The 54556-nt window shown below is 67.6% G+C and carries 63 protein-coding genes and 1 tRNA gene (1 of these 64 running past the window's edge); 30 read left to right on the top strand and 34 right to left on the bottom strand.

The features are described from left to right. Positions 1-1126, top strand: the 3' portion of a protein-coding gene (gene mmsB, locus DEJ33_RS06950; RefSeq protein ID WP_111194545.1) for a multiple monosaccharide ABC transporter permease. The gene continues 167 nt to the left of window position 1, outside the view; 1126 of the gene's 1293 nt are visible here — the last part of the coding sequence; its start codon lies beyond the left edge, outside the window; it ends in the stop codon at positions 1124-1126. A 104-nt stretch (positions 1127-1230) separates the two neighbouring features. After that, positions 1231-2343 carry a sugar-binding protein gene (locus DEJ33_RS06945; protein ID WP_111194544.1) on the top strand — a complete coding sequence of 371 codons (1113 nt, stop codon included), beginning with the start codon at positions 1231-1233 and terminating at the stop codon, positions 2341-2343. Positions 2344-2438: 95 nt separating this feature from the next. On the opposite strand, the gene DEJ33_RS06940 is transcribed toward DEJ33_RS06945, so the two are convergent. The 4 genes from DEJ33_RS06940 to DEJ33_RS06925 all read right to left on the bottom strand — a co-directional run bounded on the left by DEJ33_RS06940 (position 2439) and on the right by DEJ33_RS06925 (position 7264). Next, a complete protein-coding gene (locus DEJ33_RS06940) occupies positions 2439-3284 on the bottom strand; it encodes a hypothetical protein (RefSeq protein WP_111194543.1) in 846 nt (281 codons plus the stop codon). Next, the gene (locus tag DEJ33_RS06935) at positions 3281-3883 is read right to left on the bottom strand and encodes an RNA polymerase sigma factor (protein WP_111194542.1); all 603 of its coding nucleotides are present in this window, start codon (positions 3881-3883) and stop codon (positions 3281-3283) included. The genes DEJ33_RS06940 and DEJ33_RS06935 overlap by 4 nt, the downstream gene beginning before the upstream one ends. 88 nt (positions 3884-3971) lie before the next feature. Continuing rightward, entirely contained in the window at positions 3972-5132 is a 1161-nt protein-coding gene (locus DEJ33_RS06930; RefSeq protein WP_181437264.1) for an alpha-hydroxy-acid oxidizing protein, read from the bottom strand. A 32-nt stretch (positions 5133-5164) separates the two neighbouring features. Further along, positions 5165-7264, bottom strand: a complete 2100-nt coding sequence (locus DEJ33_RS06925) for a cytochrome c oxidase assembly protein (RefSeq protein WP_111194541.1) — start codon at positions 7262-7264, stop codon at positions 5165-5167. A gap of 125 nt (positions 7265-7389) precedes the next feature. On the opposite strand from DEJ33_RS06925, the gene DEJ33_RS06920 reads away from it, so the two are divergent. Further along, positions 7390-8124, top strand: coding sequence for an ANTAR domain-containing protein (locus DEJ33_RS06920; RefSeq protein ID WP_111077427.1), 735 nt, complete (start codon positions 7390-7392; stop codon positions 8122-8124). A gap of 19 nt (positions 8125-8143) precedes the next feature. Here the strand turns inward: DEJ33_RS06920 and DEJ33_RS06915 are convergent, their stop codons facing one another. After that, positions 8144-8854, bottom strand: coding sequence for a GAF and ANTAR domain-containing protein (locus DEJ33_RS06915; RefSeq protein ID WP_111077426.1), 711 nt, complete (start codon positions 8852-8854; stop codon positions 8144-8146). Continuing rightward, positions 8854-9570 (bottom strand): GAF and ANTAR domain-containing protein, encoded by a 717-nt coding sequence (locus DEJ33_RS06910; protein ID WP_146242553.1) that lies wholly within the window; start codon positions 9568-9570, stop codon positions 8854-8856. Before DEJ33_RS06910 ends, DEJ33_RS06915 begins: the two co-directional genes overlap by 1 nt. A gap of 244 nt (positions 9571-9814) precedes the next feature. Here DEJ33_RS06910 and DEJ33_RS16885 point away from each other — a divergent pair, with 244 nt between their 5' ends. The 4 genes from DEJ33_RS16885 to DEJ33_RS06895 all read left to right on the top strand — a co-directional run bounded on the left by DEJ33_RS16885 (position 9815) and on the right by DEJ33_RS06895 (position 11663). Beyond that, positions 9815-10114 carry a hypothetical protein gene (locus DEJ33_RS16885; protein WP_111077424.1) on the top strand — a complete coding sequence of 100 codons (300 nt, stop codon included), beginning with the start codon at positions 9815-9817 and terminating at the stop codon, positions 10112-10114. 31 nt (positions 10115-10145) lie between these two features. Next, on the top strand, positions 10146-10733 hold the full coding sequence (gene dcd / locus DEJ33_RS06905) for a dCTP deaminase (RefSeq protein WP_110903789.1): 588 nt from the start codon (positions 10146-10148) through the stop codon (positions 10731-10733). A 79-nt stretch (positions 10734-10812) separates the two neighbouring features. Further along, positions 10813-11337, top strand: a complete 525-nt coding sequence (locus DEJ33_RS06900; protein WP_111077423.1) for a helix-turn-helix transcriptional regulator — start codon at positions 10813-10815, stop codon at positions 11335-11337. Further along, positions 11334-11663, top strand: coding sequence for a hypothetical protein (locus tag DEJ33_RS06895; RefSeq protein ID WP_111077422.1), 330 nt, complete (start codon positions 11334-11336; stop codon positions 11661-11663). Before DEJ33_RS06900 ends, DEJ33_RS06895 begins: the two co-directional genes overlap by 4 nt. 41 nt (positions 11664-11704) lie before the next feature. On the opposite strand, the gene DEJ33_RS06890 is transcribed toward DEJ33_RS06895, so the two are convergent. Together DEJ33_RS06890 and DEJ33_RS06885 are read right to left on the bottom strand one after the other, a co-directional pair. Next, the gene (locus DEJ33_RS06890) at positions 11705-12040 is read right to left on the bottom strand and encodes a hypothetical protein (protein WP_146242552.1); all 336 of its coding nucleotides are present in this window, start codon (positions 12038-12040) and stop codon (positions 11705-11707) included. Position 12041: 1 nt separating this feature from the next. Continuing rightward, on the bottom strand, positions 12042-13115 hold the full coding sequence (locus tag DEJ33_RS06885; protein ID WP_111077420.1) for a DUF6177 family protein: 1074 nt from the start codon (positions 13113-13115) through the stop codon (positions 12042-12044). A gap of 205 nt (positions 13116-13320) precedes the next feature. Here DEJ33_RS06885 and DEJ33_RS06880 point away from each other — a divergent pair. Further along, a tRNA-Gly gene (locus tag DEJ33_RS06880) sits at positions 13321-13391 on the top strand. Positions 13392-13932: 541 nt separating this feature from the next. On the opposite strand, the gene DEJ33_RS06875 is transcribed toward DEJ33_RS06880, so the two are convergent. Then, complete coding sequence (locus tag DEJ33_RS06875) at positions 13933-14514, bottom strand: hypothetical protein (RefSeq protein ID WP_111194540.1); 582 nt, start codon at positions 14512-14514, stop codon at positions 13933-13935. 459 nt (positions 14515-14973) lie between these two features. Between DEJ33_RS06875 and DEJ33_RS06870 the strand changes: the two genes are divergently transcribed. The 6 genes from DEJ33_RS06870 (at position 14974) to DEJ33_RS06855 (ending at position 20949) form a co-directional block, all read left to right on the top strand. Next, on the top strand, positions 14974-15570 hold the full coding sequence (locus tag DEJ33_RS06870) for a GNAT family N-acetyltransferase (RefSeq protein WP_146242551.1): 597 nt from the start codon (positions 14974-14976) through the stop codon (positions 15568-15570). A 916-nt stretch (positions 15571-16486) separates the two neighbouring features. Continuing rightward, positions 16487-17839, top strand: a complete 1353-nt coding sequence (locus DEJ33_RS06865; RefSeq protein WP_111194538.1) for a hypothetical protein — start codon at positions 16487-16489, stop codon at positions 17837-17839. Next, positions 17836-18738, top strand: coding sequence for a DNA adenine methylase (locus tag DEJ33_RS06860; RefSeq protein WP_220034456.1), 903 nt, complete (start codon positions 17836-17838; stop codon positions 18736-18738). The genes DEJ33_RS06865 and DEJ33_RS06860 overlap by 4 nt, the downstream gene beginning before the upstream one ends. A gap of 68 nt (positions 18739-18806) precedes the next feature. Continuing rightward, complete coding sequence (locus DEJ33_RS16875) at positions 18807-19319, top strand: hypothetical protein (protein WP_146242550.1); 513 nt, start codon at positions 18807-18809, stop codon at positions 19317-19319. Beyond that, on the top strand, positions 19307-19489 hold the full coding sequence (locus DEJ33_RS16870) for a hypothetical protein (RefSeq protein WP_146242549.1): 183 nt from the start codon (positions 19307-19309) through the stop codon (positions 19487-19489). Before DEJ33_RS16875 ends, DEJ33_RS16870 begins: the two co-directional genes overlap by 13 nt. Before the next feature lie 278 nt (positions 19490-19767). Next, complete coding sequence (locus tag DEJ33_RS06855; RefSeq protein WP_220034459.1) at positions 19768-20949, top strand: IS30 family transposase; 1182 nt, start codon at positions 19768-19770, stop codon at positions 20947-20949. Positions 20950-21025: 76 nt separating this feature from the next. Here the strand turns inward: DEJ33_RS06855 and DEJ33_RS06850 are convergent, their stop codons facing one another. Continuing rightward, entirely contained in the window at positions 21026-21430 is a 405-nt protein-coding gene (locus DEJ33_RS06850; protein WP_111194537.1) for a hypothetical protein, read from the bottom strand. 81 nt (positions 21431-21511) lie between these two features. Beyond that, entirely contained in the window at positions 21512-22270 is a 759-nt protein-coding gene (locus DEJ33_RS06845) for a TetR/AcrR family transcriptional regulator (RefSeq protein WP_220034455.1), read from the bottom strand. Positions 22271-22348: 78 nt separating this feature from the next. Between DEJ33_RS06845 and DEJ33_RS06840 the strand changes: the two genes are divergently transcribed. From DEJ33_RS06840 to DEJ33_RS16865, 3 genes are all read left to right on the top strand, one after another. Further along, positions 22349-23587: an MFS transporter gene (locus tag DEJ33_RS06840; protein WP_220034454.1), complete on the top strand. Its 1239-nt coding sequence runs from the start codon at positions 22349-22351 to the stop codon at positions 23585-23587. Next, on the top strand, positions 23584-24474 hold the full coding sequence (locus DEJ33_RS06835) for an alpha/beta fold hydrolase (protein ID WP_111194535.1): 891 nt from the start codon (positions 23584-23586) through the stop codon (positions 24472-24474). Before DEJ33_RS06840 ends, DEJ33_RS06835 begins: the two co-directional genes overlap by 4 nt. A gap of 229 nt (positions 24475-24703) precedes the next feature. Then, positions 24704-25033 (top strand): hypothetical protein, encoded by a 330-nt coding sequence (locus tag DEJ33_RS16865; RefSeq protein ID WP_146242548.1) that lies wholly within the window; start codon positions 24704-24706, stop codon positions 25031-25033. A 54-nt stretch (positions 25034-25087) separates the two neighbouring features. Here the strand turns inward: DEJ33_RS16865 and DEJ33_RS06830 are convergent, their stop codons facing one another. Continuing rightward, positions 25088-25303: a hypothetical protein gene (locus DEJ33_RS06830; protein ID WP_111194534.1), complete on the bottom strand. Its 216-nt coding sequence runs from the start codon at positions 25301-25303 to the stop codon at positions 25088-25090. A gap of 166 nt (positions 25304-25469) precedes the next feature. Here DEJ33_RS06830 and DEJ33_RS06825 point away from each other — a divergent pair, with 166 nt between their 5' ends. Both DEJ33_RS06825 and DEJ33_RS06820 read left to right on the top strand, forming a co-directional pair. Further along, positions 25470-25967 (top strand): GNAT family N-acetyltransferase, encoded by a 498-nt coding sequence (locus tag DEJ33_RS06825; protein WP_111194533.1) that lies wholly within the window; start codon positions 25470-25472, stop codon positions 25965-25967. Between the two features lie 379 nt (positions 25968-26346). After that, on the top strand, positions 26347-26871 hold the full coding sequence (locus DEJ33_RS06820) for a hypothetical protein (protein WP_111194532.1): 525 nt from the start codon (positions 26347-26349) through the stop codon (positions 26869-26871). On the opposite strand, the gene DEJ33_RS17565 is transcribed toward DEJ33_RS06820, so the two are convergent. Then, positions 26835-27836, bottom strand: coding sequence for a helix-turn-helix transcriptional regulator (locus DEJ33_RS17565; protein ID WP_258378110.1), 1002 nt, complete (start codon positions 27834-27836; stop codon positions 26835-26837). The genes DEJ33_RS06820 and DEJ33_RS17565 overlap by 37 nt on opposite strands. A gap of 187 nt (positions 27837-28023) precedes the next feature. After that, positions 28024-28587, bottom strand: coding sequence for a TetR/AcrR family transcriptional regulator (locus DEJ33_RS06810; RefSeq protein ID WP_111194531.1), 564 nt, complete (start codon positions 28585-28587; stop codon positions 28024-28026). A gap of 91 nt (positions 28588-28678) precedes the next feature. Between DEJ33_RS06810 and DEJ33_RS06805 the strand changes: the two genes are divergently transcribed. Next, complete coding sequence (locus DEJ33_RS06805; protein WP_111194530.1) at positions 28679-29398, top strand: SDR family NAD(P)-dependent oxidoreductase; 720 nt, start codon at positions 28679-28681, stop codon at positions 29396-29398. 136 nt (positions 29399-29534) lie between these two features. Then, positions 29535-30176: a VanZ family protein gene (locus tag DEJ33_RS06800; protein WP_258378108.1), complete on the top strand. Its 642-nt coding sequence runs from the start codon at positions 29535-29537 to the stop codon at positions 30174-30176. Between the two features lie 27 nt (positions 30177-30203). On the opposite strand, the gene DEJ33_RS06795 is transcribed toward DEJ33_RS06800, so the two are convergent. Then, positions 30204-31058 (bottom strand): SDR family NAD(P)-dependent oxidoreductase, encoded by an 855-nt coding sequence (locus DEJ33_RS06795; protein WP_146242547.1) that lies wholly within the window; start codon positions 31056-31058, stop codon positions 30204-30206. Positions 31059-31117: 59 nt separating this feature from the next. On the opposite strand from DEJ33_RS06795, the gene DEJ33_RS06790 reads away from it, so the two are divergent. Then, positions 31118-31753, top strand: coding sequence for a TetR family transcriptional regulator (locus DEJ33_RS06790; protein WP_111194528.1), 636 nt, complete (start codon positions 31118-31120; stop codon positions 31751-31753). A 351-nt stretch (positions 31754-32104) separates the two neighbouring features. Here DEJ33_RS06790 and DEJ33_RS06785 read toward each other — a convergent pair whose 3' ends face one another. The 3 genes from DEJ33_RS06785 to DEJ33_RS06775 are packed head-to-tail and all read right to left on the bottom strand — an operon-like array spanning position 32105 to position 34360. Continuing rightward, on the bottom strand, positions 32105-32878 hold the full coding sequence (locus DEJ33_RS06785; protein ID WP_111194527.1) for an SDR family NAD(P)-dependent oxidoreductase: 774 nt from the start codon (positions 32876-32878) through the stop codon (positions 32105-32107). Then, complete coding sequence (locus tag DEJ33_RS06780) at positions 32871-33461, bottom strand: TetR/AcrR family transcriptional regulator (protein ID WP_111194526.1); 591 nt, start codon at positions 33459-33461, stop codon at positions 32871-32873. The genes DEJ33_RS06785 and DEJ33_RS06780 overlap by 8 nt, the downstream gene beginning before the upstream one ends. A 38-nt stretch (positions 33462-33499) precedes the next feature. Continuing rightward, positions 33500-34360: a CPBP family intramembrane glutamic endopeptidase gene (locus DEJ33_RS06775; protein ID WP_220034453.1), complete on the bottom strand. Its 861-nt coding sequence runs from the start codon at positions 34358-34360 to the stop codon at positions 33500-33502. A 173-nt stretch (positions 34361-34533) separates the two neighbouring features. Between DEJ33_RS06775 and DEJ33_RS06770 the strand changes: the two genes are divergently transcribed. Next, entirely contained in the window at positions 34534-35688 is a 1155-nt protein-coding gene (locus DEJ33_RS06770) for a sensor histidine kinase (RefSeq protein WP_111194524.1), read from the top strand. Positions 35689-35702: 14 nt separating this feature from the next. Continuing rightward, positions 35703-36359 (top strand): response regulator transcription factor, encoded by a 657-nt coding sequence (locus DEJ33_RS06765; RefSeq protein WP_258378105.1) that lies wholly within the window; start codon positions 35703-35705, stop codon positions 36357-36359. 132 nt (positions 36360-36491) lie between these two features. Here DEJ33_RS06765 and DEJ33_RS06760 read toward each other — a convergent pair whose 3' ends face one another. Further along, entirely contained in the window at positions 36492-37070 is a 579-nt protein-coding gene (locus tag DEJ33_RS06760) for a TetR/AcrR family transcriptional regulator (protein ID WP_220034452.1), read from the bottom strand. A 108-nt stretch (positions 37071-37178) separates the two neighbouring features. Between DEJ33_RS06760 and DEJ33_RS06755 the strand changes: the two genes are divergently transcribed. Then, positions 37179-38135, top strand: a complete 957-nt coding sequence (locus DEJ33_RS06755) for an NADP-dependent oxidoreductase (protein ID WP_220034451.1) — start codon at positions 37179-37181, stop codon at positions 38133-38135. 204 nt (positions 38136-38339) lie between these two features. On the opposite strand, the gene DEJ33_RS06750 is transcribed toward DEJ33_RS06755, so the two are convergent. The 11 genes from DEJ33_RS06750 to DEJ33_RS06700 form a co-directional block, all read right to left on the bottom strand. After that, positions 38340-39299: an aldo/keto reductase gene (locus DEJ33_RS06750; RefSeq protein ID WP_220034450.1), complete on the bottom strand. Its 960-nt coding sequence runs from the start codon at positions 39297-39299 to the stop codon at positions 38340-38342. Further along, entirely contained in the window at positions 39296-40012 is a 717-nt protein-coding gene (locus DEJ33_RS06745; RefSeq protein WP_111194521.1) for a TetR/AcrR family transcriptional regulator, read from the bottom strand. The genes DEJ33_RS06750 and DEJ33_RS06745 overlap by 4 nt, the downstream gene beginning before the upstream one ends. A gap of 210 nt (positions 40013-40222) precedes the next feature. Further along, entirely contained in the window at positions 40223-41251 is a 1029-nt protein-coding gene (locus DEJ33_RS06740; protein WP_111194520.1) for a hypothetical protein, read from the bottom strand. Continuing rightward, positions 41251-41508, bottom strand: coding sequence for a hypothetical protein (locus DEJ33_RS06735; protein ID WP_181437263.1), 258 nt, complete (start codon positions 41506-41508; stop codon positions 41251-41253). Before DEJ33_RS06735 ends, DEJ33_RS06740 begins: the two co-directional genes overlap by 1 nt. Further along, entirely contained in the window at positions 41505-42269 is a 765-nt protein-coding gene (locus DEJ33_RS06730; RefSeq protein ID WP_146242546.1) for an antitoxin VbhA family protein, read from the bottom strand. The genes DEJ33_RS06735 and DEJ33_RS06730 overlap by 4 nt, the downstream gene beginning before the upstream one ends. Before the next feature lie 133 nt (positions 42270-42402). Beyond that, complete coding sequence (locus DEJ33_RS06725; protein WP_111194517.1) at positions 42403-42681, bottom strand: hypothetical protein; 279 nt, start codon at positions 42679-42681, stop codon at positions 42403-42405. A gap of 13 nt (positions 42682-42694) precedes the next feature. Continuing rightward, positions 42695-43687, bottom strand: coding sequence for a hypothetical protein (locus DEJ33_RS06720; RefSeq protein WP_146242545.1), 993 nt, complete (start codon positions 43685-43687; stop codon positions 42695-42697). Between the two features lie 10 nt (positions 43688-43697). Beyond that, a complete protein-coding gene (locus DEJ33_RS06715) occupies positions 43698-44012 on the bottom strand; it encodes a hypothetical protein (protein WP_111194515.1) in 315 nt (104 codons plus the stop codon). After that, complete coding sequence (locus DEJ33_RS06710) at positions 44005-44589, bottom strand: hypothetical protein (protein WP_146242544.1); 585 nt, start codon at positions 44587-44589, stop codon at positions 44005-44007. Before DEJ33_RS06710 ends, DEJ33_RS06715 begins: the two co-directional genes overlap by 8 nt. Before the next feature lie 191 nt (positions 44590-44780). Continuing rightward, on the bottom strand, positions 44781-45359 hold the full coding sequence (locus DEJ33_RS06705) for a helicase associated domain-containing protein (RefSeq protein WP_111194513.1): 579 nt from the start codon (positions 45357-45359) through the stop codon (positions 44781-44783). A 287-nt stretch (positions 45360-45646) separates the two neighbouring features. Beyond that, on the bottom strand, positions 45647-46123 hold the full coding sequence (locus DEJ33_RS06700) for a helix-turn-helix transcriptional regulator (RefSeq protein WP_111194512.1): 477 nt from the start codon (positions 46121-46123) through the stop codon (positions 45647-45649). A 124-nt stretch (positions 46124-46247) separates the two neighbouring features. Between DEJ33_RS06700 and DEJ33_RS06695 the strand changes: the two genes are divergently transcribed. Genes DEJ33_RS06695 through DEJ33_RS06675 form a run of 5 tightly spaced genes read left to right on the top strand, consistent with a single transcriptional unit; the run spans position 46248 to position 51915 of the window. Continuing rightward, positions 46248-47090, top strand: a complete 843-nt coding sequence (locus DEJ33_RS06695; protein WP_111194511.1) for a TnsA-like heteromeric transposase endonuclease subunit — start codon at positions 46248-46250, stop codon at positions 47088-47090. Beyond that, on the top strand, positions 47087-48559 hold the full coding sequence (locus DEJ33_RS06690; protein ID WP_111194510.1) for a DDE-type integrase/transposase/recombinase: 1473 nt from the start codon (positions 47087-47089) through the stop codon (positions 48557-48559). Before DEJ33_RS06695 ends, DEJ33_RS06690 begins: the two co-directional genes overlap by 4 nt. 6 nt (positions 48560-48565) lie before the next feature. Further along, positions 48566-48997, top strand: a complete 432-nt coding sequence (locus DEJ33_RS06685) for a hypothetical protein (protein WP_111194509.1) — start codon at positions 48566-48568, stop codon at positions 48995-48997. 12 nt (positions 48998-49009) lie between these two features. Next, entirely contained in the window at positions 49010-50083 is a 1074-nt protein-coding gene (locus DEJ33_RS06680) for an ATP-binding protein (RefSeq protein WP_111194508.1), read from the top strand. Continuing rightward, a complete protein-coding gene (locus tag DEJ33_RS06675; protein ID WP_111194507.1) occupies positions 50080-51915 on the top strand; it encodes a zinc-ribbon domain-containing protein in 1836 nt (611 codons plus the stop codon). Before DEJ33_RS06680 ends, DEJ33_RS06675 begins: the two co-directional genes overlap by 4 nt. 397 nt (positions 51916-52312) lie before the next feature. On the opposite strand, the gene DEJ33_RS06670 is transcribed toward DEJ33_RS06675, so the two are convergent. The 4 genes from DEJ33_RS06670 to DEJ33_RS06655 all read right to left on the bottom strand — a co-directional run bounded on the left by DEJ33_RS06670 (position 52313) and on the right by DEJ33_RS06655 (position 54518). After that, entirely contained in the window at positions 52313-52681 is a 369-nt protein-coding gene (locus DEJ33_RS06670) for a DoxX family protein (protein WP_111045114.1), read from the bottom strand. A gap of 84 nt (positions 52682-52765) precedes the next feature. After that, positions 52766-53698, bottom strand: coding sequence for an NAD(P)-dependent alcohol dehydrogenase (locus DEJ33_RS06665; protein WP_111194506.1), 933 nt, complete (start codon positions 53696-53698; stop codon positions 52766-52768). Then, positions 53695-54108: a DUF6640 family protein gene (locus DEJ33_RS06660; RefSeq protein WP_111077419.1), complete on the bottom strand. Its 414-nt coding sequence runs from the start codon at positions 54106-54108 to the stop codon at positions 53695-53697. Before DEJ33_RS06660 ends, DEJ33_RS06665 begins: the two co-directional genes overlap by 4 nt. After that, positions 54108-54518 (bottom strand): nuclear transport factor 2 family protein, encoded by a 411-nt coding sequence (locus DEJ33_RS06655; RefSeq protein ID WP_111077418.1) that lies wholly within the window; start codon positions 54516-54518, stop codon positions 54108-54110. The genes DEJ33_RS06660 and DEJ33_RS06655 overlap by 1 nt, the downstream gene beginning before the upstream one ends. Positions 54519-54556: the final 38 nt, after the last annotated feature.

Here is a 54556-nt window from a genome sequence, read left to right as displayed (position 1 = left end):
CCTGGCGCTCGGCATGGTCATGGTAATCATCGCCGGCCACATCGACCTGTCGGTCGGTTCGGTCGCGGCGTTCACCGGCATCATCGTGGCGCAGTCGATGTCCGTCTGGCACTTCCCGGCCTGGCTCGCGATCATCCTCGGCCTCGTCGTCGGCGGACTCGTCGGCGCATGGCAGGGCTTCTGGGTCGCGTTCGTCCGCGTCCCGGCGTTCATCGTCACCTTGGCCGGGCAGTTGATCTTCCGTGGTGCCAACCAGATCATCGGCAACTCCACCTCGCTGCCCGTCCCGAACGACTACAGCCAGATCGGTTCCGGCTTCATCCCCGACTTCGGACCGGACTTCGGGTTCTCCAACGGCACGCTGGTCCTCGGCCTGGTGACGGTCGTCGTCCTCGTCATCCTCGAGATCCGCGACCGCCAGCGCCGCCGGAAGATGCAGGCCGAACTCCCGCCGCTCTGGGTCGCCTTCGTCCGCACCGGTGTCCTGGTCGTCGTCACGCTCGTGGCCACCTACCTGTTCGCCACCGGTCGTCCGGGCACCTCGGTCCCGATCGTCGCGATCATCCTCGGCGTCCTCACCATCGTCTACGGCTTCGTCACGAAGAACACGATCTTCGGTCGCCAGGTCTACGCGGTCGGTGGCAACTCGAACGCAGCCGTGCTGTCCGGTGTCTCCGCGAAGAAGGTCAACTTCTTCGTCATGATGAACATGTCGGTCCTCGCCGCCGTCGCCGGCATGGTGTTCGTCGGCTACGCCGGTGCCTCGGGCCCCGCAGACGGCACCGGTTGGGAGCTCGACGCGATCGCCGCCGTGTTCGTCGGTGGTGCCGCGGTCGCCGGTGGTGTCGGTACGATCTCCGGGTCGATCATCGGTGGTCTCGTGATGGCGCTCCTCTCCAACGGCCTGCAACTCATGGGCATCGAGTCCAACCGCGTGCAGATCATCCGTGGTCTGGTCCTGCTGATCGCCGTCGCCTTCGACGTCTACTCGAAGTCGCAGGGCCGACCGTCGCTCATCGGCGGGATGATGCGGCAGTTCCAGCGCAAGGACACGGAGGCCAACACGGTCGGTGCGGAGCAGCCGCGGTCGATCGCGGACCAGCCGGACAAGGTCAACCTCCCCTAGCTCGGGATCCGGCGGTCGGGCGACCGACCGCCGGGCCCCATACGACCCATCCACCACACAGCGGGGCCCCGGCCCCACCTCCTCAACGAAGAGAAAGCAATCACATGCGCAAGAAGATCGTCGCCGGCGTCAGCCTGGCGCTCATCGCCGGCCTCGCCCTCAGCGGCTGCTCGGCTCGTGGCAACTCGGACTCGGGCGCCTCCGGCGACTCGTCGAGCACGACCATCAAGAAGGGCGACACCATCGGCGTCGCGCTCCCCGCCAAGACCTCGCAGAACTGGGTGCTCGCGGGCGCCGCGTTCAAGAAGTCGATCGAGGAGGCCGGCTTCAAGGCCGACATCCAGTACGCCGCCGCGTCGAACACCGTCCCCGACCAGCAGGGCCAGATCTCCAGCATGGTCACCAAGGGCGACAAGGCCGTCATCATCGGCGCGGCAGACGGTTCGCAGCTCGGCTCGCAGGTGAAGGCCGCCAAGAACGCCGGCGCCCTCGTCATCGCCTGGGACCGCAACATCCTGAACACCGAGAACGTCGACTACTACGTCGCGTTCAACAACTTCAAGGTCGGCCAGCTCCAGGCGCAGGCGCTCCTCAAGGGCCTCGAGGAGAAGAAGGGCGACAAGCCGTACAACGTCGAGCTCTTCGCCGGCTCGCCGGACGACGCCAACGCGACCGTGTTCTTCAACGGCGCGATGGACGTCCTCCAGCCGAAGATCGACGACGGCACGCTGAAGGTCGTCTCGGGTCAGACCAAGTTCACGAAGGTCAACACCCAGGGCTGGCTCGCGCAGAACGCCCAGTCGCGCATGACCGACCTGCTGACCCAGTACTACACGGGTGACACCGAGCTCGACGGCGTCCTGTCGCCGAACGACACCCTCGCCCGTGCGATCCTGCAGGCCACGAAGGCCGCCGGCAAGGAGAACCCGGTCGTGACCGGTCAGGACTCCGAGACCGCGTCGATCCCGCTGATCATGCAGGGCACGCAGTACTCGACGATCTACAAGAACACCACCGACGAGGCCCAGGCCGCTGTCGACCTGGTGTCCGACCTGGCCGCCGGCAAGAAGCCGGAGACCGTCAAGGACAAGAACAACGACAACGGCGTGAAGATCGTCCCCACCGTCGAGCTGACCCCGGTCCTCGTCACCAAGGACAACGCCGTCGAGGCCTACAAGGACGACGAGACGCTCTCTGCGCTCGCCGAGAAGGGCTGAGCCTCTCCGGTTCCAGCAAGCAGAAGGGCCCCGTCGCGTCAGCGACGGGGCCCTTCGGTCGTCCCGGTGCCCGTCTCGTCGACGCGGCCGGGCCGCTACCCGGCGTAACGGGGGTCGGCGGCCGGGTCGTAGGGCGCTCCGGCCGCCGTCGAGTACAACTCGGCGTCCGGGTGCTCCGCCTGCCACATCGAGTCCACGTCGGTGGACTCGGCCGCACCGCAGCGGGCGTCGGCCTGCACGGCGTCGGACGGGATCGCGATCGCGAAGACGACCGGCTGCTCGTCGCCGAGGTCGACCGGGTGCCCCGACGCCCGCATGCACCCGACGTAGCGGTTCAGCGCTGCCACGTACTCCGAGCGGGTGACGATGCCGTCCTCGACCGCGTCCTGCTGCTCGGGGGACGGCCCCGGTACCGGGTCGGGCCGCGCCCAGGAGGCCCACACGGTCATCGCGCCGCCGTCGTGGTCCACGCGGACGGTCGGCCGGTCCCCCGCTGCCGATCCGACGGGCAGCGTGACCGAGGTCCCGCAGTCCGCGGTCGTCGCGTCGCCGCTGCCGTCCCCCCGGTCACCGCCCCGGGCCACGGTGACCGTCGCGGTGCCCGTCGGCGCGCACTGCAGGCCGACGGCGACGTCGCGCGCTCCGGACGGCCGCTCCGGCAACGTCAGACGCGTCGAGCCGTCCGTGAGGCGGACGACCGGCGACCCGAGCAGGGTGACGTCCCCGGCGGCCCCGGTCGAGACGAGGGCTGTCGCGTCCTCCGGCGAGAGCGACTGCTGGAGCAGCCCGGTGCCGACGAGGGCGCCCGCCGTCAGGGCTCCGGCGACGACGAACGCCCCGACGCCGACCGTGGGGACGAGCCAGCGCCGCCGTCGCACGGACCGGTCGACGCGGTCGACGAGCAGGGCACGGAGGGCGCGGTCGCGGGTCGTCTCGGTCATCGTGCTCCTCCGGTGGTGGACGGTGCGGTCGTGGTCGGTGCGGTCGGCGGAACGGCCGGCACCGCTGTCTGCTCGGCGAACTGCGCACCGAGGCGCTTCCGGGCTCGGGAGAGACGGGACTTCACTGTCCCGATCGGCACGCCGAGCACCTCGGCCGCCTCGGCCTCGCGGTGCCCGGCGATGACACAGAGCGCGAGGACCTGTTGGTCGGTCGCCGAGAGCGTCCGGAACGCGGCGACCGCGGCACCGTCGTCGTGCCGGTCGGCGGGGTCGGGAGCGTGATCGGCGGGCGGCAGCGTCGCGAGCAGTCGCCGGTACCGCATCGTCGCGCGGGTGGCGTTGCGCGCGACGTTCGTCGCGGTGACGAGCAGCCACGGCAGCAGGTCGCCGTCGACGAGCCGAGCGCTCCGCCGTCGTCGCCACGCCTCGAGGAACACGACCGCGACGATGTCGTCGACGTCCACCTCGGGCGGCACCAGCCGGAGGGCGTGCCGGTGCACGCGGTCACGGTGGCGGTCGAAGACGCGGCCGTAGGCCTCGCCGTCACCGCGGCCCGCTGCCGCCCAGTCCTCGGCGTCGTCGCCGCTTCCGGTTCTCATGTCCTGGAGTGTCCGGCAGCACCCGGATGGTTCCACCCGCCCACCCGATCCTCACCGCCGATCCTCACCGACCGTCGCTCGCCGACCGTCACCAGGCCGGGATGCTTCGGACGTCGGCCGTCCGCAGGGCGGCGAGGTCCGGGAACCCGTTGACCGCCATGAGCAGGTCCGCCTCGGCCAGGACCGAGCGCACGACGTGTTCGACGCCGTCGGTCCCGCCGAGGGCGAGCCCGTGCACGTACGGACGCCCGAGCCCGACGGCCGTCGCTCCCAGGGCGAGCGCCGTCACCACGTCGGTACCGGACCGGACGCCCGAGTCGAACAACACCGGAGCATCGTCACCGACGGCGGCGACCACCTCGGGCAGGAGGTCGATCGCCGGCACCCCGTTCGCCTGACGTCCGCCGTGGTTCGACACGTACACGCCGTCGACCCCGGCGTCGACCGCCCGCCGAGCGTCGTCGGCGGCGCAGATGCCCTTGAGGACGAGGGGCAGGTCGGTGAGACCGCGCAGCCAGGCGAGGTCCTCCCACCGCAGCGGGTTGCCGAAGACCCGGGTCCAGTGCTCGATGACCGACCGCGGGTCCGTGGGGACGGGGACGCCGGCGAGGAAGGCCGGGTCGCTGAGGTAGTTGGCGAGCGCTGCGCCCCGCAGCTGCGGGAAGTTCGCGGTCTGGAGGTCGCGGGGGCGCCAGCCCGTGACCCAGGTGTCGAGCGTCACCACGACGGCGGCGTAGCCCGCGTCCTCGGCCCGCCGCACCAGGCTCGCCGCGAGGTCGCGGTCGGTGGGCGTGTAGAGCTGGAACATGCCCGGGGTGTCGCCCTGGGCCTCCCGGACGGCTTCGAGCGGATCCTCCGACAGGGTCGACGCGACCATCGGCACGCCGGTGCGGGCGGAGGCGCGGGCCGTCGCGAGGTCGCCGTGGCCGTCCTGCGCCGCGACCCCCAGCACGCCCACGGGCGCGAGGAAGAGCGGCGAGGGCAGGTGCATCCCGAACAGGTCGACCGAGAGGTCCCGGTCCGACGCGCCCACGAGCATGCGCGGCACGATGCCACGGCGCTCGAACGCGGTGACGTTGGCGCGCTGCGTGCGTTCGTCGCCCGCACCGCCGGCGACGTAGGTCCACACCGACGGTGCCATCGCTGCCGCCGCGGCGGCCTCGAGGTCCGCGGCCGCGACCGCGAACCGGGGCATGACGCCCTGCAGGCCGCGGAGGTGGATCTGGTTCTGGTAGTCGCCGTAGGTCACGCGACCATCATGCTCCGCTCGGGAACCCCGCCTCAGTCCCGGCGCTGCATGGCGGACAGACGCTCGTTGTACGCCTTGAGCTCGGCGTCGCCGTCGCGCTCGGCCTGTCGGTCCTTGCGCTTGGCGATGCGTTCGTCGGAGCGCACCCAGTTCCGCACGACGAGCAGCGCCACGAACACCATCGGCAGCTCGGACGCGCCCCAGGCGATGCCGCCGCCGACGTGCTGGTCGTCGAGCAGCGCGCGGTCGTTCGTCTGCCCGAGCGCGTGGAACCAGTCGATCGCGTACACCGACTGCGAGGTCATCACGGCCACACCGAAGAACGCGTGGAACGCCAGCGTCGCGAGCAGCGCGATGATGAGGATCGGGTACTGGGGACGCTGCGGTCCCGGGTCGATACCCACGAACACCCAGAAGAACAGGTACCCGCTGAACACGAAGTGCACGATCATCACGATGTGCCACTCGTGGGACTGCATCGAGTACTCGAACGCCGGCGTGAAGTAGAACACCACGAGGGACCCGGCGAAGATCACCCCGGCGACGGCGGGCTTGCCGAGGAACTGCATCCACCGCGAGTGCACGAACAGCATCAGCCACTCGCGGGCACCTCGGGAACCGTCGTTGCGGACCGGCAGGGTGCGGAGCGCGAGCAGCACCGGGCCGCCGAGGACCAGCGGCAGCGGCACGAACATCATGAGCAGCATGTGCTGGACCATGTGCGACGAGAAGTGGATCATGCCGTAGACCGCGGGGCCGCCCGAGGTCGTCCAGGCGAAGACCGCGCAGCCGATGAGCCAGGCGATGGTCCGACCGACCGGCCAGGAGTCACCACGCTGCCGGAGCTTCCGGACGCTCCAGAGGTACCAGGCGGCACCGACCAGGGCGAGCGCGAGCCACATCCAGTCGATGTGCCACTGCGACAGGTAGGTCTGCATGGTCTGCGCGGGCGGGTACGGGTAGCCGATGAGCCCCGAGCGGGTGTCCGCGCCGGTCTCCGGGGTCTGCGGGATCGGCGGCTGGCTGCGGGACACCGCGACCGAGACGCCGATCGCGACGGCCATGAAGACGATCTCGGCGAGCGCGAACCGGACGAACAGACGGCGGTCGGTGGGAGCCCGGAGCAGCCCGGGCACGAGCTTCCGGCGCTGCACGACGCCGGCGACGCCGAGCAGCACGAGGATCGTGGCCTTGGTCGTGATGAGCCACCCGTACGGGGTCGTGACCAGGTCGAGCGGCCCGGTGAGGCGGAGCTGCGCGTTCACGATGCCGGAGAACGCCACCGCACCGAACGCCCAGCCGGCGAGCGTCGAGTAGCGGGCGACGACGCGTCCGGTGGCGCCCTTCATCCGGGTGCGGAGCAGCACGACGGCGACGAGACCACCGGCCCAGACGCACACCCCGACCAGGTGCACCGCGAGCGAGTTCACCGCGTTGGCGTGCTCGAGGGACCCGGCGGCGTGGCCGGACAGGGCGAGGGGCAGCAGGGCGAAGAGCGCGGCGACGGTCGCGAACGCCAGGGTCGTCGCCCGGGTGGCGAGCGCGGCGAGCACCGTCGCGATGAGGATCGCGGCGGCCGAGACGACGAGCGACTGGCCGATCTCGACCTGGAACGCGAAGAGCAGGAAGTTGCGGGCGAAGACCGGGCTCGTCAGCGGGACACCCAGGGTGTTCGCACCGGTGAGCACGATGCCGGCGACGGCGGCCAGGAACCACACCGACCCGGCGATCGCGGCCCAGCGCGCTGCCCGGTGTTGCACCGAGGACATCGCCCGGTGGTCGGCCTTCTGGGCCGGAAGGGCGAACGCGGCCACGATGAGCAGACCGACCGTCAGCGCGGCGACGCCGTCGTGCACACCGCGCGCGGCGACCAGGCCGAACTGCACCAGGTCCCCGGCGGACTCCAGCTGCTGGTCGGCGGTGAACGCGCCCGTGATCGTCATCCCGAGGACCGCACAGGCCACCACGAGGGGCAGGGCGATCACGAGGACGGTCGCGACGGTGGACGTGCGCGTGGTGACGGGCGCGTGGTCCGGCGCCGGGCCTCCCGGGCGGGTGGCGGCGTCCGGGCGGGTGGCGGCGTCCGGACGGTCGGCGGCGTCCGGGTGGGGCTGGGGTGACGTGACGGCCATACCTGTCTCGGGTCGGTTCCGTCCGCGGTCCGCGGACCCTCCATCGTAGGCGCGCCCCTCTGGGCCCACCATGTGGATCGGGAGCCTGGACGGCGACCCCGGCGGTACGCCGTAGCGTGAGCAGGGTGACGACGACAGCGCAGCGCGATGACCAGGACCGGTTCGACCACCTGCTCGACGTGATGGGGTCCGTCCTCGACCCGGCGCTCGACGTCCTCGACGCGATGACGCGGGTGGTCGATGCGTGCGTGCAGTGGACCGCGGCGACCGAAGCCGGCATCGTCCTCGCGGACCAGTCCGGCACCCTGCACGTCATCGCCTCCACGAGCGAGCGCAGCATCGACGCCGAGGAAGCGCAGCTCGGGACGAACGAAGGCTCGTGTCTGGACTGCTTCCGGACCGGCGGGACGATCGACGTCCCGGACGTCAGCACGAAGGCGGCCGAGTGGCCGACCTTCTCGCAGGTCATGCACGAGCGCGGGTTCGTCGGCACGTTCGCCGAACCGGTGCGGCTGCGGACCGCGACGATCGGGTCGCTGTGCGTCTTCGCCGACCACGACCGGGGACACGATGACCGCGACGTCGTGGTGATCCAGTTGCTCGCCGACGCTGCGTCCGCCGCCCTGGTCCGCCACCGGGAGGAGGGCGCGCAGCGGACGCTCGACGAGCAGATCGGCGATGCCCTGGAGGCCCGGGTGCTGCTCGAGCAGGCCAAGGGCGCGCTGGCCTACCGCCGGGACGTCCGGATCGACGAGGCCTTCCGCGTCCTGCGCGACGGCGCCGGGCGGACCGGTCGCGGCCTGCGTGAACTCGCCGAGGACGTCGTCGAGCGCGGGTCCGACCTGCGCGAGATCGCCTGACAGTCCACTCCGACACCCCTCAGATCGAGAGGGTCCGCTCGACCACCTGCCGTGCGGTCTCGGCGAGCGGCGTCTGGTGGGACCGTGCGTAGGACCGGAGCAGCGCGAACGCCTGGTCCATGTCGACCTCGTGCGTCTGCGCGAGGAACCCCTTCGCCTGCTCGATGACCACTCGGCTGTCGAGCGCCCGCTGGAGCTGGGTGCGCGCGATCGTGGCCTGCTCCAGCCCACGCTGCTGCAGGATGCTGATCGTGGCCACGTCCGTCAACGCCTGCGCGGCGACGATGTCGTCCTCGCCCAGCGCACCGGGCTGCTCCCGGTAGAGGTTCATCGAGCCGAGCGTCTCGTTCCGGAGACGGAGCGGGATGGCGTGCACCGACGCGTAGCCGAACAACTGCGACGCTGCCGCGAAGGCCGGCCACCGGTCCGCCAACTCGGCGGTGCTGCCCACGGTCACGACCTTGCCGGTGCGGTAGGCCTCGATGCAGGGGCCTTCGCCGGCGTCGAGCTGCATGATGCCGACGAGGTTGCTCCGCTCGCTGGTGGAGGCGACCAACTCGAGTTCGTCCGTCCGGGTCGCGAGCATGATCCCTGCAGCGTTGACGTCGAAGAGGTCCGCTGCCTTCCCGACGAGCAGCTGGAGCAGCTCGATGACGTCGTAGTCGTCGACGAGGGTGTCGGCGAGCGTGACGAACGTGTCGACGAGGCGTTGCTCTCTGCTCTGCGTCATCAGCGGTCTTCTTTCCGTGCGGAGTCGGTCGTGCGTGGGTCTCGGAAGTCGATGCGCCGCTCGATGACGCCCTGGGCGACGGCGTGGAGTGGCAGCCCGTCGGCGAACGCCCGGGCGCGGAGGACCAGGAGTGCGTCCTCGGCGGTCAGGTCGAGCTGGGCCACCACCATCCCCGTCGCCTGGTGCACGTGGCGGCCGGACGGCTGCGCGACCGAGACGGACGTCGGTGTGCGGCCGGCTTCGACGTCCCGGATCGCCGAGGACAGCATCCGCAGCGCGGCCAGGTGGGTGAGGAGCTTCGCCCCGTCGAGTTCGGCCGGTGCCAGCGGGCCGGTGTCCGCCCGGTAGAGCGTCACGGCCCCGAGGTCGAACGTCCCGACGGACAGGGGGAACGACAGCAGTCCCGCCCAGCCGGTCTGCCGCAGGGCTGCTCGGGTCGACGGCCAGTCGTCCCCGGTGGCGCCGTCGAGGTCGTACACGAGGACGGGCTCTCGGTGCCGGAGGGCGGACCAGCCGGGGCCTTCGCCGAGGAGCACCTGCTGCTCGTCCGATGCTGCGGCACGGGGGTCTGACGCGGAGAAGACCGCGCTGCCGAACGGCGGTCCGAGCGTCGACAGCGCGGCGCCCTCGATGGGCAGGACGTCGACGAACGCGGTGGCGATGGCGCCGTCCTCACCGTCCTGCAACCGCCGCGCGGCGTCGGCGAAGGAGATCATCGCCTGCACCGCATCGGGCAGTTCGTGCCGGACGTGGTCGTCGGGACGGAGGTCGTCGTCGTGGTCATCTGCGCTCCTGCTGAGGGGTGGCTGCAGCGCGGGGGCTGGGTGCTGAAGCGGACGGGTTCAGCCTAGTCGCGCGGACTCCACCCACTCCGAGGTGCGCTCGACTACCGTGCAACGCGGTAGCCCCAGACCCCGGCCGCTCGTTCATTCGCAGCACTGCGAACAGCTGGAGTCTCCCGTGCGCACACCGTTTCCCTCCCCGCCCGCCGTCCGGCCCGTCGCCCGACGCGTCAGCCTCCGCCGGACCAGCCGCGCTCGTCTGCGCCGCGTCGCCGCCCGCCTGATCGGCGCGGTCGTCGGCCGACCTGGTGCCGGCCCGGACCAGGACCGCTGCCCACGGATGTTGCACGGGCACCGCTGTCAGCTCCGGACGGGCCACCCGGACTCCCACCTGGTCGACGACGGCGCGATCCGGATGCGCTGGCAGGACCGCACCCTGCCGACCGACGACTGGGTCCTGGACGTGTTCGACTCCTGACGGTGCGCGGGCCGGCGACTAGGCTTCCAGCGTGCTGCTCTCCGACCGCGACATCACCGCCCAGCTCGACCAGGGCCGGATCGGCCTCGACCCGTACGACCCCGCACTCGTGCAGCCGTCGAGCATCGACGTCCGGCTCGACAAGTACTTCCGCCTGTTCGACAACCACAAGTACCCGCACATCGACCCCGCGGTGGACCAGCCCGACCTGACCCGTCTGGTCGAGACCGACCCGGACGAGGCGTTCGTGCTGCACCCGGGCGAGTTCGTGCTCGGGTCGACGTTCGAGGTCGTCACGCTGCCGGACGACATCGCGGCGCGGCTCGAGGGCAAGAGCTCGCTCGGTCGACTCGGGCTGCTCACGCACTCGACCGCCGGGTTCATCGACCCGGGCTTCTCCGGGCACGTGACCCTCGAGCTGTCGAACGTCGCGACCCTGCCGATCAAGCTCTGGCCGGGGATGAAGATCGGCCAGCTCTGCTTCTTCCAGCTGTCGAGCCCGGCCGAGAAGCCCTACGGGTCCGCCGACTACCAGTCGCGCTACCAGGGGCAGCGCGGACCGACGGCGTCGCGGTCGGCGCTGAACTTCCACCGGGCGGACGTGTCCCAGCCGCGCTGAACGAGCCTCCGTCGGGGCGGCAGACCCCACGACCTCCGGCTGCGAACCGGAATACGGAATCCTGTGTATCGTTGGCCGCATGCCGCCAGGACACGCTCGCGCGTCGACGACGACGCTCTCCGCCGCAGCGATCATCCGCGAAGCCCGGCTCCGGGCCGACCTGACGCAGGTGCAGCTCGCCCGACGAGCCGGTGTGACCCAGAGCGTGATCAGCACCTACGAGAACGGCCGACGCGAACCCTCGCTCGCGGCGCTCCAGCGGCTCCTGCTCGCGGCGGGGTTCCGCACCGCCATCGACCTGCAACCCGTCGCCGAGCCACTCCCTCTGCGCGAACTCGTCGCCCGGCACCGTGACGAACTCCGTTCGATCCTCGTACGGCACGGCGCCGTCGCCGTCCGGCAGCTCGTCGGCACCTCGGGAGCGCAGGGCGCGGACGACTGGCCGGCGGACGTCGAACTCGTCGTGGACCTGGCACCGCCCACCGGCATGTTCGCGCTGATGCGCATGCAGGACGACGCGGAGGAACTGCTCGGCGTGCGCGTCGAGGTCCTGGCCGCCGATGCCCTGCCGGACGAGCTGCTCGATCGGACGGTCCCGCTGTGACGACGCCCGTCGCGCAGTCCCTGGACGACGTCATCGATTCCTGTGATCGGATCCGCACCTACGTCGCCGACTCGGCCCTGCCCGAGGCGCTCGTGCACGACGCCGTCCGGATGTGCCTGGTGGACATCGCCTCGGCTGTCCAGCGGCTCCCGCCGATGATGACCGCGCACGAACCGGCCGTGCCGTGGGCGCACGTGTCGGCACTCGCCGGCCGACTGACCCGCCGGCCCGCCGGGACACCCGCGTCGGTGCTGCTCGGCACGGCTCGGACCGACGTTCCAGTCCTCTGTGCGGCGGCACGGCGGATGCGCGCCCGCTGCGTCTGAGTCCGGACGGAGGGGTCAGCGGCCGCTGCCACGACCCGGTGTCAGTCCCCGTGCACGATGCACACGGCGTCGAGGTCGAGTGATGCCTCCAGCGCGGCCGTCACCCCGCGCTCACCGTCGGCGTCGAAGGGCGTCACCGTGTCGACCCACCACAGCGGCACCGAGAGCGCCGGGGCGTCGGGCAGGAGCCGCGCGACCTCGCCGAGTTCGTCGACCCGACGCACGCCGAGCACCGTGATGACCGGGTGCGTGGCGTCACGGCAGACCTGCATCATCGGTCCGTCGTCGAGCGCCCGGACACCCCATGCGTCGTCGTGGAGCAGCAACGCCTCGGCGACGTCGCGGACCTGCACCTCACCGCGACAGAGGAGGGTCACGTCACGCGGCACCCTGGGACCCCTGCCCACCGTGGTGCATGGCGTGCGGCCCGAGTGCGCCGTCGTCGGAGGCGGGGTCGAGGGGCGCCCCGCCGACCAACTGCAGGAACCGGTCCTCGTCGATGCGGTCGAGGAACGACTCGAGCGCGGTCCAGCCGTCCTCGAACCGGACGACCAGGCCCTCGCCGACCTCGCCCGCGAACGTGTCAGTGGTGGTGCGGACCGGCGGCCACTCGCCGCGGCGGTCCAGGAAGCGTGTGGCCTCGGGGCCGACGATGACCGCGAGCGGTTCGGGCTCGCCGTAGGCCAACGCGCGCACCAGGTGGTCCGCGTCCCCGCGGCGCTGCATGACGACACCGAACACGGGCTCGACGCCCTCGGCGACACTGTGCACGGCGTCGAGCAGGCGCGATGCGAGCTGCGGGTCCGCTCCGCTCTCGGGGACCGTGAGGACCGCGGACATCGTCTCGACGACGACCCCGTCGGTCAGGTGCGCGGTCATCGTCGCGGCGAAGCCGTCACCGATGGCGTACGAGGTGCTGATGCCCGGCGACTCGTGCATCGCGTACTGCGTCACGACCCAGCGGTCCCACGCCGAGGTGAGCGGTTCCGACGTGCCCCACCGTGTCGGGCACGTGCCGACCGTCGCGCACAGCGCCTCGATCGCGGAGCCGATGTCGACGGTCCGCTCGTCGTGGTGCCGCAGGGTCAGGTCGATGCTGATCTGTCGGACGGAGCCGACGGCGTCGCGGTGCTCCGGCGACGGGTCACCGAGGAGCTCCGGGCCGTGCGTGACGAAGTCCTCCACGCCGGCCGCCGGAACACCGGTCCGCCCGTCCCGGAGGGCACCGTCGGGTCCGCGGACCGCCCACGCGGCGCCGTGCGCGCCCAGGGCGTGCCGCAGTGCGGGAGTGAGTGCAGCCTCCGGCCCGGTCCGCAGGACGACCGTGCGCCCGGCCGCCTCAGCGCGGCGCAGGAGCGAGTCGAGGGAGTCGGTGAGCCACACCACGGGGGCACTGGAGTCCACCACGATGGCCGGACCGACGACGTCGTCGATGAGGGGATGTCGGACCATTCCGGTTCCTCCTCGGGTCAGTCGTACGAGCTGGGTGGTCCACTCGGACGGTACACACGGGCTCCTGGCGGTGTCCGTCGGAGAGCGCGGCTCACAGCGGAGAGACAGGGGCGGACAGGAGGCCCGGCGTGCGTCCGCCACGGAGGTGCGGCTGGCACCCGGCGGAAGTTCCGCTAGGCTGGTGCGGTCCCGTTCGACGGGATGCGCGAGTGTAGTTCAATGGTAGAACTCCAGCTTCCCAAGCTGGTAGCGCGGGTTCGATTCCCGTCACTCGCTCTCTCCGCTTCCGCACTGCTTACTGTCGTTTCTCAGGCCAGATGAGACTTCTCTCGGAGCAGTTGAGACTTCAGCCCCTCAAAGGCGCACAAAGTCGAACTTGATGAAGCCGCGCAGGACGGAACTCGCGAACTAGTCGGGCGTGGCCGACGCCGAGAGCACCACCACCACCCGTGCCGAGATCGAGGCCTCACTGGACGACACGGCCGTCGCCTGGTCCGGCGAGACGACGTAGGACATGTCGAGCCAGTGACAGAACGGCTCCGCCGACGCCGTCGTCAACGGTGTCAGCACTTCGGGGCGGGGATACCTCCACACCCGTCTACCGCGCCCCGTCCAACGACTACGCCAACAGCGTCGAGCGGCAGGCAGCAGGCAGCGAGCAACGGCGATCCCGGGCGGCGGAGCCCCCGCTGGCGGGGGCTCCGGCAGCGACAGCTCACAGCCCGGCACGACGAACTCGGACCTCCGGGTCCGCCGCTTCGTCGTCGTTCCAGGCCCCTCTGCAGAGGGCTCGGGCAACGTCTGGTCGCCGACGACGTCAAGCGTCCGGGAACATCTCCTTGTACCGGTTCAGTCCATCGGGGCTGACCGCGAGTTCCATCGCGGCGCGCTGGAGGCGTAGCTGCTCGAGCGCCAGCTCGGACTGGAGGTCGGACTCGCCCTCGATGAGGCTCTTGACCCGCTGTGTCAGCGGCTCCCCGACCCCTTGTCGGAAGTTGAAACCAAGAAGCTGAAGCACGTTCACCGTCTCCACCGAGAGCAGAGGCGCGAAAGTCTCGATCTGCTTCTTCTGCTTCGTTGCTTCTTCCGGGTCACCTGCACCCTCGGCCAGTTTCGTGAGCAGCGGGACGATCGTGTCTGCGATGTAGCGCACATCTCCTGGGGTAAACTGCTGCGCCACAAGTTCGTGTTCATACGCCTGAGCGATGCGCGTCAGTTCATTCTTTTCCTCGATGAGGTCGGAAACGATCTCCTCGAGCACTGCCGCCCTGTCAGCGGCGCTCTTCGATGCCTTCAACGCGGTCACTCTGCCGGCGACCACCGTCGCGGTGTTCCGAGCGGCGCTGGCCGCGAGTTGCGTGGCAAGGTCTGCGATGTTCGTCGCGAGGAGATCGTCCATGGGGCGAGATTGTCACGAACCAGTGACGGCAAACAGCTTCCCGTTGCATCGCAACCAACATTGCCGTCGGTGCGTTCGCCGTCGTCGCTTACAACGGCTACCGCGTGGGGCTGCTTAACTCCCTGCTCGCCATCGCCCAGCGCACCAGCAAACGATCACATGCTGGTTGCCTGGGACACCGTCCGTTGGAACGACCTCCGCAGCACCGACCTCGGCCGGATCCACCGACGGCTCCTCGCCGCAGCCCGACCCTGACAACACTCTGATCGATGCGTCGGGACACGTCCGCGGACACCGCCACCGCCACCGCCACCGCTGCAGCGTGGTAACCGAAGCTTGCCGGACCGCGTCATCTGGTGAGTCTCAGGCTTGCACCTTCGATGATGCGCCAGCGAGCGGCGTGAGATCGAAAGGCCATATACCGGTACCCGAAGGACTCTCGCGTTCTACCGTGGGTTCGTGCACGACAGTGAAGCCGAACCGAGACCATTCCATCCTGATTTTGACCCCGAACTGGCCTCTTGGCTCGAGGACCTCCGGACGTTGCCGAAAGTCGTTTACAGTATTCGGCGGGCCGTCGCAAGTGTCGCTGATGCACGTCGGATGAAGGCGCTGCAGCTCATGTGCGAACCGATATCTGTGCAGTCGATCCAGGAGAACATCGCAACAATCTCGAGTCAACCTGTACTGTTCGCCGAGCTGAACGGCGTGCACGTTGGGCTTTGCGTCTCGCTCCTCCCCGTTGCTGCGACCGAACCGCTGTTCCTTCAAGTCGTAGGAGTGGTCGAAGCAGCCCGCAAACGAGGCATCGGTATTGCCCTCATGAAAGCTGCAGTCGACGAGGCCCCCGGCCGCACGGTCGCCTTTGCGACGCAGGACACCAACCGTGCTGCGCACGCGATGAACCAACGACTCGCCACGATCATCGATGGCGATCTTCGGGCAGTGCCCCTCGGTACTTATCGGGACAAGGCTCTCGGGATACGACGCGGCCTCGGGTATCGTGCTTGGTCGATTGACCGATCGGCGCCTTCGCCAGAAAGTAGCAAGGGCTAGCGGATGTCGGCAAGGGCCGAGAAGACTCCAGCCGATTGCCGACGCTGGCCGCCTGGCACCAGAAGGGATTGAAGCCGTTTCGCCTCGGTACGGCGGGCTGCATCCCCTAGGGTCCAGGTACCGTCGAACGCTGGCTGGACCCTCGGGCGTCAGTAGCTACTCCTGCGATGGCGAATCCCGATATCCGTCACCCAATGGCCCGCTGAGACGGCGCACGACCGACCTGGTGGTAAGTGCCGACTACTGGTCCTAGCCACCCCTGGGACACCGGCTTCAACGCCGCCATGTCAGCAACTACACGATCGCCGTCAACTGCGTCGTCCGTTGGCCGATCGTCAAAGAGCCCGACGTCAGCCGAACGCCTCCACACGTTTTAGTCTGCCACGCAGCATGTCATCTGTTGAGTTCTGGTTTTGGCTGTCCGTTGTACGTGACGAAGGAGGTGAACATGAGCAGGAACAGGGTCCCCAACCCGAACGGCGGTTGGGACGTGCGAGGCGGCGGAAACCGCGCCTCGGCCCACACCGACCCCAGGCTGCGACAATCGACCGCGCACGGCAGATCATCGGCAACTAGGGAGGCGGAAAACTTTCCATCCACCGCCGCCAGGACCGGGTGCGAGCGAAGGACACCATCGCGCCGGGTGATGACCCGCGCAACGTGAAGGGTTGACCCGAGCATCCCTTCAGCAGCGCCCGACCATCAACCGGCGGTCCGGCCCCGCTTCGTTCCGCCGCTCCCCGAGGGGCGCAAGCCACGTCGAGCGCACCAGACGGAGCACCCCTTAGCCGGTCGTTCATGGCGCGACAGCAGAAACCAAGGCCCATGACGCCGACACCCAGACTGCTTGCTCGTACCCGCCTCGGGAAACCGATAGGGTCAGCCGAAACTGACGATGCATCAAGGGGGATGAGTAATGCCGCGTCTGACCGACATCTCGGTGAGCGATTTACTGCTGGACCAGAAAAACGCTCGGATCGGCGACGAGCAGCCGACCCAGCAGTCGACGATCCACGCACTCGCTAGTCAGCAAGGGCGCCGCCTGGTCAAGCTTGCCGAGAACATCGTCACGAACGGGCTCGATCCGGCTCAGCTCTTCACCGTGGTGGCCACCAGCGACAAGAAGCGCGGGTATATCGTTCTCGAGGGTAACCGACGCACTCTCGCTCTGAAAGCGCTCGAGACTCCCACAATTGTGCAGTCGGCACTGCAACCAGGAGATTTCAAGAAGCTCCTGACGCTGGCCGATCGTTTTACCGGCAGCCCCATTGAGACCGTTCGGTGCATCCTCTACGACCCCTCCGAGCAATCCACGGCAGTGGACTTCGTCATGAGCCGACATGGAGGGGCACAAGAGGGCGTGGGTCTCGTCGAGTGGGACTCCGACGAAAAAGACCGATTCAGGGTGCGACACGGAGTCAGCGCGGTACGCGCCTACTCGGGCCAGGTGCTCGACTTCATCGACGAGCTTGACGGCAGCAGCGACACAAAGGCGCGTATCAGTACCACTCTGCAACGCATACTGAAGTCACGACCCGTACAACAAGCGCTCGGCTTAGAGGTATCCGGCGGCGAACTGGTCACCAGATACCCCGTCGACGAGGTCGCGAAGGGCCTTCGGAAGGTCGTCGACGACCTTCGCTCCCAGCGGGTAAAAGTCCCGCAGGTTTATGACGACGCGCTGCGCCAAAAATACATTGGGACGTTCAGCGCTGCTGACCTACCGGACCCGAAGACGAAACTAACGGAGCCCACGCGGCTGACTGACCTGCCGAAGGGAACCGCTACGCCCGTCACCACCAAGCCCAAGAGGTCGAAGACCAAGCTAAAGCCACCGCGTACTTCCGTGGCAACGAGTGATGCGAAAATCAATCCTTCGCCACAGCGCATCAATACCGTCTACAACGAGCTGGTTCAGCTCAACGCTGACACCTACCCGAACGCCGGCTCGGTGCTGTTCCGGGTATTCGTCGAGCTCTCCGTTGATGACTACGTCACTCGTCACACACTCATGACCGAGGAGGAGCGTCGTAACAACCCACTTGCGAAGCGCCTGAAGGCCGCGAACGACCACCTGCGCGACGCCGGCACGATCGCCCCCGGCCTCCACAAGGCGGTTGAGCAAGTCGCAAACAGTAAGCACGGGCTGGCGGCCGGCTTGACTACGCTGAACCAGTACGTGCACAACAGCTACTCGTTCCCCAAACCAAGCGAGCTCCGCACCTCCTGGGACGAGTTGCAACCATTCCTGGAAGCGATCTGGAAGTGACTCAACTCTCCCGATACCCCTCTCCCCTGCGCTACCCGGGGGGCAAGGGCAAGATCGCGAACTACGTCAAGCTGCTCATGATCGAGAACGAACTGACCGGCCGCGACTACGTAGAGCCATATGCCGGCGGCGCATCCGTCGCACTCTCGCTCCTCTACGAGGGCTACGCCGACCGTGCGTTCATCAACGACCTCAACCCGGGCATCCACGCCTTCTGGAAAAGCGCACTCACCCAGACCGACGAACTCTGCATGCTGATCGACGCCACTCCAGTGACGATGGAGACCTGGCATCGACAACGAGAGGTGATCAGTTCTCCAGGCGCCGACGGACTCGACCTCGGCTTCGCAACCTTCTTTCTCAACCGAACCAACCGTTCGGGCATCATCGGCGGCGGCGTGATTGGCGGACTCGATCAGACCGGGCCCTGGAAGATCGATGCACGCTACAACAAGCCGGGCCTCATCCAGCGCATCCAAAAGCTCGGACGCCACCGAAACCGCGTGAACCTGTCCAACGCTGATGCCGTCGACTACGTCGCGTCATGGAACGACGCAACGCTCGACCCAGCGTTCCTCTACCTGGACCCGCCGTACTTCGAAAAGGGTGAGGGGCTGTATGACAACTTCTACGACGCGGCGGACCACGCGCAGATCGCCGCGTCCGTTGCAGACCTAGCACACCCATGGATCGTGTCATACGACGCACGCCCCGAAATCACCGCGCTTTACCCAGACGCGGCGCAGATCCGTTACGGACTGTCCTATTCGGCTGCGAGCACCCGAGCAACAGGATCCGAAATCATGTTCTTCTCGGAGGGGCTCACCGTCCCGGGGCGGCTGCCTAGCGGTGTCCCCACGCACGAAGTCGACGCCGCTAAACGCCGGCGCTTCGCATGAGTAACGATCCGTGCCGCTCAGACGAGACTGGTCAGCCCCTAGAGCCTCAGACAAACGATGCCCTCAAGGTGCCCGGCACTGACGACGAGGCTGGCGTCGACAAGCCCAAGCGCCGGGAGCGACGCGGAGTGTGGTGGATCGCCAGCGCGGGAGCGGTGGGGCTGGTTGTGGGCGGCATCGGACGCGGGTTCCTCCCACCTTTCGTGCTCGATGAACCCTTCTGGCGAAGTTTCTGGTCCGGTCCACCGGCAGCTGGCCTGTTCGCTGTGTGTGCTGCTGTGGTCGCCTTCTTCCCGGCCTACAGATCCACACGAGTCGCTCGCGAGAGCGCGGCGCGTGACCAGTGGTGGAAACGTGCCGAGTGGGCGCTCACGATGGCCGGGTCAGACAAGCAGGTAGACCGAGAGGTTGCCCTCGACGCGTTCCTGGCGCTGCTGTCAGACGCTACGCAGACAGAGGCAGCAATGATCAAACGGACGCTGACGAACCTCCAGCAGGGCGGTGCTGGCGCGGAGGCCGTAGACACTGCATCGTCAACGGCGGACAATGAGTGGAAGAGGTGGTGGCCATGGCGAAGCTGAAGAAGAACACCCTGAGCGGACTGCAACGGCGTATCGCCGCCGGTCAGGCAGAGCCGATCAGCGCTCACGAGCGAGCGCAACTCGAGGCTATCCGGCGCCTGTATGAACAGCGCTTCGGGCCAGACACAGCAGCTGCCTCGACGAAGAAGGCGACTCGCGAGCGGACCTAGCAGGAGCAGCCCTGCACTAGCGGATGTCACACGATCGGCTTACGGACGCCCTGACGCTGATCGGTGCCGGCGAACACGAACGGGTAGTCGTAGAGCCATGACCACCGCTAGCATCCCCCGATGAGGCCAGCGGGTAGCAAGCTGTCTCGATAGCCGGTCGTTCATCGACCGTCAAAGCTCATCGCGGTGCCTCGATCACCGGTGACGCGGTTCGTCTCACTTGATGATCTTGGGTTCAACTGGTCGTTGCAACACCACCGTGAATCGGAGTGCTGCAGATGGGATCGAGGCTGGAACACCGCGCTCGGGAGGCGCGGTTTTGGGAGCTATTGAGACAGGGCCTCGGACGGACGGCGGCCTGTGATGCTGTCGGCGTGGACCGACGTCAGGGATACCGATGGGTCAAAGCAGCCGGCGGACGGAATCCGTTCGCGCACAAGCCCCGCTCGGACCGGTACCTGAGTCTGGAAGAGCGGCTGCAGATCGCGGACCTACTGCTCAGCGGCGCGAGCGTGCGTGCGATCGCGAAAGTACTCGGTCGGGCACCGTCGACTATCAGTCGTGAGCTGACGAGGAACGCCGCGGCTGGCGGCAGCTACCGCCCCTACGCCGCTGAGAAGCAGTGCCGCGTCCGAGCGCGACGACCCAAGCCGCGGAAGCTTGACCGGCTGGAGCTTGCTCTGCAGGTCGAGCTGCGGTTAGTGCGGAACTGGTCCCCGGAGCAGATCCGTGATGACCTGACACGGTCCTTCCCGAACCGGTCGGAGATGCACGTGTCGCACGAGACGATCTACCAGTCCCTGTTCGTCCAGGGCCGCGGTCACCTGCGCGCTGACCTCCACAAACACCTCCGCACCGGCCGCGCGATCCGTCGACATCGTGGTGAGCCGCGGCGGGCGTCGTGGTCGAAGATCCGCGACATGATCCTGATCAGTGAACGCCCCGCCGAGGCCGACGACCGGGCCGTTCCAGGTCACTGGGAAGGGGACCTGATCGTCGGGATCAACGCCAGGAGCGCGATCGGCACCCTCGTCGAACGCACCACCCGCTACGTGATGCTGCTGCACCTGCCGAACGGGCACAGCGCCGACGCCGTCCGCGACGCGATGATCCCCACCATCCAGACCCTGCCCGAGCATCTGCGTCGGTCGTTGACGTGGGATCAGGGCACGGAGCTTGCCCGACACAAGGACATCACCCTCGCCACTGACATCGCGATCTACTTCTGCGACCCGCACAAGCCCTGGCAGCGCGGCTCGAACGAGAACACCAACGGCCTGCTCCGCCAGTACTTCCCAAAGTCCACCGACCTCACCGTGCACAGTCCGGAACGGCTCCTCGAAGTCGCTGCTGAACTCAACGGACGACCCCGCAAAACCCTCGGCTATCGCACCCCGGCAGAAGCGTTCCAGCAGCTACTGTCAGACCCGAAACAACCGCCCGTTGCGACAACCCCTTGAAACCGCCGATCGTCTGCCGGACGCTTGCTCCGCCTCGACTCGGACGCCTTGACGGAAAAGTGAGACACAGGGGCCTTTATGGCGTGTGGCCGCCGTCACTGGGGTTGAGGAGGACCCCACCGTTGAACTGCAGCGCCACGGCAAGGCCGACTCCAGACGTGACGAGAACCGCAACAGCTGCTATTGCCCACCTCCCGCGTCGCTCGTCTCGTTCGCGCGGCGCAATCGATCGCAGAATGCCGAGTCCGAGCAGGTGTGCGAGCACAAGCGGTACTACGCCGAACATCACGAAAAGACCGTCGGTCGAGGTGTCGCCCGGAGGTGCTTTGGCTGACTCCGTCACCTGCTCCATGGAAGCCAGAGCGAGCCAGATCCAGGCGCCGCACATGATCGGCGCACCCAGCACAGTGAGCGACCAGAACGCGACCACTCTGGCCTCGCGTTGCCGGCCACTGAGCCGTGTTCCCACCGCGTCGTCCATCCCCTGATGCTAGGTCTCCGCCCGGTTGCGGGTCTGGTCCTCGTCAGGTTAGCCGGGAGTGCTGTGTCGTAAGCCGATCCTTCACCGGGCGGCTGGGGGGTATTTGAGCAGTCCGCCGTCTTCCTTGGCAGGGAGCGAGCGGTCGTTGCGAGGAGGGTCGAGATCAAATCGTGTCTCGGACATCTGCTCGGTCGGCGCAGTATCGGACGTATGTCGAGCTTGCGAGGGGTGTTCTGAGAGAGTGTTGCTGGTGAGCCCGCTCATCGCTGCGGTGACCGCGACGCGAGCTACCGATCCCAGCCGCTCGGTGCTCAGGCCTGTCCGGCTGAGGACGGCCAGGGACTGGTTGACGGCCGCCAGCTGCAGCGCGATGTCGTCTGCCGTCGAAGCGGCGACGCCAGCGGCGAGCAGCGCCGTCGCTATCCGCTTCTGCTGCAGCCCGAGGAGTGCGTCCGCTTGGGCCGCCGCGCTCGGTGGGAGGGTCGGACTGGTGATCACCGACTGTGCGATCAGGCATCCACGCGGCACGGCAGGGTCCGCGATCCGCTCGAGCGTGACCTCGAAAAACGACGTCAGAGCCGCCCGTACGTCCCTGCCCTGCGATACGAGGGCCTGCTCGTACCGGTCGCCGTACCTGGACCCGTACCGTGCGAGGGCCCGCTGGAACAGTGACGCCTTGTCGCCGAAGGCGTTGTAGAACGAGCTCCGTCCCACGCCCATGGCCGCGCCCAGGGTGTCGAGGGACGCGTCCGCGTAGCCGCGTTCCCAGAAGACGAGCATCGCGGCTTCTTCGGCCGCGTCGGCGTCGAACGCTTTCTTCCCCGTCATCTGCGCCTCCACCCAATACGTCCACGGCTCCTGCCGGCACCGCCCATCCTATGTTGAACTGACCGGTACAAGATGACTAAGGTTGCGGCTGTGCCCATCGAATCGATCTCTGTCGACGCTCTGCCCTCGAGCAGCGGTCGTTCCCGCGCGGGCGCTGTTGGGGCGGTCGCCGTCTTCGCCGTCATCATGCTCGGGGGAGCGCTTCCGATCCCGCTGTACACGGTGTGGGCGCCATTGCTCCGATTCGGACCGCTGACCACGACGGTGATCTTCGTCGCCTACGTGGTAGGCGTCGTGGCCTCACTCGTCCTCCTTGGACCGGTGTCCGACCGGTCGGGTCGTCGCCCCGTCCTCGGCATCGCCATCGGTGTCGCAGCGCTCAGCACGGTGCTCTTCGCCGTGGCCACTGACGTGCCCCTTCTACTGGCGGGTCGATTGCTCAGCGGCGTGGCCACCGGTATTGCGACGTCGACAGCCACTGCCGCGATCGGCGAGCTGCTGGTGTCGAAACGGCTTGCTTCCGCGGTCTCGACGGCATCGAACCTCGGCGGCATCGGACTCGGCACGATCATCGGCGGCGTCTTCGGCCAGAGCGTCCCGGACCCGACCCGGAGCGTGTTCTGGGTCTACCTCATCGCCCTCGGCCTCGTGGCGGTGGTCCTCTGGCGGGTGCCCGAGACGGTCACCCGTCGTGCGCCGGTGTCGTTCTCGCCCCGGCGGCCCGTCCTCGCCGCCGGCGTAGGGCGGAGGAGCTTCATCGGAGCCGCGCTGATCGTTGCCGCCGCGTTCGGGGTGAACGGGTTCTTTTCCTCGTTGGCGCCGACGTTCCTCCGCGACCAGCTCCACGTCCACAACCTGACGCTCTCCGGCCTGGCCGTGGGCCTGCTGTTCGCCGCTGCGCTGGCCGCGCAGCTCCTCGCCCCGGCTGCCGTCCTCCGCAGTCCCGTTCCGGGCGCGGCCGTCCTCCTCGGCGGCGTCATCGTGCTCCTGGCGGGGTTGCGCTCGGCTTCCCTCGCGGCGTTCCTCGCCGCGACGATCATCGCCGGCGCAGGTGTCGGCCTGACCTTCCGCCGCGGCCTTGTCGTGACCGACAGATTCGCCGACCCAGACCACCGCGCCGACCTCGGCGCGACCTACTTCCTCATCGCCTACCTGGGCCTCATCGCACCGACGCTCACCCTCGGCGCTCTCGACCAGGTCGCCGGTCAGACAGTCTCCACGCTGATCCTGGCCGCCATCGTCTCCGCCACCGCGATCACCGGGCTTGTCCTGACCGGTGTCCGACCCGTACCGACCCCCACCACCGAAGAACAGGGAGCAGCACGATGACCACATCGACCCCCACCAGCAGTCCGGATGCCACGAGCTTCGCCGACGAGTACCGCCACGTCGACGGCATCCGCCTCCACGCGCTCGTCGGCGGCAACCCGGCCGGCAAGACCGTGGTTCTGCTGGCCGGGTTCCCGCAGGACGCCCGAGCCTGGCTCCGGACCGCCGCCTACCTCGCGCAGCACTACCGGCTCGTCATCCCCGAAATCCCCGGACAAGGGCGATCCGATCGGCCCGCGGACGGCTACGACACCCAGACGATGGCGACGCGTGTCCACGGCCTCCTCCACCAGCTCGGCGTCAGCCGGTACGCGCTCGTCGCGCACGACGTCGGCGCGTGGACCGCTTTCCCCTATGCCCTCCTCCACGGCGACGAGATCGAATGTCTCGCCCTCCTCGACGCCGGCATCCCCGGGATCACCCTGCCCGAATCCGTCCCGCTCGACCCCGAACGGGCGTGGAAGACGTGGCACTTCGCCTTCCACCAGGTGCCCGACCTCCCCGAGGTCCTCCTGCAGGGACACGAACGCGACTACATCGCGTGGTTCCTCCGGAACAAGACCCACCACCCGGACACGTTCTCGGACGCCGAGATCGACGCGTACGCCGATTCCTTCGCCGCTGCGGGAGGCGTCCGGGCGGGACTGGCCTACTACCGGGAAGCCGCTCGCTCGGCGGAGCAGAACCGTGCGCTGCTGGAGACGAGACGCTTCACGATGCCCGTCGTCGGTGTGAGCGCTCAGTTCGGGAGCATCGCCGACATGGCAGCACCCGTCCGTCCGTACGCCGACGACGCCCGGAACGTCGTCGTCCCGGACTCGGGGCACTTCATCCCGGACGAGCAACCCGAACTCCTCGCCGACGCCCTCCGGGAGTTCATCGGGTGAACTCCGCGCCGCTCGCCGGTCGACGCCACGATGCCAGCCGACCCGGGCGGAACTTGAACCCTCTTCCGGCGTGACCCTGCCCGACGCACCTCACTCGCGCGAAGGCCGATGGCGGCCGATAGCCGATCGCCTACCGGTCACGCGCGTCGTCACTCGTGGTCGTCGTCGACGGGTGCCTTGGCGTCCGTTGATCGACCACTCAAGGCCAGGGTGTGCTTGGCTCGATTCCGTGACAGAAGCAGCCAGAGGATCCGCGTTTGTCGGCGTTGCACTGCGGGACGTGCCGAGTGTCGTGCGGGTCGCGGTAGCCAAGATTCCGCGTGCCTCGATCACTGAACTTGATGACGAACACGCCAGGATCACGCAACGGTCTGGCGTGCTGATTCCGCGCGTCGAGGTCATCTTGCTGGCGTTTCGTCGTACGCCGGAGGGCGGCTCAGAAGTTGCGATCGTCAGCGCTAGACGGGTTGGCCGCTCCGCGCCGGACCCGGTCCTGTCCGACTTTGAGCGGTCCCTACTGACATCGATCCGCGTGACAGCAAAAGAAACTGCGCGTTAGGCGTCCGGTAGCCGATCGGCTAATGAGCCAACCGACGCTTGCAGGCCGGTGCCATCAGTAGCCGCGGCGATAGAGCGCTTGGAAGACGAACACCCACGCAATCAGAACGATTAGCCCGATCCCACCGACCCACTTCTCGGTCGTGCCGCCGGCAACTAAGGCCCAGGCGCACAACAAGCCCAGGAGGCCACTGCCAACCGCGATTGGGATGCGGTAGGTCGTCGTCCACGTCTTCGGAGTAGGGCGAGCTGCGTCGTCGCGGTCGGTCATGACGCGAGCGTAAGTGTCATCCGGGGGTGGCGGAACGAGAGCAACCAAGGGATGCGGTGTCACGCCATGGCAGGAGCATCACGAAGGGGATCGGCTACCGGAACAGGGCGCCGGCTGTCAGGAGCTCTTCGACTCATCCCGCGGCGTCGATCGGTACGGTCAGGATATGGGAGAGCGTGATTCAGCTACCACCGTGATCCGGCTGGCGAGCGTTGATGACGCGGCGAGCATCGCCCGCCTGCACGCCGCTTCCTGGCGCGAAACCTATGGGCGGTTCGTGAACGGCCCAGACACCAGCCCCTGGTTCGACGTCGACCGGCGCGTCGGCATGTGGTCATCGAACCTGGAAGACCAGACCTTCACAACGGTGGTCGCCATCGCAGAGGTGGGCATGATCGGGTTCGCCGCTGTCCAGACCACCGCGGAAGAACCGGCCGTCGTCCGGCCCGAGGAGCTGAGCATGCTCTACGTGCTTGAGCACGCGCACGGGAGCGGAACAGGTCAAGCGCTACTGGACGCTGTGCTCGGCCAACGGCCGGCGTCGCTGTGGGTCGCGGCTGACAATCCGCGCGCTCACTCGTTCTACCGACGAAACGGCTTCATCGCCGACGGTGCCGCCTCCAGTTTCGGCCCGATCGGAACAACGGTGCGACTCGTCCGCTGACCGATCGCTATCGGACGCGGTCGTCCGCGGCCTCGACGCAGCGCTCCAGGAGTGCGATCGCACGCCGGACGTCGTGTCCTCGTTTCCAAGCGGCTTCTCTCGCTGGGCTTTTGACACGTCTACGTTGACGGGAACGAGCAGGTTTGGGGGCTCGATGGCTTCGAATGGTGACTGCACTGATCTGAGCCGAATCGGCCGGGCTACCTAGCCGCGCTCGATCGTTGCCTCGTCGACCGCGCGAGCGAGCACGCTGAGCGTAGCGAGCTGCTCGAGCGCGACCTGCTCCGTGGTTGGATGGCACCCTCCCCAGGGTGGGGATCCTCCGGATCACACCCTGGGATGGTGTCGAGCAGGTGTGCCCGGCCAGCATCCTCGGGGCATGACAACGACGCTCTGGATCCTCGACATCACACTCATCGCCCTGGTACTGCTGCAGATCCGACGGAGACGCCTCACCGTGGTGCAGGTCCTCCTTCCGATGGCGCTCGTGCTCTGGGCTGCTGTCGCATTCGTGCACTCCGTCCCGCTCGGCGGTCACAACGCGTTGGTGCTCGGTGCGCTCGTCCTCACGGGCGCGCTGCTCGGAGCGACGATCGGTCTCACGACCCAGATGTCGAGGACGGACGGCAGGCTCACGACAAAGGCCGGCGTCGTTGCTGCAGCGCTCTGGATCGCCGGCATGGGAGCGCGACTGGCGTTCCAGCTCTGGGCCACCGGGAGCGGTCGCCTGGACCTCGGGCGCTTCGACTTCGAGCACGGCATCAGCAACGACGTCTGGCCGGCGGCCCTGGTGCTGATGGCGGGCGCCACGGTGTTGCTCCGGGTCGGCGTGATCCTGGCGCGTGCTCGCCGGCTCGGAACGATCCGTCAGTCGTCGGCAGTGGAGGGTGAAGTGAGAGCGTGACCGGAAGCGTCGCGCGACGTGGTGCCGAGCACGAGCGCGATGGCCTGCGCCCTGTCCCTGGCTGCCAACTTCGCGAACAACGAGTTGATGTGTCCCTTGACCGTCGCGACCGTGATCGACAAGGAGCCCGCGATCTCGTCGTTCGAGTGGCCCCGGCAGATCAGCGCGAGTACCTCGGCTTCTCGCGGGGTCAGCCCGGGGAACCGGGTCCGCAACGTCGTCGGCAGCAACAAGCGATCGACGGACGCCTGCATGCGCGCCAGGTCCGCCGCGTACTTGCGGTCGAGGCCCGAAAACCTGTTCTCGACCTCGAGCGCGTTCCTGCGACGAGCGCGACCAGCAAGCGACGCGATGCCGATGGTCAAGGCCGTCACCCCCACCGACACAGGCTCGTGTGCACCAGCGGCGAAACCGATGACCGCCGACGAGGCCGCGAGTGCGGGCCAGCCCCAGACCGACCAGCGCCCTGACGATGTCCTGCCGAGCACGATGACGAGGCTGCCCGCAGCCGGGTACAGGCTGATCCCGTACGTCGCTCCGGCAGCAAGCGCCGAGCCGATGACCATCACCGTCAGGAGTCCGACATCGCCCGGGGAACGATCCCGCACCCTGGCCAACACGCGGACGATCCACGCCACGCCAGCCGAACTCGCGCACACCACTGCCCAGGACGGAGCACCCAGCGTGTGCCAACCGATCGTCACGGAGACAGCGAGGCTGGAAATGGCAAGCGCGAGTTGCATCGACGCCCCGGGCTGCTTCACGAGTACCAGTGTGCCCTGCCGACGACGAACCCCAGGGCCGCTGTTCGTCCCACCGAGGTCGTCGACGATTCCCCGCGGTGCAGGCGTCCGCAAGACTGCGGGCCGAACCAGGCGTCTGTGAGCCTGCGCGCAACCGGATGAAGAGCAGCGCTGCTCACGCCGTCCCGTCAACCGGTGGGCCAGCGGCCGCGCATACTCCAAGCCGGCGGCGTTCCGATCGGGCAACGCCTGCCGGACGTGGAGCCAGAGGCGGAGAGGACCGAACGCGCGCCTACTGCGCCGGCCCGCCCGTTGCTACTGTCCGCCTGACGGTCGGCCAGCGGACGCCAAAGAGCTCATCTGCGATGCGTCGCGCTGTGCAAAGACGAGTTCGCTCGCCGCTGGAGCGTCAGGCAGGCGGGCCGGGGGCGACCGTCACGTCGAGTGAATCGAACCAGCTGTCAGTGACGGCACTGATCTGATCCGCGGTGAGGTCAGCGAGGGCGGAGAGATTCAAGAAATGTCGGGCGATGGTGATGCCCAGGATGCTTGCGGTGACCAGCGCAGCCCGGGCCTCAGCGTCGGCGCCGGGCAGGCTCTTCGCCAGGTTCGTTGCCCGTTCGTTCAGGTAGTCGCTCATCACGGCCGCGGCTTCCGGAGATGTGAGCATGGAACGCATCAGTGCCCGCGTGGCCGGGGGCAGCTCTCGCAGGCGAACCTCGAGCACTTCCGCCAGGTGCGCGGGAACGTCATCACTGCGCAGGTCGGCGGCCGGCCGCACGGCCAGGGCGAACAAGGCCTGCTTCGAGCCGTAGTGCTGGAGGACGAGCGACGGGTCGACTTCGGCCCGCTTGGCGATGCCGCGTATGGAGGCGCCGTCGGCGCCGTGTGCCCCGAATTCAGCCTGGGCGGCCTCAAGTATCCGTGCCGCGGTTGCAGCCCGCTTCTCTGCACGACTCAGGCGATTTTCCACGAATTCACTCTACAGTCGTTGAGCGAGGTGTACGCTCGCTCAACAAGCGGTGAGTGAAGTAACTCGCGGCAATGACCAAGGGGGTAACCGCATGCACTCCGGAGTTGCAACGAGCACAACCCACCCGAAAGTTCTCGTGGTCGGGGCGTCGCGAGGACTCGGGGAAGCGATCGTGGAGGCATACGTCGCCCGCGGAGCCCACGTCGTCGGGACGGTGCGCTCAAGTGGCACGTCGCCGCTGCATGACTTCGTCCGCCGGATCGATGGCCGGGTCGAAATCGAACATGTCGACATCACCGTCGAGCAGCAGATTACTTCGCTGCGGAGCAGGCTTGACGGCCGGGTGTTCGACCTGCTGTTCGTCGTCGCCGGGATCTCGCTCGCGGCTCAAGATGCTGTCGGAGCGGACATCGACTCCGCCGCCTTCGGTCGGATGATGGAAACAAACGTCCTCGGGGTGATGCGCACGGTGGAGGTACTGCAGGACCTGGTCGATCCGGGCGGGACGATCGCCGTCATGTCTTCGGGGCAGGGCAGCGTCGCAGGCAACACGACCGGCGGCTTCGAGGTGTACCGGGCGACGAAGTCGGCCCTGAACCAGATGTTCCGGAGCTACGCAGTCCGACATGCCAGGGGCGGGCGGGCGCTGCTGTTGATGGCTCCCGGCTGGGTGAAAACCAGCCTCGGTGGCCCGAACGCGATGCTGGAGATCAGCGACAGCATCCCGCCGCTCATCGACACGGTCGACGCGCAGCACGGGGCACCAGGCCTGCGGTACCTCGACCGGCACGGAAAGACGGTCGCCTGGTGATGCCCATCGGTCCGGAAGAGCACTCGGCTGTTGCAGCAATCGACCGCGCTTTTCAAGGTCAGTCACCGGGATCGCTCCACCCCGGTCTCGTCCTGAACGCTCACGGCGGCGCGGACCGGCGGTTGGTCAATGTCGGTTGGACCGGAACGCGCACGTCCTTGGTTGCGGCACCGTGCCGCTTCAGGTCACGGACGAGAGGAAACACGAAATGTTCGGAGCGGTACCGGTGCTGCCGGTGGTCATCCCGCTGAGCGTCGCGCTCTTCGTGGTGCTGATCGCGGTCCTGCGCGCACGACGTCGGCTGACGCTGCCGCGCGCGGCGGTCGCGGCAGCCCTAACGGTGTACGCCGGCGGCATCCTGGCCAACACCGTGTTCCCGATATACCTCGACTCGCCCCCGAGTGAAGGGCCGTGGATCCCACCGGTCAACTTCACACCGGTCGTCGGTTACGAGTGGCAGGACGCGGTGGTGAACATGCTGGTGTTCCTACCGCTCGGGATACTCGTGCCGCTGCTGACCCGTCGTCCGACGTGGTGGCGGGTCGTGGCGATGGTCGCCGGCATCAGCCTCGCGATCGAGCTGGCTCAGTTCGTCACCGCAGGTCTCGCCGCGGGCGGCCACATCGCGGACGTTAACGACTGGTTCTGCAACACCGCGGGCGGCACCGTCGGATTCGGACTGCTCACCGTGCTGACCAAACTCCCCGTCACCGCGCAGCTCATCGGCCCCTTCCGCTGGCACGGGCCGTCCCACTCTGAACCGCGACCGGATGTCTGAGATATGACCTTGCTGCCCGTCGTCGTGTCAACCCAGTTGCTCGACCAAGCTCAAACTCGCGTCCCATGAACGCAAGGCGTTCTCGGTGTTGATCGTCGCTGGGAGTGAGATCGTCTGAGCGTGATTGTCGTACATCCCGCCGGCCCTTCCCAGGTCCATCGATCGCGATGCGAGGTGGTCGACCGCCGGGCAGACATCGCTTGCGAAGCGGTTCGAGATGCTGCCGAAGAGCCGCAGCGGGAGTGCTCGTTGACGGAGCAACTCGGACTCGATGAGTCCGGGGTGGAACACTGCGGCGCTGATCCCGTCCTCGGTCTCCGAGACGTGACGTGCCATGAGCAGCTTCCAGGCCAGTGATTGCGTCAGCAAGGTCGCGGCGGAGGCGGTCGGATCCACACCGTCGACGGCGAAGCCCTTGAGACGGCGGATCAGTGCTGGCGCTGCACCGACCGTCAAGACCCGGGCTTCGGGAGCTTCATGGAGAAGTGGCAGCGCCGCGCGCGTCAGGAGGAAGTGCGTCAGGTAGTTCGTCCCGAAGCTGCGGGAGATCCCTGGTTGTAACTCCCCGCGCTCGCCGATCGATCCGGTGGCGTTCACCAGCACATCGAGCCGTCCTTCGGTTCCCCCCAGGTCGTCCGTGAGTCGGGTCACCGATGCTGAAGATGTCAGGTCGACGATGCGTAGGTCGACATCGGCCCCGGGCACTGCTTCCTGGACGGCACGTACTGCGCTGCGCCCCCGATCGACACTGCGGGAGAGCAGCACCGTGCGCGCGCCGAGACGAGCGAGCCCTTTCGAGACAGCGAGCCCGACGCCGGACGAGCCACCTGAGATGAGGACGGTCTTGCCCTCCATACGCTCTGTTTCCATGACGACCTCCATCGACGGCACGGTGTGCCATCAGGCACGATAGCACTCAGTGTCGTCGCTAGGCTCTTCGTATGCCACGCTGGGAACCAAACGCTCGAGAGCGCCTCAGGGCTGCCGCACTCGAGCTCTTCGGGTCGCACGGCTTCGACGGCGTCACGGTGGAGGAGATCGCCCGCCGAGCAGGGCTGAGCCGCAGGTCGTTCTTCCGCTACTTCAGTGACAAGCGTGAAGTGCTGTTCGCGGGGGAGGACGGCCTGGGCACAGCCGTGGCGTCCGCGATCGCCGCGATGCCGGAACCAGGACCCGGGGCCGGAAGCCGTGTCGTTTTCTCAGTCTTGAGCGAGGTCGGTGAGTTTCTCACCGTCGATCGAGTAGCGCAGCGCCGGAGAAGGACCGTCATCCAGTCGAGCTCGGACCTGCAGGAGCGCGAGCGCGCGAAGCTCGCTTCCGCCGCCGCCACGATCGGGTCCGCGCTGGTGCACCGGGGAGTGGTGGACGGCACATTCCTCGGAGCGCTTGCCGTCGAACTCTTCCGCGAAGCATACGAACAAGCTCTCGACGACGATGCTGCAACACCGTTCGCCGACCGACTGGCGTCCGTGCGAAAGGACGCCCGCCGGTTCCTCGATGCGGCCGACCGTGAAACAGCCTCGGATCTGTCCGCTCGTCAGTCCTCGACTGCAGAAGGCGACGCTCTCAAAGGCTGACATCCGCTGAACACTGAGGGTCGGCCACGGCGATCGTCCCGCCGCGAATCGGGCCCTGACACTGCTCGGCTGGGCCGACGTTCTGCATGACGCCGGGAGTTCCGGGCGCCACGCGGTCGGGTCCCGTGCTGCGCCAGCCGGTCGCGATTCGCCTCTGGGTCACTTGTGGCCGCGCTCTTCGTGCTCGCTTCCGGGGCCCGGCCGCCCAACGCAAAGACGTCGTGCACCATGACAAGCGATTGACCGACCAGCAGGCGGGGATGGTGCCACTCAGCAGCTCCAGAGCCACGCAGGCGGAAATCGTCACCATGGCGGTCTGCTTCTGCTCCTGCTGCTGCCAACCCGGCCGCGTCAGTGGGGCCAAGGAGCCGTTCCTCCGTCGACGCCGAGCGTCATCCCGCTGACGTAGCTAGACCGATCGCTCAGGAGCCAAGCAGCAGCCTCCGCGATCTCTGTGGGTTGCCCGACACGACCGAGTGCGGCAAGTGAACCGAGATGTTCGATGATTCCAGGGACTCGCTGTTCCCAGCCCGTCATCATGTCGGTCATCGTCGCGCCAGGTGCGATGGCATTCACGCGGACGCCCTCGCGCCCGTATTCAGCGGCGGCCGCCCTGCTCATCGCGATGACCGCGGCTTTCGTGGCGCCGTACACGCTCTGTTCGGGGGCGCCGAATGTGCCGCCGATGCTGCTCACGTTCACGATCGATCCGCCGTTCGCTCCCGGAGCGGTCATGGCTCGGAGTTCGGCGCGCATCGCGGCCCAGACTCCCTTAAAGTTCACGTCGACGACGGCGTCGAACACGTCGTCCTGAACCTCTGCCAGCCGGCCGCCGCCCTGGCTCCGGCCCGCGTTGTTGAGGGCGCCGTCGATGCCGCCCCATCGGGAGACTGCGGCATCGATCGCGCGCTGCAGGTCGTCAGGAACAGTGGTGTCAGCCTGCACGACGATAACGTCGCCGCCGTCCTCCCTGATGGTGTCCGCGACCCGTTCCAGTTCGGGGAGACGTCGAGCGGTGAGGAGCAGGCGCGCTCCTTCTCGCGCGAAGAGCCGCGCGGAGTGTTCCCCGATGCCAGCCGAAGCGCCGGTGATGAGGATGGTCTTGTCAACGAGGAGATCAGTCATGTGTCGTGCCTTCCTTGAGGTCCTTGTTGATGAGTCGAGCGATCACGGCGTCGCGGACCGTCGAGGACACGAGCGGATTGTCGGGGTTCTCCGGCGCGGCCGCGACCATGTGCGCCACGCCGCGGAGCGCCGCCCGCAGGGCCGCGTCGGCGAGGCGGGCTGAAATGCCATCCGCGAGTACCCCGTCCCGTTCGAGGCGGTCGAAGCCGGAACGGAGCAGCGCTGCGCTCCGTTCGAGGTTCGGGGACTGCGGTCCGGCGACGGGATACATCGCCGGGTACAACCCCGGATGCGTCCGTGCGAACGCGACGTGTGCGTCCCACCCCGCAGCGATCGCCGTGGCCGGCTCCAACTCGTCCAGCACACCCGCGTCCTTCTGCGCGATGTACTCGTCGAAGGCACGGTCGACAACCGCATTGATGAGCCCGGCACGGTCGCCGTAGTGGTGGTACAGGGTCGGGGCCTGCACGCCGACGGCGGCGCACACCGCCCTCGTCGACACCGCCTCAACCCCGTCGGTGACCGCTATCGCGAGCGCGGCCCGGAGCAGTTGCTCCCGGATGGTTTCCTTGTTCTGTAACATCGTTACAGAGTGTAGCGCTGCTATAGGCTGCTTGTGATTCAGCTTCGTGACCTCGTGGGCGGTGCAGTTTGGTCGTCCATCTCGGTGGGTCGCTGGCGAGCGGCGGCCGTCAGCATCGGGACGGCGATGGCGAGGCTGACGATGACCGGGACGAGTGACGCTTCGAGGCCGAAGGTCCCTCCGGTCAGGAGTCCATCGCCGTGGACGGTGGTGATGAAGAGGCCCGCGTCGCGGTGCCCGGAGACGGGGATGCCGAGCAGTCCCTCGATGACGTTCCAGGCGAAGTGGATGCCGATGACGAACCAGAGGCTGCGTCGCCAGAGGAACGCGGCACCGAGGAGCACGCCGGCTTCGACCGCGATGGCGAGCGAGGTCCACAGTGTCGCGCCGGGGTTCATGATGTGCAGCGCACCGAAGAGCGCCGCCGTCACGGTGAGGGCGATCCATCGGCCACGCTCGCGACCGCCGAGTCGTTCGATCCCCTGGAACAGCAGTCCGCGGAAGGTCAGTTCCTCGATGACCGCGGCGCTGGCGTTCACGGCGATGGCGAGCATGAGGGTCTTGCCGACGTCGCGGGGCGCCCAGTCGATGCTGTACCCGCCAGCGACGAGGACGATGCCGTAGGAGACGATGACGAAGGCGGCGCCGATCCCGAGGCCGGTGAGCGCTTCTCGCGAAGCCGTCCGGAGTGCGAGCTCGGGGATGCGTCGCCGGGCGATCACGCGCATCGTCAGCACGTAGAACGCGGACCCGGCTGCCATGCCGATGAGCGCCATCAGCGCCATGCCGATCGGGCCCGACTCGGCACCGATCGCCGTGAAGACGGCGGAGGTGAGGACCACGAGGACGGTCCCGATGATCATCCAGGTGACCGGGAACGTCCGGAGTCGGTTGATCACTCCGCGACGATGCGGCGCAGTCGGAGTGGAAGTGTTCGTCATGGTCGTCCTCTTTCTCAGGGTGCGGCGACAACTGCCTGGAGACGACGCTAGGAACCGGCGAGGTGTCCACGAGTCCCCCGAAGGTCGACAGTGTTCCCTGCACGAGACCGGGCGGCACTAGCGTCGCTCTCATGCGATTCGGCAGCAGGACCTCGGGATGGAGTGAGGCACCGGTCACGGTGCGCGACGCCATCGGGGCGATCGCACTCCTCGCGGCCGCCCTGCTGCCGCTCGGCATCCCCGGACTGGAGCTCGGGGAACTGCACCGCAGCCCACCGGCGTGGGCCGCACCGGTGCTCGCCGTGGCGCAGACGCTGCCCCTGACCTTCCGCCGCGTCCGTCCGGCGTTCGTGCTGCTGGTCGTCGCCGCCACGTTCGCGACCGCGCAACTCTCCGGTGTCGACTCCGGTCCAGCAGGGCTCGGCGTGCTCGTCGCCCTGTACTCGACGAGCGCGTACCACGAGCCCCGTCGTGCGATCGTCGCCGTCTCGACGGTTGCCGGGTACGTCCTCCTCGCGCTCGCGCTCGAGGGCTCGGGATCGCCGGAACGCCTGGTGGACTGGGTCACCTTCAGCCTGGTCCTCACGGTGCCGTGGACCGCCGGCCTGCTCGTCCGTCACCGGCTCACCGAGCAGGACGCCCGCGAGGCTGCGGCTGCCCAGGAAGCTGTCCGCCGGGCGAAGGACGCTCTCGCCCGGGACCTGCACGACGTCGTCACGCACCACATCACCGCCATGGTCGTGCAGTCGGAGTCCGCCGCCTACCTCGCTCCCGACGACGTCGCCGGCCGCGACGAGACATCCGAGGTCGTTGGCCGAACGGGCCGACAGGCGCTGCAGGAACTCCGATCGCTCCTCGGGGCCATGGAGCAGCCCGCGAAGCCCACACCCGCAGCCTCGCCCGTCCCTCCTGTCGGCGGCGACGTGCGCACGCTCGTCGAGCAGCTGGCTGCCACCGGGTACCCCGTGCAGTTCGCAGAACTCGGGGAACCCTCCGAGCCGTCGGCCCCCGTTGCCGCCACGCTGCACCGCGTCAGCCAAGAGGCCCTGACGAACGCGATGAAACACGCACCTGGTCAACCGGTGACGGTCACGACCACGCACACCGCGGACACGATCCGATTGCTCATCGAGAACAGGATCGACGGCGGAACGGCCGCTCGTCCGGGGCGGGGCCTGAGCGGCATGGCCGAGCGGGTGGCGCTCGTCGGCGGCACCCTCGAGACCGGACTCGTCGATCGACTCTTCCGCGTGGCCGCCGTGCTCCCCCGCGGAACAGCACGGTGACCGTGGGAGGCCTCGTGCGGGTCGCACTCGTCGACGACCAGCTCCTGGTGCGGGACGGCTTCGCCCGGATCATCCGAGCGCAAGCCGACATGGAGGTCGTCGGGCTGGGAGCGAACGGCCGCGACGCGATCGACCTCGTTCGCTCCGCCCGCCCGGACGTCTTGGTCATCGACATCCGGATGCCGGTCCTGGACGGGATCTCCGCCATCCGGGAGATCATGTCCTTCGTCGAGGCCGACGCACTCCAGCCGAGAATCCTCGTCGTCACGACCTTCAACCTCGACGAGTACGTCTTCGAGGCACTCCGTGCAGGAGCAAGCGGGTTCCTCCTCAAGGACTCGACGCCCCGCCGGTTGCTCGACGCGATCCGCACGCTCGCGTCCGGCGAAGCGATCGTGGACCCGACCGTCACGCGAGACCTCATCGGAGCATTTGCAGGTCGGATCAAACCAGTACCGACCGAACCACCCGGCCGGGAACTCCTCACCCCCCGCGAACAGGAAGTCCTGCGGTTGCTGGCCCAGGGCATGTCGAACGCCGAGATAGCAGCAGCGATGTTCGTCACACGGGAGACGGCGAAGACCTACGTCTCCCGCATACTGCTCAAGCTCGGCCTCCGTGACCGTGTACAGGCCGTCGTGTACGCATACCGGAACGGAATCGCCGAGTGAGTGCTTTGTATGGGGCCAAAAGGCAAGGCAGATCCCCAGCTCGGTTCTGAGTTCTCGGTATGCGTATGCACGACTCCAACGCGCCAGTGCCATCGGCCGCTACTTCACTACGGGTGACGTGCAGCCGAGCGGTCATTCGGGCCGTTCGGACTGCAACATCGCCGCAAGCTGCTGCAGCTCTGCGAACGTGTCATCGAGTTCGTGGTGCAGGTCGGTCAACCCGGGCGTCCAGCGTCCGATCGCGGTGTTGAACGTGTCCATCCCGACCCGGGCGCAGAGCAGTGCTTCGTGTTCGGAGATTCCGCGGGCGACCAGGCCGGCCGCTACCAGGTCGACCAGTGCTGCGGCCTTGGCGTGCTCGCGTTCGAGGAGTGCGGGGGCGGACCGGATGATCGGCGCCCGCAGCTCTGCCAGTGGCCGGTTCCGCTCGATGAGCGGCACGACGTCATGGAACGCGTATCGCAATGCCGGCAGCGCCGGCAAGTCTCTCGGTGCCGCGGCGAGGGCCACCTCGGTGACTTCGCGGAGTTCGTCCTCGGAGGCGAACAACACCTCCCGCTTGTCAGGAAAGTGCCGGAAGTACGTGCGCTCGGTGACGCCTGCTTGCGCCGCAATCTGCGCCGTTGTCGCACCGTCGAAACCACGCTCGGCGAACAGCTCGAGCGCAGCGCGCTGGAGTCGCTCCCGCACGATCCTTCCGTCCCGAGGCATGCCCAGATGCTAACAGGTTGCGTCAGCGACTGACGGAACGTAAAGTCAGCCACTGACGATTCGTTGCGTCAGTGCCTGTCGCAACGCTGAACAGCCTGGGAGACTCCGATGACAGACACGATGCGCACCCTGCGGTTCCACGAGTACGGCGAGCCGGAGGCTGTCCTCCGGCTCGAGACGGCGCCGGTACCCGAGCCGGGGTCCGGCCGAATCCGCGTACGCGTACACGCAGCCGGACTCGCACCAGCAGACTGGGCGCTGTGCGGCGGTCTCTTCGCGGGTACCCTGCCGCGCGGCGTCGGCTGCGACGTCGCCGGCACCGTCGATGCCGTGGGCGACGGCGTCGAGGGCGTCTTCGTCGGCAACGTGGTGTTCGGCACCGCAGACTGGGCGAACTCACCGTCCGCGGGTGCGTCCGACTACGCGGTGATGAACCGTTGGTTCCCCGTCCCGAAGGGGCTCGACCTCGTGCAGGCCGCGGCGCTGCCGATGACCGTCGACACCGCCTACGCGCACCTGCGCTGGCTCGGACTCGAACCGGGCAAGACGATCCTTGTGCACGGCGCCGGGAGCACGATCGGGTTCGCGGCCGTGCAGATCGCGCTCCTCCGGGGCATGCACGTCATCGCGACCGCGGGCGAGACCTATGCACAGCAGCTGCGCGACCTCGGCGCCATCGTTACTTCGTACGGCGATGGCATGGTGGAGCGCATTGCGGAACTCGCGGACGGTCCGGTCGACGCCGCACTCGACACCGCACCGGTCGGCGGCTCGCTGCCCGACCTCATCCGCGTCGTGGGCGGCGACCCGAAGCGGGTCCTGACGATTTCCGACTTCGCCGCTGCCGTCGCGCTCGGCACCCGCTCATCCGCCACCGAGGACCTCACCGACCGCGTCGAGGCACTTCCCGAGTTCGCCGCACTCGCCGCCGAAGGGCGCTTCCGGGTGCCGGTCGCCGCAACGTTCCTCCTCGAGGACTGGCAGAGCGTCCTCACGATCAGCCGCAGCGGCAACGCCCGCGGCAAGCTCGTCCTCCTGCCCAGGGACGCGGGCGTCGCGTCCTGAGTCTCGCCGATGCCCTCGAGCGACACATACCGCGTCGCTCGAGGGCATCGGAGGGAATCGGCGGGAATCGGCGGGAATCGAGTCTCCAGCCGCTCGTGTCTCCCGCCCGATAGCCGGTCGTCAACCGAACGGGGAGAGCGTCGCTGGACGGTACCCGTCGAGGATCGGCTCCCGAACGTGCGTACGGTGCTCAGCGTGATCAACTCAGGCTTTCGGTCGGCGGAGTGCGTCGAGCATCCGCGTCGGCATCTCCGGCAGCGCAGCGGATGATTCGTCCTCCAGGGCCGTAAGCCGACCCGCCTCAGCATCTGTCAGTTCGCCAGCGATGGCCGTGGCGCGGAGGTTGTCGTCGAGATGGTCGACGGAGCGCGTTCCCGGGATCGGGACGATGACCGCCGAGCGACGGAGCAGCCATGCGAGTGCGATGGCCGCCTCAGACACCCCGAGGCGACGAGCTGGTTCCGCGAGGGCGGGGAGCCCTGTCAGACCGCCCGTGGCGAGCGGGAAGTACGGTACGAACGCGATGCCATGCTGTTCACAGGTGTCCAGGACCTCGATGCCGGAGCGGTCGATGAGGTTGTAGCGGTTCTGGACAGCAGCGATCGGCGTCAACTGCAGTGCCTGCGCGAGCAGGTCGTTCGTCGCTCCGGAGACGCCGATGCGGTCGATCTTGCCCTCGTCGCGGAGGTCGATCAGGACGCCGAGGCTGTCCTCGAGTGGGACCCCCGCTCCGATGGAGCCGGCGCGGTCGGTGCTGTCGCCCCAGAGGCGGAGGTACGTGAGCGGACTCCGCTCGGTACGGAGGTCGAGCAGGGCGTCCTCGACCTGGGACCGGATCGATTCCGGCCGACTGTCGGTCAGCCACTCACCGTGCGGGCCACGTGTCGCCCCGACCTTGTTCCCGATCACGATGTCGTCGCCGAGCGGCGCGAGCGCGCGGCCGATGAGCTGGTTGACCGTGCGGGGACCGTAGGCGTTGGCGGTGTCGAAGAACCGCACACCCCGCTCGACAGCGTGCTGGAGGAGGGCGATGGCGGCGTTCGGGTCATCCGGCAGCCCGATGACGCCGGCGCCGGCCAGCTGCATGGCGCCGTAGCCCATCCTCGGCACGGTGACCCCGCCGAGGTCGAAGGTCGTGTTCGTCGGTGGGAAGTTCATGGTCATGCTGGGTGTGCTTCCTGTGCGGTGGAAGTGATCTCCGCGATGTGGTGGAGCCACTGGGTGAAGAGAGCTGCCTCGGCCGGTGTGAACTGCGCGTCGCGTGCGGCGACCTCGTCAATCAGGAACTGAGCTGCTCCGGCTGGCGTCGTCGTCGACGTCGCCGCTGTCGGCGCGGGCGGGGGGCTGCCGGTGAGTGCGGCCACGAGCGCAGCCCGCGTCGCGATGGCCGCCGGATCACTAGTCGGGCGCCGCAGGCGGTTCAGCTGCGACACGCACCCCACGGCCATGCCCGTCGTCATGGTGACGGCGGTGTCAACGTCGATGCGGAGCACCCCCGCGTCGTCCATGCGCTGCAGGCCAACGCGCAGGAGCTCGTCGGCAGTCGCGGCCGCGCCGCTGGTCCGGCCGGGCGCGTACATGAGGGCGTACAGGACCGGGTTGGCCACGCCGAACTCGACGTGTAGCTCCCACCCGGCAACGAAGTCAGCGATGAGGTCCCCGGAACGCACCATGCCCCTCTTCCGCTCGATGTACTCCCCGAAAACCTGCTCGACGACCACGTCCAGCAGGCCCTCCTTCGTCCCGAAGTGGTGGTACAGCGTCGGAGCTGCGACCCCCGCCGCCTCGTAGAGGTCACGCGTGCTCGGCTCGAGCTCCGGCTGCGCCGTCAGGAGTGTGCGCGCAGCGTTGAGGAGCTTCGTCCGTCCGGAGACCATGTACCAACGATACACCTTTTGACCCTTTTGCATACCGCTGATACATAAGGGATCCCGGATGCCGTCGAGACCCGTCCCTTCAGCCTGTCGTCCACCGGCCGGCGGTGGTCCGCCGGCCGGCTGAGCGTCGTTGCGTCCCAGATAGTTGGTCCGATTTGATCCTCACGGACCTTCCTCAAACGAACGCTGCTGGTCGTCAGGGAGAGCGTTTCAGCTCGGCAGGTTGTGTCGCAGGTCGTATCCGGTGTCGGCGAGGAACTGCAGCCGGCTCCGTACCTCTTCGAGCGAGGCCGCGTCGTCGTCGTTGCGCATGTCGGCGCGGAGGAGCGTGTTCGCGGTGATGATGTCGTCGGTTCGGTCTGTGTATCCGGCGGCTGCTGCGGTGGCGAAGATGGTTGGGTCTGCGGGGCGGATGAGTTCAGTACCGGAGTAGCCGACCGTGTCGGGTTCGAAGCCGAGTGTTGTCATGTCGAGTTCGTTTTCGGTGTACGCGACGAGCCGGTACGGCATGGCTCGCTTGCTGATCTTTGGGTAGCCGGGGCGGTCGGAGATGGCGCGGCCGGAGATCCGGCAGCCCGCGCTGATGAGCCGTTCCGCCTGTTCGACGAGTGGAAGGTCTGACGTCCACCGGGTTCTGGCGCCGCCCGGGCCTGGGTAACAGGCGATCGCGAAGTCCACGAGCCCACCCACCTGCCGTGATTCCCACCCGATCGGAGTGCGGTGCACGCGTTTGCCGAGCCGTGCGAGCGCATCGTCCACCTGCCCTGCCGTGAAGCCAGCGCTGACGAGGCCGTCGAACGTGGCACCGTTGACGGCGAGCATCCGTGCGACGGCGAAGGTGACGTAGATCGGTGCAGCGTCCTTCCACCGGTCCCAACTCCCGAGAACCTGCTTCCCGTCGACCCACACGCGGCGCCGGTCGACGTCGACGAGCAGAACGGTCGCCGTCTGTTCAGCGAGGGCAATCTGCGTGACTGTCACGGTCCGCGGCGCCAGGAGCAGCAAGTCTGCGTCCGCGACTGCTTCGTTGCGGGGGTTCTGCGTGAGGGTGGGGAAGCGTGCTCGGCGGCCGTCGGCGAGGCGGATCGTGTCGTGCGTCTCCACGACCGCGGCGAGCCCGGCGAGCTTGAGGACGGCGAGGGCGTCGGTGAGGTCGGTGGTGTCACCGAGCCCGTACGGCATCGTGATCTGCGGCCGACCGGCGTACGCAGCAGCGACCCATTCGAGCCCTGGCCCCATCAGCTGCGTTCCTCCGCGGTGTCTGGTCGGATGAGGGCCATGAGCCAGCCGGCTTCGGTGAGGAACGGCTCCCACCCGTCGCGAGTGTCGCCAGCTGCGGGTTCGCACCGATAGCCAGAGCCGCCGTCGGCGCTGTGAACGATGATCTGACGGAGTTCGGTGCTGGTCGGGTCGCGGAAGTACATGTGTCCGTGGGTGCCGGCGAGGTCGAAGGCGACGCTGAGTAGGAACAGGTCCGGGCGGCCACTGGCGCTCACCATTCACGTCCCCGGAACAGGGCGATGACTGTCTCGAGCGGGCGCCCTTCCCGAATCCATTGCAACGGCGTCAGGGCGTGAGCGTCGATGGTGAGGTGTGTGCGGGGTGTGGTCATGAACTCGGTCATCGCTGCCGCGTCCAGCAGCGGCTGCGGTGCTGCCGCGTAGAGCACTTCCAAGCCTGGGAGCAGGGCGGATCGGTCGCCGAACTCGGGGAGGGCCGGGGCGAGGATCTGCCAGTCGGGGATGCGTTCTTCGCCCTCGAGGTCGAAGCTCAGTAGGCGGTTCGACCCGAACAGCTCGCCGACCTCATCGATGCTGATTTGGAGGGCGGCGGCGGCTTCTGCTTCGGTGAGTGTCGAGTCGAGGAGGTGTCGGCGGATGCGGGCCTGCGTGGTTCGCCACCAGTCCTCGGGTACGTCGGCTGCGTTGACGGCGCTGTGTTCGGGGTCGCGGCGGATCTGCCGGCCGTTGTCGGCGTAGGCGCTGAGCTGCTCAGGAGTGATCTCCCCGCGGGCGTACATCCACAGTGGCGACTGCCAGGGCATGTCGTCAGGGAACCCTTCGAGGTACCCGGAGTGGATCACCGCCCGGACGGCCTGTTCTCGTCGGGCGACTTCAGAGGCTGGGATGAGGAGGGTCTGAACGATGCGGTTCGCTTCCCGCGTCGCCGGCACGCTCAGGTCCGACAGGACCGTGTTGGTCTTGTCGAAGAGCTCATACCCGGGCTCCTTGTCGATGGGGCGTACGAGGATCTGCACCAGGTGCGCGTTCGGGTTGTCGGTGTCCTCGAGGAGGACGTGACCCCAGAGGATCCGGTCGTTCGAGAGGTGCATGGACACCAGACGCATCATCGTTGGTAGCTCCAAGAAGTCGGGACAGCAGCGGGGCTTGCTAGTGCTGCTGAGGGTCGGGGCGGGTGCGGCCGAGACGTTCTGGCGCCCAGGTGAGGATGAACCGCATGATCCGGTCCGCTTCCGCCATTGCCGGATCCGACGGGTCCTGCGCGTCGGGGTCGACGTTGCTGAGCCGGAACCACGGCGCCTGGTCGGCGTGGTCGATGAGGACGACTGAGGGCTTGTCGTTGGGGTGGGTGGGGTTGGTGAACATGACGGAGCCGAAGAAGCGGGTGTCGTCGAATGCCAACGTCATGGACAGCAGCTGCAACATCATCGGCGTCCCCTCGTCAACTTCCACTGGGGTGCCAGCGGAGGTCGTGGGCGAGGTCGGATTGGAAGTGCAGCAGCTGCCGCAGCCCGTGCACCGCGTCGGTGTTCGCGGTCACCCAGCTGTCTTCGTGGAGCACGTGCGCGGTGACGAACTCGTCCGTGCAGTTCCCCTCGGCCGGGGTCAGGATGGTGGTGTCCTGCGGGATGATGACCGCCACGGTGGCGTCATCCGCTGATGCGGGCTCGTAGCCGAGCGCGGCCATGTCGGGATGCTTCGCGAAGAACGCGGTCAGCCGGTTCGGCGGGACCAGAACGCCGGCCTGCTGCGCGGCCCACCGGTCCGACATCACCCCACCGAGCCCGATGAGCTCATCTGCTTGCGAGTCGATGGTGTCGTCGCGGTGCCAGCAGGTGCGCACCCCGCCGGGGCCCGGGTAGGCGGCGAGAGCCCAGTCGATGAGCGAGGGCCGGTCCGTCGCTTCCCACCCCAACGGCGTGTGGAACACATGCTCGCCAAGGGTCGGCATGGCTGCCCGGACGTCGTCTGCCGGGATGCCGATGTGTTCCGCGATGGCATGCGTGCCGCCACCGTGCATGGCGATGGTCCGGGCGATGGCGAACACATGACGCCAGCGCGGTGTCGCGTCTCGTTGCATTGACGTTCCGTGCACTTGCCGGCCGTTTGCCCAGACGCGTTGCCGCTTCCCATTCACGACCACCAAGTCCGGATACCGGCGCACAAGCGACAGGACGCCGCCCTCCGATCCACCTGGCAGGAGGACCACATCGTCGTGGCGGCCGTCCCCAGCTCCGTCATGAACGGTGGTGGTGGGGTCCGGAGTGGCGAGGAACGCAGACCGGCCGTCCTCGAACCGGAGCCGGTCGAACGCTTCCACCTGGGCGGGCATACCGGCGGCGGCGAGGGCGGTCAGCGTTTGGGTGATGTCGATGGTCCAGCCGAGTCCGAACGGCAACGACAGGACCGTCTGCTGCTGCCGGATGTCCTGCACCCACTTCCGGTCAGACATCAGCGGGGCCGGCCGCTTCCACACCACGACCCATCGCGCGGAGCTCCGACAACACGGTCATCACCTGGGTCGCCGCTTCCACCAGGGGCTCTGCTGGATTCGTCAACGGTGCCCCGTTGAGGAGACTGAACGTCCACGTGTCGTCGGACGCTCGAACGGTGACGTGTCGTTGCAGGATCGCCGAACCGGTGGAGTTCGTGAACGTCATCCCCACCAGCGCCGGCCAAATGACGGCGTCGAACTGAGCAGTCAACGACAGCAGCCGCAACGGGATCGGCTCGAACCGCGGCGACAGGCGCTCAGACATTGCCAGCCAACCTCGGGTCATCCTCTGACAGCCGCTCCAACCCGAGACCGGACGCCTCGAGGATCGCGTCCTCGGACTCGTGGGCGGCGACGAACGACCCGATCTGCGCGTTGACCGCGACAAGAGTCCCGATCCGACTCCGCGCGTCGAGAACGACCGCGGCTACTTCCTCGTCGCTGCAGTTGGACGTCAACTCCGGCTTCGACGGGTGCAGTGCCGGGAACTCAAGCTGCTGCACCGGCGGATGCCACTGCACGCCGATACGCAGGACACGGTTGTCGGCGTCGTTGCGGTAGAACATCGCACCGAAGGGGTGACCCATGTCGAGGGTGAGGTCCGCACCATGGAGAGTCCAACCGGCGGCTGCGAAGGATGGGTCCCATCGCTGTACGGTGAGGGCGCCGATGCCCATCTTCAGACCAGGGATCAGGGCCTGGCCGTCTTGGACGTCGGCATAGAGCGCTGTCAGGTTCGGGGGACTCTGGTCGCGCAGGTCCGACAACGAGATCCGCGCCATGCCTTCGATAGCGGCTTGCTGCCGTTCGCGGCGCTCAGGTTCTTCCCGGTTCGTGCTCATCACGCCTTCGCTTTCGTGCTTCTCCGGACGTCTAGCCGGCGAGCTGCTGCGCTTCTTTGTCTGCTGGCTGCCGGTGCTTTGAACGCTACGAAACGTGCGCCGTCGGCGGTGGCTCGGTGACGTACCTCCGTCCAAGAGCAGGAAAGTTCCCTACCGGGTCCGCCAAAAACGCTGGGCACGTCCCAGCGCAGCTAGAGAACGCGGTAAGTGGCGTCGCGGAGCTGGCGTGCGCGGTCGGGGGTGAGCGTGCCGCTGCGTTGGGCCGCTCGTTGCTGCGTCGCCCAGCGAGCGATTGCTCGTTCGTTCGGGTCCTGCGCGTCGCGGCGAGGGGCCCGTCCCGTATGCGCCCAGAACCACTGGTGCAGCATCAGCTGCTCCGCCCACCGCTCCTCCTGCGGCTCCCAACGGAAGCTAGGAAACGACTCCAACCGGAGCGTCTGGTAGCTGCAGTGCGCGGCACGGACTTCTGGCCGGCGCTGGTACGCGAGCCGATCCACCAGGGCTTGCTCCTCCGTCCGTGCACGTGGTCGGCGAGAGTCGGATCGGGGTAGCCGTCCGATGGCGCTGATAAAGCGGTCGAGGTCGTGGACGAAGGCGATCCAGTTCCTGATGACGGTCGCGGGCTGCTCGGTCTCCCCGATGTCAGCGAGGTAGAACTCGACACCGCGGCGCTGGTCCACGCTCAGGGCCGTGCCGGGCTGGTTGGCGACTTCGGCGTAGTGCTGGTGAAGCTCGGCGACGTAGTCGGGCGTGCAGTTGGACGCGTCCATTGGTCCCTTCCCGGGACCGGCGGTCGGTCCCGGGAAGGGCTATGCGCGGTCGGAGTCCTGATCGCGTCGACGAGGTCTTGCCAGTTGAGGACCTCGGTCCAAGAGCAGGAACCAGAACGGGTTGTGGGCGCTTACGGTCGCTACACGTCCGGAGGCAGGACGCCTCTCCAGCCAGCGATCCCGCAGACGACCGCAATCGCTGCCTCGCGCGACTGACCTATCGAGGGACCTATCGGAAGGAGGAACCAGCACACCCTGCACTCACGCCGCCGCGCGGGACCGACGGCTCAGCGAGGACGAGCCCCGGGGCGCGCACCAGCAGCGCCCGGCACGCGTTGTGACTGCGCTGCCTTGATGTGCCCGAGGACCGCCCGCGCGGTGCGCTCGGGTATCGCTTCCAGCAACGCCTGCAGGTCACTCGTGGAAGGCTCCGTCGGCGCGGCGGCGGCCGGCTCGTCGATGACACCCCCGAGGACCAGGTCGGCAAGGGCGATGTCCTCGAGTCGCAGGATCGCCTCCCCACGGAGCAGTCGAAGCAGCCGCGGGTAGCTCGTCCCCGCCTGCGCTGCGTACTGCTTCGGGCTGAGTCCCCGCGCTTGCATCCGTTCCCGGATCCGCAGCACCTGCTGGTGCTGCACCTGCGCGGCGCGGAGGAACATCTCCGCCCGCCGGTCAGCAGCCTGCAACCACCGCAGCACCGGCGTATGCCCGAAGCCCCTTGCATCCTCGGCGAAGTCCCGTGGGACGAAGCGCGGCCCTGCCATCTCGACCCTTCCGTACCCCTCAAACGTGCCGAAAACGCACCAAAAGGAGCATATTCATGCCAGAAGCAGGACTCAAATCGTGTTTCCACCCCGCTGGCGTCGGCGTCGCAGCACAGGGGTAGACATGACCCTCACCACCCCGCTGAACCCGGCCCTGGCCTTCGGTTCGCGAGCCCTCCCGCGACCACGGGCCTCCAGGCCGAGGAGTAGAACGCCGCAGCGCACGCTGACTTCGGCGGACGCTGCGGCGCTTGCGCTGCCGGCGACCGTCACATGGATGCCGAACGTGGAGCGTGCCCGCCCGAAGACGGCGGCTGCGAACTCGGATCTGCTCAACCGAGAACTCTACGACGTTGCGCTCTTCCGCCAGCCGCACCGATACCCGCGCCAGAAGAACATCCAGGGCCTCTACTTCTTCACCGGCGCCAGGAAGCACGTCTGGCACGAATCGCAGCTCGAAGCACAGGTCATGCGGTGGCTCGACATGTCGGAAGACGTGATCGCCCTCAGCGCGCAGCCCGTGCGCATCGACTTCGCGGACGGCACGTCACACACGCCGGACATCCTCACCCTCCATAGCGACCACCGTCAGGTGCTTCGTGATGTGAAGCCGAAGAAGTACATCCCGAAGTTCCAGGAGCAGTTTGCGAAGACTCGTGCCTTCTGCGAGCACGTTGGCTTTCACTACGAGGTGCACCACGAGCTGCCTCGCCAGGTTGACGTGAACCTGTCGTGGGTAGCCGGGTTCAAGCACCACGGCTACCGGCCCCCACTAGAGGACGTAGCCCGAACGGTGGACGCGCTGCATCGGCCGCTTCCTCTTCGCGACGTCGCTCGGCTGCTCGCTCCTGACGCCCTCGACCAGGGCCGCGCCGGTCTGTACCACCTCATCTGGAGCGGCCTCTTCAGCCTCGACCTCACCGCCCCCATCTCCGACCGCGCCCTCATCGAACGGACCCTCCCATGACCAGCATCAACGTCGACGACCCCATCGAGTTCCGCGACGGCAGCATCCACCAGTTCATCGCCCGCTCCGGCAGCGTCATCCGACTCCGCAACACCGCCACCGGCGAGACCCGCGACATGCACATCGCAGAACTCAGCCAGCAGGTCGTCGGTCTGCCGCAGGCGTTCCCCGAGATCGTCCGTCGATTTGAGAACCTGCCAGACAAGACCAGAGCAGCCGCGGTCACGATGGCGGACCACCTCGCGGAAATCGAGACCGGCGTGAACCCCGGTCGGGCCGAGCGCCGTCCGGAGTACGACATCGAGAAGACCACGCAGAACGAGCGCGTCGCGGCGAAGGTGCAGGAGCTGCAGAAGAACGGACAGGCTGCGTCCCGCGCCACGGTGATGCGCAAGCTCAAGGCTTGGCGGAACGACGGCGCATCTGCGCTCGCTGATGGCCGGGCGCAGCGCTCAGACCCGCCGCTCAAGAACATCAACCCCGACGTCTACGACGCACTGTGCGCCGTCATCGCGGACCAGAAGAACCGGTCGACCGGTACGAAGAGCCGCCTCATCGCCGAGACAGCGGCGAACCTCGTGAGGTGGCACGGCGCCGAAGCTCCGGACATGCCATCGAACGCGACGATGTACCGGTACATCGACCTGCTGACCAAGGGCAAGCACACAACCGGCTCCGCATCGACCCGACGGTCACTGGAAAACCGACCGAAGCGCGTCTTCAACACTCGCACGGAACTGCTGCCCGGCGCCGAGGTCCAGGTCGACTCCACGACCCTTGACATCCTCGTGAAGTCGCCCAGCGGCGAACCCGTCCGCCCCATCCTGACGGTTCTGCTCGACCGCGCCACACGGCTCGTCCTCGCGTTCACCCTCCGCCTCGTCGCCGGGAAGGCCGTCGACCACGTCGCACTTCTCGCGCAGGCCCTGACGCCGCCGCAGAACCGCCCGAACAACGCCGTGTTCCGAGCGATGGTGCAGCGGATGAACCCCACGGTGACGCTCATGAGCGCGGAGGAACGTCGCGAATACGAGCAGTCGCGACCGTTCGTGCACCCCCGCTGCATCGTGATGGACAACGGCAAGGACTTCACCTCGGAAGCGTTCCGCGCCGCCGCCGAGATGCACGGGGTCGACATCCGCTACAGCGCCCCGCACACCCCAACCAGCAAGCCACTCGTCGAACGCAACTTCGGCAGCATCGACTCTCTCCTCCTGCAGTACCGGTACGGCTACGTCGGTCGCTCCCCCGAGTTCCGCGGCCTCAAGGTTGAGCGCGAAGAGCTCATGGACATCTACGCACTCCATGAACTCCTCGACGACTGGTTCCTCAAGGTCTGGAACCACCGCCCGCACGGCGGCCTCCGCGACCTGATGCACCCGGAAAACAAGCTGACGCCGTACCAGATGTTCGCCGCCGCCTCGAGGCTGACCAGCAACCTCGAAACGACCTTCACCTGCGACGACTAAATCGCGATGCTGCCCACCATGTACCGGCACGTCACCGACACCGGCGTCACCATCAACTACCGCCAGTTCGACGCCGAAGGGCTCGACCCGCTCCGAAACACCAAGTCGAACATCCGACGCCGCAACGGCAGGCACGAAGTCAAGCTCGACCCCTACAACCCGGTGAAGGCCTGGGTCGCCGACCCGAAGGGCGGCTGGATTGAGTGCACCGTCCGCAACGAAGACGCGCTCTTCTACCCGCACCTCGAAGACAACGACTTCGACCTCAATGACGCCGAAACCGACCGCAGCGACGTGGCCGCGGTGACCGCGGCACTTGCCGGAGCGCCGCTGCACACGGCCATCGAAAGTACGCCGAACCTTCCCTCCACCGACCCCACCGACCCCATCGATTCCTCCGACGATGACGACGACGACGTCATCTACGTCCTCGACTGAAACGGCTCACCGATGATTCACTTCCACGGCGACGACCGCCCCGCAGCCCTGCACCGCCTCGAGACCCTCGACGCGTTCCTCTCCGGCAGCTCCACAGCGCCCGCCGCATTCGACGACCACGCGTACGGAGCGTTGACGGCAGAAGCTCGGGCCGCACACGACCGAGCCCGCATCCTCTACCTCTCCGGCGGCATCGTCCTCGCCACGCCGCACTACACCAAGGCCCGCACCCAGCTCGAGAAGGCGTTCGCCGCGAACGCCGGCCGGAACTCCGGCCACGCCGGGCTCGTCATCTCCGGCAACTCCACTCTCGGCAAGACCACGCTGTGCAAGAGCCTCATGCGGCACATCTACCGCTCGTACGGAACCCAGTTCCCCGACTTCCGCGCACACAACCGCATCCCCGTGGTCTACATCGAGGTTCCCGCCGGCTCCACCGGCAAACTCCTCATGCGCACCTTCGCCGACTTCTTCGGCCTCACCGTCAGCAGCAGCGAAACAATGCTGGGCATCCGCAACCGCGTCGTCGACCTCCTCAACGCCGCCGGTACCCAGCTCGTCGTCATCGATGAACTCCACAACCTCTCCCGCCACACACAAGGCAACGGCGAATCCCACGACCTGCTCAAGAACCTCCACAACGACCTCCCCGCGACGTTCCTCTACGCCGGCATCAACGTGAAGAAGATGCTCGCCACAGAACGCGGAGCACAGATCGGCGGCCGCTTCTCCCTGCTGGAACTGCGCCCGTACAACCTCAGCAACCAGACGGACGCGAAGGCTTGGAAGAGAATCGTCAACACCTTCGAGAAGCACCTCCCACTGCGCCACCACGAACACGGCTCCCTCGCGGACCTCGCCGACTACCTCCACGCCCGCACGAACGGTTCCATTGGCAGCCTCGGACGGCTCCTCACTGGCGCCGCCAGCGACGCCATCACCGACCCGACCATCCCCTTCGAGCGCATCGACCGAGCGCTGCTCGACGCGCAGGAACTCGACGCCGCCGCCGAGTCCGCATACGCCGAGCACGCCGCCCGCAACGCCCGCAGCAAGAAGACCCTCCTGCCAGGAATCGCAGCATGAACGACCTCCTCACCCGCCGCTACCCGATGACCGTCAAGCCCCTCCACCGAGAGACCGAATCCAGCTACACGCGCCGACTGCTGACGGCGAACCGCGAACTCGAATCGCACCAGAAGCAGCTGCTCCGCGCTGCGAAAGCTGAGACGGCGACCCTCGCCTGGCGGGACGTGCTCGAGCTGAAGACCGGCCGCCGCCTCCGCTTCGGTGCCCCGCTCTCCGCTGCCGAACGCAACGGTGCCGAGCACCGCTGCGAGCTCTGCCCGGACGCCGGCAACGTGCGGCTGATGTGCGCCCTCTGCACCAAGGGCGAGACCGTCGTACAAGCACCCGGCTTCACCAACCCGGTGTGCATCCGGCACCGTCGCTGGGTCGGACTCGACCTCTCCACCAGGCAGACCGCAGTCGACGCCACCACCGTCCGCGCAGCACTCCGCTTCGACCGGCTCCAGAAGAGCGGCCGGCTGACCCCGCACCTCTACAACGTTCTTCGGAGTGCGACCGCTCGAATCGGCAACGGCGACGTCGCAGACCTTGCCGTCATCGTCGATGTCGCCGCCGCGGTGACCACCGGTCGGTTCCTCGAGGAACTCCTGCGCCCTGGCACGGACTATGCGCACGCCTACGCCGTCCTCACCGACGCTGTAACCGGTCTCGCCGGACGCAACGCTACCCCGGTCACCGCCGCGCTGTGGGGTTACTTCCGCCCGACCTTCTGGGCCCTCCGCCACGCAGTCATCACAGCAACACCCTACGAACCTGCCTGGGCACACGACCACGCTGTCCCGCAGCACCTCGCCGATGCGTACGTCGCCGCACACCAGGTCATCCCCTTCACGTCCTACAACGCCGAAGACAAGCGCACCAGCAGCCTCCTCATCGGCCGCGGCGGCCTCGTCATCTGCGACCACGGACACCAGCACTCCAGCAAAGGTCGATGCCCGGTCTGCACCAACAGCGCCGTCGCCCCCGGCTACAACGACCTCGCAACCACGCACCCTGACATCGCCAAGGAACTCGACCCCGTCCTCAACGGCACGACTACCGCTCAGAACATTCAGGCCGCAGCCCGACTCAGCCTCGCGTGGCGCTGCCCACGCAACCGACACGTCTACTGGGCCACCGCATCGAACCGAACCCAGGGCGGCACGAACTGCGGCATCTGCAGCAACCGCACCATCGTCGCCGGCATCAACGACCTCACCACCACCCACCCCCGCCTCGCCGCCGAACTCGACCCCGCCTATGAAGCAGGTCACCCCGCGACCAAGATGTGTGCCGGCAGCGGAGACAAGCCCGAGTGGATCTGCCCCGACTGCGGACACCACTACAAGATGTCCCTCTACAACCGCAGCCAAGGCTCCGGCTGCGAGCCCTGCCGCCGCGCCGGACTCCGAAGCACGCGCACGAGCCTCGTCGACACGCACCCCGACATCGCCGCCCAGTGGCACCCCACCCGCAACAACGGCAAGCAACCCGAGGACTACTCCTACGGCTCGAACGACGAGGTCTACTGGCTGTGCACCACCAGCGCCGCCCACTGGTATCCACAGCGCATCGACCGAAAGGTCCAGGGCTACGGATGCTCGCTCTGCTCCAGCCGACGACTGGTCCTCCGAGTCAACGACCTCGCAACCACCGACCCGCTCCTCGTCACCGAGTGGCACGACTACCTCAACGTCCCCAAGCGGCCCGAGCTCATGTTCGCCGGAACCGACCGGCACTGGTGGAAGTGCGCCTTCGGACACGTCAAGCAACAGAGCGTCCCGAACCGTCGGAAGTCACGCGGCTGCACCGACTGCGAACCCGAGGACAGGGTCCTCAACTTGAACTGAATAAGACCAAGACCAAGACGACGGCGAAGCCCACCAGCTTCGCCGTCGTTTCCGTCGTTCTGGCCTGTCAGCCCAGAAGGTCTCACGTCCGGTGAGAAGAATCCGGAACGCCTCAATCCGGCGTTCTCAAGCAGCGCATGGTCTCATCGCTGCGAAAGAGTCTCACCTGACTTGAGAAATGACACTTACCGAGCCCGATTCATCGGGACAGTGATCGCCTTCGGCCCCGACGCCGCTCCGGCGACCTGGATGCCGTCCGGTCGCCGACCGGCTGACGGGCGGCCGAACATGGCTACAGGCGTACGGTCTCCAGATCGTGGAGCTGCGCCGACGTGGCAGTGCTGTCTGTCTGTCTGTCTGTCTGTCTGCGACAGCCTTCTTCACACCGGCTGCAGGCTCACGAGAACACGAGGATGAAGCCGAGGATCGCGGCGGCGAGGGGCAGCGCGGTCAGGACGATTGCGGCAATGGGAGATTCCTTGCGGCGGACGTGAACGGCGATCGCTCCGGCCATGATCACGGTCAGGGCGACGCCGGCGACGGGGCTGAGGGCAGGGGCGATGCGGGTCGCGATGGGGAGGACGAGTCCGATTGCTCCGACGACTTCTGCAAGGGCGATGAGCTTGACGGTGGTGTTGGAGTAGTCCTCGATCCAGCCCATGCCGGCTTCCTTGAGGGCCGGTACTGGGCGGATCAGTTTCATCAGGCCTGCGCCGAAGAAGGCGACTGCGGCGAGACCGGCAACGATCCAGAAGGTGATGGCCATGCGTTGTATCTCCAGGTGGGGTGATGGTGTCCGACGGTGTACTCGATCGAGGAGCGTTGATGCGGCGGGGGTGAACCCCGCAGGTCACTCGATGGTGATGACGAGTCTTCCGCCGCCGGAGGTGGGGGCGGTTTCCAGCTCCGCGAGGGCGGGGATGGCGTCGTCCAGGGCGACGGCACGAGCGATGCGGGTGACGATCTCGCCTCGTCCGGCGGCGTCGGCGACGCGCTGAAGGTCGTCGCTGTCGGGGCGGGCCATGAACGCGCTGTAGGGGCCGGGTAGGACGCTGCGGGCGAACTTCGATGCCGCGGGGACGATGTCGATGATGCGTCCGTGGAGGGTGAGCATCTGGCGTGCGACGCCGTAGGGCAGGGTCCCTGCCGTGTCGAAGACCACGTCGAACCGGCCGGTGCGCGGAAGAGGATCTGTGTCGAACGTCACGACGGGGTCGACGCCGAGGTGACGAGCTTCGGCTTCCGTGCCCGACCGGCAGCTCCCGGCCACGCTCGCGCCTGCCGCGAGTGCGACCTGGACGGCGATCCGTCCGACTCCGCCGAGGCAGCCGTTGATGAAGATGCGCTGTCCAGGTCGGAGCTTGCCGGCCGCCGTGACCGCCTGGTAGGCGGTGAGGCCGGCCACCGGCAGGGTTGCGGCATGTTCGAAGGAGAGGTCGTCGGGCTTGGAAGCGACGGATCGTTCGTCGGCGATCACGAACTCCGCGAACGCTCCCGCATGCTGCAGGCGCGCCGCGCCGAGGACCGCGTCGCCTACCCGAAAGCGGGTGACGCTCTCTCCGACATGTTCGACGACACCGGCGAAATCGTGGCCGACACCGCGTGGGAACCTCCTGCCGGTCATGACCCGCATCTCGCCGTTGCGGATCTTCCAGTCCATGGCGTTCGCCGATGCTGCACGCACGCGCACGAGGATCTGGCGCCGACCTGGCTGCGGGATGGCCGCGTCTTCCAACACCAGGACCTCGGGACCGCCGTAGCGGTGGTACTGCAGGCGCCTCATCGCTGCCGGGTCCCAGCGAGCCCGCGGCGTGCGAGGAACCAGCCGACGCCGATCACGGCCAGCATGGGGATGGTGAACTTGAGCTGCGGCCAATCGTCCTCAGCGGGCGGGTCCACGCTTGCCGTTCCCGGGTAGAAGAACGCCGAGAGCTGACTGAGCCAGTACGTGCTTGCCGCGAACGCGGCAGCGTCCACGCCCACACGGCCGGAGCCCGGCCGCCACAAGTTCGCCAGGGTCGCCATCGACAACGCGACGCCGGAGCTCATGGTCTGCGCGTTGTGGAACTTCGCGTGCGGAGGCCAGGAGTCGTTGTAGATGTGCGTTTCGTTGAAGTCGAACACGTACGGGCCGACCATCTGCGCCACCGCAGTAGCGGAGACCAGGACTTTACCCAGCGTCGCCCCTCGCATCAGTGCTCAACGTTGGATGTCGTACGGAGCGGCAGGATGACGCGGCTCGCGATCAGCCAGCGGCCTTCATGCAGGACGACCGTGTCGTCGTAGACGACGCCGTGCACGCCGCCGTGAGCCATGATCATCAGTCCCTTGGATCGCACCGACGCCGTCGACTCCCCCGTCTCCGAGATGACGATGTTCGTCACGAAGTGCGACAGCGGCGCATGCCCGGAGGCGAACAGCTGCCCCGCCGCGGTTCGCAGGGCCTCCAGACCCTCGAAAGCGCCCATCCCGGAACTGGTCATGTCGTACGTGGCGTCGGGAGTGAACACCTCACCGAGTTGATCCAGGGCGTTCTCGTCGACCATGAACGCCTGGCGCGCGAGAGTCTCGGAGATCTGAAGCCGGTCATCTGTCGAGAGCATTGCTCCTCCTTGTTTGGTACTCAGTACCGTATCACACC

Source organism: Curtobacterium sp. MCPF17_047, from assembly GCF_003234045.1.
Lineage (GTDB): Bacteria > Actinomycetota > Actinomycetes > Actinomycetales > Microbacteriaceae > Curtobacterium.
This window is presented reverse-complemented; position numbering and strand designations above follow the sequence as displayed.

Bases quoted from the DNA above. Each gene is read 5' to 3' on its own strand.
- DEJ33_RS06945 (WP_111194544.1), top strand. From the start codon at position 1,231: ATGCGCAAGAAGATCGTCGCCGGCGTCAGCCTGGCGCTCATCGCCGGC.
- DEJ33_RS06940 (WP_111194543.1), bottom strand. From the start codon at position 3,284: ATGACCGAGACGACCCGCGACCGCGCCCTCCGTGCCCTGCTCGTCGAC.
- DEJ33_RS06935 (WP_111194542.1), bottom strand. From the start codon at position 3,883: ATGAGAACCGGAAGCGGCGACGACGCCGAGGACTGGGCGGCAGCGGGC.
- DEJ33_RS06925 (WP_111194541.1), bottom strand. From the start codon at position 7,264: ATGGCCGTCACGTCACCCCAGCCCCACCCGGACGCCGCCGACCGTCCG.
- DEJ33_RS06915 (WP_111077426.1), bottom strand. From the start codon at position 8,854: ATGACGCAGAGCAGAGAGCAACGCCTCGTCGACACGTTCGTCACGCTC.
- DEJ33_RS06910 (WP_146242553.1), bottom strand. From the start codon at position 9,570: ATGATCTCCTTCGCCGACGCCGCGCGGCGGTTGCAGGACGGTGAGGAC.
- DEJ33_RS06900 (WP_111077423.1), top strand. From the start codon at position 10,813: ATGCCGCCAGGACACGCTCGCGCGTCGACGACGACGCTCTCCGCCGCA.
- DEJ33_RS06885 (WP_111077420.1), bottom strand. From the start codon at position 13,115: ATGGTCCGACATCCCCTCATCGACGACGTCGTCGGTCCGGCCATCGTG.
- DEJ33_RS06875 (WP_111194540.1), bottom strand. From the start codon at position 14,514: ATGGACGATCTCCTCGCGACGAACATCGCAGACCTTGCCACGCAACTC.
- DEJ33_RS06865 (WP_111194538.1), top strand. From the start codon at position 16,487: ATGCCGCGTCTGACCGACATCTCGGTGAGCGATTTACTGCTGGACCAG.
- DEJ33_RS16870 (WP_146242549.1), top strand. From the start codon at position 19,307: ATGGCGAAGCTGAAGAAGAACACCCTGAGCGGACTGCAACGGCGTATC.
- DEJ33_RS06855 (WP_220034459.1), top strand. From the start codon at position 19,768: ATGGGATCGAGGCTGGAACACCGCGCTCGGGAGGCGCGGTTTTGGGAG.
- DEJ33_RS06850 (WP_111194537.1), bottom strand. From the start codon at position 21,430: ATGGACGACGCGGTGGGAACACGGCTCAGTGGCCGGCAACGCGAGGCC.
- DEJ33_RS06835 (WP_111194535.1), top strand. From the start codon at position 23,584: ATGACCACATCGACCCCCACCAGCAGTCCGGATGCCACGAGCTTCGCC.
- DEJ33_RS06830 (WP_111194534.1), bottom strand. From the start codon at position 25,303: ATGACCGACCGCGACGACGCAGCTCGCCCTACTCCGAAGACGTGGACG.
- DEJ33_RS06825 (WP_111194533.1), top strand. From the start codon at position 25,470: ATGGGAGAGCGTGATTCAGCTACCACCGTGATCCGGCTGGCGAGCGTT.
- DEJ33_RS06820 (WP_111194532.1), top strand. From the start codon at position 26,347: ATGACAACGACGCTCTGGATCCTCGACATCACACTCATCGCCCTGGTA.
- DEJ33_RS06805 (WP_111194530.1), top strand. From the start codon at position 28,679: ATGCACTCCGGAGTTGCAACGAGCACAACCCACCCGAAAGTTCTCGTG.
- DEJ33_RS06795 (WP_146242547.1), bottom strand. From the start codon at position 31,058: ATGGAGGTCGTCATGGAAACAGAGCGTATGGAGGGCAAGACCGTCCTC.
- DEJ33_RS06790 (WP_111194528.1), top strand. From the start codon at position 31,118: ATGCCACGCTGGGAACCAAACGCTCGAGAGCGCCTCAGGGCTGCCGCA.
- DEJ33_RS06785 (WP_111194527.1), bottom strand. From the start codon at position 32,878: ATGACTGATCTCCTCGTTGACAAGACCATCCTCATCACCGGCGCTTCG.
- DEJ33_RS06780 (WP_111194526.1), bottom strand. From the start codon at position 33,461: ATGTTACAGAACAAGGAAACCATCCGGGAGCAACTGCTCCGGGCCGCG.
- DEJ33_RS06770 (WP_111194524.1), top strand. From the start codon at position 34,534: ATGCGATTCGGCAGCAGGACCTCGGGATGGAGTGAGGCACCGGTCACG.
- DEJ33_RS06760 (WP_220034452.1), bottom strand. From the start codon at position 37,070: ATGCCTCGGGACGGAAGGATCGTGCGGGAGCGACTCCAGCGCGCTGCG.
- DEJ33_RS06755 (WP_220034451.1), top strand. From the start codon at position 37,179: ATGACAGACACGATGCGCACCCTGCGGTTCCACGAGTACGGCGAGCCG.
- DEJ33_RS06750 (WP_220034450.1), bottom strand. From the start codon at position 39,299: ATGACCATGAACTTCCCACCGACGAACACGACCTTCGACCTCGGCGGG.
- DEJ33_RS06745 (WP_111194521.1), bottom strand. From the start codon at position 40,012: ATGGTCTCCGGACGGACGAAGCTCCTCAACGCTGCGCGCACACTCCTG.
- DEJ33_RS06740 (WP_111194520.1), bottom strand. From the start codon at position 41,251: ATGGGGCCAGGGCTCGAATGGGTCGCTGCTGCGTACGCCGGTCGGCCG.
- DEJ33_RS06725 (WP_111194517.1), bottom strand. From the start codon at position 42,681: ATGATGTTGCAGCTGCTGTCCATGACGTTGGCATTCGACGACACCCGC.
- DEJ33_RS06715 (WP_111194515.1), bottom strand. From the start codon at position 44,012: ATGTCTGAGCGCCTGTCGCCGCGGTTCGAGCCGATCCCGTTGCGGCTG.
- DEJ33_RS06710 (WP_146242544.1), bottom strand. From the start codon at position 44,589: ATGAGCACGAACCGGGAAGAACCTGAGCGCCGCGAACGGCAGCAAGCC.
- DEJ33_RS06705 (WP_111194513.1), bottom strand. From the start codon at position 45,359: ATGGACGCGTCCAACTGCACGCCCGACTACGTCGCCGAGCTTCACCAG.
- DEJ33_RS06700 (WP_111194512.1), bottom strand. From the start codon at position 46,123: ATGGCAGGGCCGCGCTTCGTCCCACGGGACTTCGCCGAGGATGCAAGG.
- DEJ33_RS06695 (WP_111194511.1), top strand. From the start codon at position 46,248: ATGACCCTCACCACCCCGCTGAACCCGGCCCTGGCCTTCGGTTCGCGA.
- DEJ33_RS06690 (WP_111194510.1), top strand. From the start codon at position 47,087: ATGACCAGCATCAACGTCGACGACCCCATCGAGTTCCGCGACGGCAGC.
- DEJ33_RS06685 (WP_111194509.1), top strand. From the start codon at position 48,566: ATGCTGCCCACCATGTACCGGCACGTCACCGACACCGGCGTCACCATC.
- DEJ33_RS06680 (WP_111194508.1), top strand. From the start codon at position 49,010: ATGATTCACTTCCACGGCGACGACCGCCCCGCAGCCCTGCACCGCCTC.
- DEJ33_RS06675 (WP_111194507.1), top strand. From the start codon at position 50,080: ATGAACGACCTCCTCACCCGCCGCTACCCGATGACCGTCAAGCCCCTC.
- DEJ33_RS06670 (WP_111045114.1), bottom strand. From the start codon at position 52,681: ATGGCCATCACCTTCTGGATCGTTGCCGGTCTCGCCGCAGTCGCCTTC.
- DEJ33_RS06665 (WP_111194506.1), bottom strand. From the start codon at position 53,698: ATGAGGCGCCTGCAGTACCACCGCTACGGCGGTCCCGAGGTCCTGGTG.
- DEJ33_RS06660 (WP_111077419.1), bottom strand. From the start codon at position 54,108: ATGCGAGGGGCGACGCTGGGTAAAGTCCTGGTCTCCGCTACTGCGGTG.
- DEJ33_RS06655 (WP_111077418.1), bottom strand. From the start codon at position 54,518: ATGCTCTCGACAGATGACCGGCTTCAGATCTCCGAGACTCTCGCGCGC.